The organism is Frankia sp. RB5, assembly GCF_059816245.1.
In genome coordinates, this window is sequence record NZ_JCBATA010000051.1 from 1 (window position 1) to 57,671 (window position 57,671).

At 73.5% G+C, this 57,671-nt stretch carries 44 protein-coding genes, 1 pseudogene and 1 riboswitch (1 of these 46 running past the window's edge); of the genes and pseudogenes, 24 read left to right on the top strand and 21 right to left on the bottom strand.

Features of this window, described 5'->3' with window-relative positions; genetic code table 11:
• Nucleotides 1–400: 400 nt before the first annotated feature.
• The 9 genes from AC6EXY_RS23555 to AC6EXY_RS23595 all read left to right on the top strand — a co-directional run bounded on the left by AC6EXY_RS23555 (nucleotide 401) and on the right by AC6EXY_RS23595 (nucleotide 10,520).
• Nucleotides 401–1,006 (top strand): response regulator transcription factor, encoded by a 606-nt coding sequence (locus AC6EXY_RS23555; RefSeq protein ID WP_101830309.1) that lies wholly within the window; start codon nucleotides 401–403, stop codon nucleotides 1,004–1,006.
• Between the two features lie 490 nt (nucleotides 1,007–1,496).
• A complete protein-coding gene (locus AC6EXY_RS23560) occupies nucleotides 1,497–2,177 on the top strand; it encodes a GOLPH3/VPS74 family protein (RefSeq protein ID WP_101830310.1) in 681 nt (226 codons plus the stop codon).
• A gap of 242 nt (nucleotides 2,178–2,419) precedes the next feature.
• Complete coding sequence (locus AC6EXY_RS23565; RefSeq protein ID WP_101830311.1) at nucleotides 2,420–2,806, top strand: DUF3311 domain-containing protein; 387 nt, start codon at nucleotides 2,420–2,422, stop codon at nucleotides 2,804–2,806.
• A complete protein-coding gene (mctP, locus tag AC6EXY_RS23570; protein ID WP_499816959.1) occupies nucleotides 2,803–4,722 on the top strand; it encodes a monocarboxylate uptake permease MctP in 1,920 nt (639 codons plus the stop codon). Before AC6EXY_RS23565 ends, mctP begins: the two co-directional genes overlap by 4 nt.
• Before the next feature lie 144 nt (nucleotides 4,723–4,866).
• Nucleotides 4,867–6,096, top strand: a complete 1,230-nt coding sequence (locus tag AC6EXY_RS23575; protein ID WP_499816958.1) for a M20 metallopeptidase family protein — start codon at nucleotides 4,867–4,869, stop codon at nucleotides 6,094–6,096.
• A 269-nt stretch (nucleotides 6,097–6,365) separates the two neighbouring features.
• Nucleotides 6,366–6,911, top strand: coding sequence for an NUDIX hydrolase (locus tag AC6EXY_RS23580; RefSeq protein WP_243407740.1), 546 nt, complete (start codon nucleotides 6,366–6,368; stop codon nucleotides 6,909–6,911).
• A 162-nt stretch (nucleotides 6,912–7,073) separates the two neighbouring features.
• Nucleotides 7,074–7,988 carry an SAM-dependent methyltransferase gene (locus AC6EXY_RS23585; RefSeq protein WP_101832941.1) on the top strand — a complete coding sequence of 305 codons (915 nt, stop codon included), beginning with the start codon at nucleotides 7,074–7,076 and terminating at the stop codon, nucleotides 7,986–7,988.
• A 109-nt stretch (nucleotides 7,989–8,097) separates the two neighbouring features.
• Nucleotides 8,098–9,225, top strand: a complete 1,128-nt coding sequence (locus tag AC6EXY_RS23590; RefSeq protein ID WP_499816957.1) for an isopenicillin N synthase family dioxygenase — start codon at nucleotides 8,098–8,100, stop codon at nucleotides 9,223–9,225.
• The gene (locus tag AC6EXY_RS23595; protein ID WP_101832943.1) at nucleotides 9,222–10,520 is read left to right on the top strand and encodes a bifunctional o-acetylhomoserine/o-acetylserine sulfhydrylase; all 1,299 of its coding nucleotides are present in this window, start codon (nucleotides 9,222–9,224) and stop codon (nucleotides 10,518–10,520) included. The genes AC6EXY_RS23590 and AC6EXY_RS23595 overlap by 4 nt, the downstream gene beginning before the upstream one ends.
• A gap of 190 nt (nucleotides 10,521–10,710) precedes the next feature.
• Here AC6EXY_RS23595 and AC6EXY_RS23600 read toward each other — a convergent pair.
• Nucleotides 10,711–11,936, bottom strand: a pseudogene (locus AC6EXY_RS23600) (RNA-guided endonuclease InsQ/TnpB family protein).
• 95 nt (nucleotides 11,937–12,031) lie between these two features.
• Between AC6EXY_RS23600 and AC6EXY_RS23605 the strand changes: the two are divergent.
• Together AC6EXY_RS23605 and AC6EXY_RS23610 are read left to right on the top strand one after the other, a co-directional pair.
• Nucleotides 12,032–12,499 carry a pyridoxamine 5'-phosphate oxidase family protein gene (locus AC6EXY_RS23605; protein WP_101831810.1) on the top strand — a complete coding sequence of 156 codons (468 nt, stop codon included), beginning with the start codon at nucleotides 12,032–12,034 and terminating at the stop codon, nucleotides 12,497–12,499.
• A gap of 1,813 nt (nucleotides 12,500–14,312) precedes the next feature.
• The gene (locus AC6EXY_RS23610; RefSeq protein WP_101831811.1) at nucleotides 14,313–14,777 is read left to right on the top strand and encodes a helix-turn-helix transcriptional regulator; all 465 of its coding nucleotides are present in this window, start codon (nucleotides 14,313–14,315) and stop codon (nucleotides 14,775–14,777) included.
• Nucleotides 14,778–14,896: 119 nt separating this feature from the next.
• On the opposite strand, the gene AC6EXY_RS23615 is transcribed toward AC6EXY_RS23610, so the two are convergent.
• Entirely contained in the window at nucleotides 14,897–16,243 is a 1,347-nt protein-coding gene (locus AC6EXY_RS23615) for an NtaA/DmoA family FMN-dependent monooxygenase (protein ID WP_499816956.1), read from the bottom strand.
• Nucleotides 16,244–16,652: 409 nt separating this feature from the next.
• Here AC6EXY_RS23615 and AC6EXY_RS23620 point away from each other — a divergent pair, with 409 nt between their 5' ends.
• Nucleotides 16,653–17,144 (top strand): beta-class carbonic anhydrase, encoded by a 492-nt coding sequence (locus tag AC6EXY_RS23620; protein ID WP_101831813.1) that lies wholly within the window; start codon nucleotides 16,653–16,655, stop codon nucleotides 17,142–17,144.
• A 46-nt stretch (nucleotides 17,145–17,190) separates the two neighbouring features.
• Here AC6EXY_RS23620 and AC6EXY_RS23625 read toward each other — a convergent pair whose 3' ends face one another.
• Together AC6EXY_RS23625 and AC6EXY_RS23630 are read right to left on the bottom strand one after the other, a co-directional pair.
• On the bottom strand, nucleotides 17,191–18,597 hold the full coding sequence (locus AC6EXY_RS23625; protein ID WP_499816955.1) for a peptidoglycan recognition protein family protein: 1,407 nt from the start codon (nucleotides 18,595–18,597) through the stop codon (nucleotides 17,191–17,193).
• Nucleotides 18,598–18,807: 210 nt separating this feature from the next.
• A complete protein-coding gene (locus AC6EXY_RS23630) occupies nucleotides 18,808–21,843 on the bottom strand; it encodes an MMPL family transporter (protein ID WP_243407497.1) in 3,036 nt (1,011 codons plus the stop codon).
• 453 nt (nucleotides 21,844–22,296) lie between these two features.
• On the opposite strand from AC6EXY_RS23630, the gene AC6EXY_RS23635 reads away from it, so the two are divergent.
• Entirely contained in the window at nucleotides 22,297–22,980 is a 684-nt protein-coding gene (locus AC6EXY_RS23635; RefSeq protein ID WP_243407498.1) for a lysophospholipid acyltransferase family protein, read from the top strand.
• A 331-nt stretch (nucleotides 22,981–23,311) separates the two neighbouring features.
• Here AC6EXY_RS23635 and AC6EXY_RS23640 read toward each other — a convergent pair whose 3' ends face one another.
• Both AC6EXY_RS23640 and AC6EXY_RS23645 read right to left on the bottom strand, forming a co-directional pair.
• Nucleotides 23,312–24,211, bottom strand: a complete 900-nt coding sequence (locus AC6EXY_RS23640) for a LuxR C-terminal-related transcriptional regulator (protein ID WP_101831816.1) — start codon at nucleotides 24,209–24,211, stop codon at nucleotides 23,312–23,314.
• 199 nt (nucleotides 24,212–24,410) lie between these two features.
• Nucleotides 24,411–28,028, bottom strand: coding sequence for a TM0106 family RecB-like putative nuclease (locus tag AC6EXY_RS23645; protein ID WP_499816954.1), 3,618 nt, complete (start codon nucleotides 28,026–28,028; stop codon nucleotides 24,411–24,413).
• A gap of 604 nt (nucleotides 28,029–28,632) precedes the next feature.
• On the opposite strand from AC6EXY_RS23645, the gene AC6EXY_RS23650 reads away from it, so the two are divergent.
• The 3 genes from AC6EXY_RS23650 to nhaA are packed head-to-tail and all read left to right on the top strand — an operon-like array spanning nucleotide 28,633 to nucleotide 33,037.
• On the top strand, nucleotides 28,633–30,783 hold the full coding sequence (locus tag AC6EXY_RS23650; protein ID WP_101831819.1) for an acetate--CoA ligase family protein: 2,151 nt from the start codon (nucleotides 28,633–28,635) through the stop codon (nucleotides 30,781–30,783).
• Nucleotides 30,780–31,646: a prephenate dehydratase gene (locus AC6EXY_RS23655; protein ID WP_101831820.1), complete on the top strand. Its 867-nt coding sequence runs from the start codon at nucleotides 30,780–30,782 to the stop codon at nucleotides 31,644–31,646. Before AC6EXY_RS23650 ends, AC6EXY_RS23655 begins: the two co-directional genes overlap by 4 nt.
• An 8-nt stretch (nucleotides 31,647–31,654) precedes the next feature.
• The gene (gene nhaA, locus AC6EXY_RS23660; RefSeq protein ID WP_499816953.1) at nucleotides 31,655–33,037 is read left to right on the top strand and encodes a Na+/H+ antiporter NhaA; all 1,383 of its coding nucleotides are present in this window, start codon (nucleotides 31,655–31,657) and stop codon (nucleotides 33,035–33,037) included.
• Here the strand turns inward: nhaA and AC6EXY_RS23665 are convergent.
• The gene (locus tag AC6EXY_RS23665; RefSeq protein WP_101831822.1) at nucleotides 32,996–33,646 is read right to left on the bottom strand and encodes a DsbA family protein; all 651 of its coding nucleotides are present in this window, start codon (nucleotides 33,644–33,646) and stop codon (nucleotides 32,996–32,998) included. The two genes, nhaA and AC6EXY_RS23665, sit on opposite strands and share 42 nt — an antisense overlap.
• A 318-nt stretch (nucleotides 33,647–33,964) precedes the next feature.
• On the opposite strand from AC6EXY_RS23665, the gene AC6EXY_RS23670 reads away from it, so the two are divergent.
• The 4 genes from AC6EXY_RS23670 (at nucleotide 33,965) to AC6EXY_RS23685 (ending at nucleotide 38,724) form a co-directional block, all read left to right on the top strand.
• Nucleotides 33,965–36,208 carry a vitamin B12-dependent ribonucleotide reductase gene (locus tag AC6EXY_RS23670; protein ID WP_101831823.1) on the top strand — a complete coding sequence of 748 codons (2,244 nt, stop codon included), beginning with the start codon at nucleotides 33,965–33,967 and terminating at the stop codon, nucleotides 36,206–36,208.
• Between the two features lie 115 nt (nucleotides 36,209–36,323).
• Entirely contained in the window at nucleotides 36,324–37,091 is a 768-nt protein-coding gene (locus tag AC6EXY_RS23675; protein WP_101831824.1) for a LamB/YcsF family protein, read from the top strand.
• On the top strand, nucleotides 37,088–37,777 hold the full coding sequence (locus AC6EXY_RS23680; RefSeq protein ID WP_207770297.1) for a 5-oxoprolinase subunit B family protein: 690 nt from the start codon (nucleotides 37,088–37,090) through the stop codon (nucleotides 37,775–37,777). Before AC6EXY_RS23675 ends, AC6EXY_RS23680 begins: the two co-directional genes overlap by 4 nt.
• Nucleotides 37,774–38,724 carry a 5-oxoprolinase subunit C family protein gene (locus tag AC6EXY_RS23685; protein WP_207770298.1) on the top strand — a complete coding sequence of 317 codons (951 nt, stop codon included), beginning with the start codon at nucleotides 37,774–37,776 and terminating at the stop codon, nucleotides 38,722–38,724. Before AC6EXY_RS23680 ends, AC6EXY_RS23685 begins: the two co-directional genes overlap by 4 nt.
• Here the strand turns inward: AC6EXY_RS23685 and AC6EXY_RS23690 are convergent.
• From AC6EXY_RS23690 to AC6EXY_RS23700, 3 genes are all read right to left on the bottom strand, one after another.
• Complete coding sequence (locus tag AC6EXY_RS23690; protein ID WP_243407500.1) at nucleotides 38,665–39,270, bottom strand: NUDIX hydrolase; 606 nt, start codon at nucleotides 39,268–39,270, stop codon at nucleotides 38,665–38,667. The genes AC6EXY_RS23685 and AC6EXY_RS23690 overlap by 60 nt on opposite strands.
• A gap of 69 nt (nucleotides 39,271–39,339) precedes the next feature.
• The gene (locus tag AC6EXY_RS23695; protein WP_101831826.1) at nucleotides 39,340–40,044 is read right to left on the bottom strand and encodes a hypothetical protein; all 705 of its coding nucleotides are present in this window, start codon (nucleotides 40,042–40,044) and stop codon (nucleotides 39,340–39,342) included.
• Nucleotides 40,045–40,157: 113 nt separating this feature from the next.
• Nucleotides 40,158–40,928, bottom strand: coding sequence for a polysaccharide deacetylase family protein (locus AC6EXY_RS23700; protein ID WP_499816952.1), 771 nt, complete (start codon nucleotides 40,926–40,928; stop codon nucleotides 40,158–40,160).
• Between the two features lie 1,093 nt (nucleotides 40,929–42,021).
• On the opposite strand from AC6EXY_RS23700, the gene AC6EXY_RS23705 reads away from it, so the two are divergent.
• Nucleotides 42,022–42,915 carry a FadR/GntR family transcriptional regulator gene (locus tag AC6EXY_RS23705; RefSeq protein WP_243407501.1) on the top strand — a complete coding sequence of 298 codons (894 nt, stop codon included), beginning with the start codon at nucleotides 42,022–42,024 and terminating at the stop codon, nucleotides 42,913–42,915.
• 53 nt (nucleotides 42,916–42,968) lie between these two features.
• On the opposite strand, the gene cbiE is transcribed toward AC6EXY_RS23705, so the two are convergent.
• On the bottom strand, nucleotides 42,969–44,375 hold the full coding sequence (cbiE, locus tag AC6EXY_RS23710) for a precorrin-6y C5,15-methyltransferase (decarboxylating) subunit CbiE (protein WP_499816951.1): 1,407 nt from the start codon (nucleotides 44,373–44,375) through the stop codon (nucleotides 42,969–42,971).
• A gap of 277 nt (nucleotides 44,376–44,652) precedes the next feature.
• On the opposite strand from cbiE, the gene AC6EXY_RS23715 reads away from it, so the two are divergent.
• Nucleotides 44,653–46,083, top strand: coding sequence for an acyl-CoA synthetase (locus AC6EXY_RS23715; RefSeq protein WP_499816950.1), 1,431 nt, complete (start codon nucleotides 44,653–44,655; stop codon nucleotides 46,081–46,083).
• Here the strand turns inward: AC6EXY_RS23715 and AC6EXY_RS23720 are convergent.
• From AC6EXY_RS23720 to AC6EXY_RS23765, 10 genes are all read right to left on the bottom strand, one after another.
• Nucleotides 46,052–47,884, bottom strand: a complete 1,833-nt coding sequence (locus AC6EXY_RS23720; RefSeq protein WP_499816949.1) for an ABC transporter ATP-binding protein — start codon at nucleotides 47,882–47,884, stop codon at nucleotides 46,052–46,054. The genes AC6EXY_RS23715 and AC6EXY_RS23720 overlap by 32 nt on opposite strands.
• Nucleotides 47,878–48,312 (bottom strand): lasso peptide biosynthesis B2 protein, encoded by a 435-nt coding sequence (locus tag AC6EXY_RS23725; protein ID WP_243407503.1) that lies wholly within the window; start codon nucleotides 48,310–48,312, stop codon nucleotides 47,878–47,880. The genes AC6EXY_RS23720 and AC6EXY_RS23725 overlap by 7 nt, the downstream gene beginning before the upstream one ends.
• Nucleotides 48,309–48,695 carry a lasso peptide biosynthesis PqqD family chaperone gene (locus tag AC6EXY_RS23730; protein ID WP_101831832.1) on the bottom strand — a complete coding sequence of 129 codons (387 nt, stop codon included), beginning with the start codon at nucleotides 48,693–48,695 and terminating at the stop codon, nucleotides 48,309–48,311. Before AC6EXY_RS23730 ends, AC6EXY_RS23725 begins: the two co-directional genes overlap by 4 nt.
• Nucleotides 48,696–48,724: 29 nt before the next feature.
• On the bottom strand, nucleotides 48,725–50,587 hold the full coding sequence (locus tag AC6EXY_RS23735) for an asparagine synthase-related protein (protein WP_499816948.1): 1,863 nt from the start codon (nucleotides 50,585–50,587) through the stop codon (nucleotides 48,725–48,727).
• A 15-nt stretch (nucleotides 50,588–50,602) separates the two neighbouring features.
• Entirely contained in the window at nucleotides 50,603–50,791 is a 189-nt protein-coding gene (locus AC6EXY_RS23740; protein WP_101831834.1) for a lasso RiPP family leader peptide-containing protein, read from the bottom strand.
• A gap of 90 nt (nucleotides 50,792–50,881) precedes the next feature.
• The gene (locus AC6EXY_RS23745) at nucleotides 50,882–51,862 is read right to left on the bottom strand and encodes an AfsR/SARP family transcriptional regulator (RefSeq protein ID WP_243407506.1); all 981 of its coding nucleotides are present in this window, start codon (nucleotides 51,860–51,862) and stop codon (nucleotides 50,882–50,884) included.
• A gap of 224 nt (nucleotides 51,863–52,086) precedes the next feature.
• Entirely contained in the window at nucleotides 52,087–52,842 is a 756-nt protein-coding gene (locus AC6EXY_RS23750) for a peptidoglycan-binding protein (RefSeq protein WP_499816947.1), read from the bottom strand.
• A 479-nt stretch (nucleotides 52,843–53,321) separates the two neighbouring features.
• A riboswitch (cyclic di-AMP (ydaO/yuaA leader) is annotated at nucleotides 53,322–53,473 on the bottom strand.
• Nucleotides 53,474–53,893: 420 nt separating this feature from the next.
• Entirely contained in the window at nucleotides 53,894–54,250 is a 357-nt protein-coding gene (locus tag AC6EXY_RS23755; RefSeq protein WP_499816946.1) for a four-helix bundle copper-binding protein, read from the bottom strand.
• A 284-nt stretch (nucleotides 54,251–54,534) separates the two neighbouring features.
• Nucleotides 54,535–56,025: an amidohydrolase family protein gene (locus AC6EXY_RS23760; protein ID WP_499842410.1), complete on the bottom strand. Its 1,491-nt coding sequence runs from the start codon at nucleotides 56,023–56,025 to the stop codon at nucleotides 54,535–54,537.
• Nucleotides 56,026–56,192: 167 nt separating this feature from the next.
• Nucleotides 56,193–56,339, bottom strand: a complete 147-nt coding sequence (locus tag AC6EXY_RS23765) for a hypothetical protein (RefSeq protein ID WP_165818361.1) — start codon at nucleotides 56,337–56,339, stop codon at nucleotides 56,193–56,195.
• Between the two features lie 282 nt (nucleotides 56,340–56,621).
• Here AC6EXY_RS23765 and AC6EXY_RS23770 point away from each other — a divergent pair, with 282 nt between their 5' ends.
• Together AC6EXY_RS23770 and AC6EXY_RS23775 are read left to right on the top strand one after the other, a co-directional pair.
• The gene (locus AC6EXY_RS23770) at nucleotides 56,622–57,110 is read left to right on the top strand and encodes a DUF309 domain-containing protein (RefSeq protein WP_499816944.1); all 489 of its coding nucleotides are present in this window, start codon (nucleotides 56,622–56,624) and stop codon (nucleotides 57,108–57,110) included.
• 264 nt (nucleotides 57,111–57,374) lie between these two features.
• Nucleotides 57,375–57,671, top strand: the 5' end (the start) of a protein-coding gene (locus AC6EXY_RS23775) for a thiolase family protein (protein ID WP_499816943.1). The gene runs 897 nt beyond the window's last position; only the first 297 of its 1,194 coding nucleotides appear in the window; it begins with the start codon at nucleotides 57,375–57,377; its stop codon lies off the right edge, out of view.

The window sequence follows — 57,671 nt, forward strand, 5'->3', positions numbered from 1 at the left end:
GTTCGGTGTGGAGATCTCGACCGTCGCCGGCAGATTGTGGATGACCGGCCGTTGCGGACAGGCGTCCCACAGTTCAGTGAAGGCGTTGCAGATCTCCAGCGCGAAGTCGGGTTCAGTCGCGTTGAAGTGGCGCCGCCGGTGCGGTCGCCGGCTCGCCCGGCGGTGCGGGGCTGCGCGGCCTGGCCGAGCGGGTCGCGGCGGCCGGCGGCCGGCTGGAGACCGGCCCCGCCAGCCCGTCCGCCGCGTCCCCCGGATTCCGGCTGCGCGTCGTTGTCCCCTCTGACCAGGAGGCCACTCTTCCGGCCGTCTCCCCGGTGGTGGCTCCGGGCGTTGCCCCGGCTCCCGCCCTACCCGCGAACACAGCCCAGGCCGCGGTCGGCGGTGCCAGCGGACCTTCCCGATGATCACGGTGCTGCTGGCCGACGACCAGCATCTCGTCCGCGGCGCGCTCGCCGCGTTGCTGTCGCTGGAGGACGACATCGAGGTCGTCGGGCAGGTCGGCCGAGGTGACGAGGTCGTCCCCCGGGTGGTCGCACTGCGCCCGGACGTCGTCCTGATGGATGTCGAGATGCCCGGCATCGACGGGCTCGCGGCCGCCGCGGCCGTTCGTGCCACCGCGCTGACGACCCAGGTGCTCATCGTGACGACGTTCGGCCGGACCGGTTACCTGCGCCGCGCGATGGAGGCGGGCGCGCTCGGCTTCGTCGTGAAGGACGCGCCGGCCGAGGCGCTGGCCGACGCGATCCGAAGGGTCGCGCGGGGTGAACGCGTCGTCGATCCGACGCTCGCCGCCGCGACGCTGGCCGGCGGCGCCAGTCCCCTCACCGGCCGCGAGCGCGACGTCCTCGTCGCCGCCCGGGACGGCGCGACCGTCTCGGACATCGCCGGAAGGCTGTTCCTGTCCGAGGGCACCGTGCGCAACTACCTGTCGTCCGTGATCGCCAAGACGGGCACCCGCAACCGCCTGGAGGCCCTGCGTGCCGCCGAGGACGCCGGCTGGCTCTAGCCCGCGCGTCGGGTTGCGATCGTTGTGTCGGCCTGTCGCGTCAGCGGTCCGAGGCCGTTCGCGGCGGCGGCCCGCGGCGGCGGCCGGTGACAGCGTTCTGACATCATCACGGCGTTCTCTGCCAGAAACCTAGGGACAAACCGGACACGACACACCAGGAAACTGGCATCACGCCGCCTTCCCCGGCGGCCACTCCCCCTCCACGGGAAGTCCCCCGCCTCCTCGGCGTTCCAGGTCGCCACCCACACCGGGGTTGATCATGAACGGATGGTGTCGGGGCGCCGTAGGACGGCGGCGGGCAGCGGGCGGATGCGTCCACACGAAGGCGGCCCGAGAGATCACAACTCGACCCGCGGTCTAGTCCGCGCGCGGCGCCGGTGCGGATGTCGGCAGGGCGACCATGGGGTTGCGGGGGCGCGCCGGAGGGCATGATCCTCGGCCCGGGGAGGTCGCCACGGCCGCCGATGGGTCGACGTGAGGAGACACGGGCATGCTGCTCGCCGAGGAACTTCTGCTGCTCGCGCTCGACCCGGAGGGCGGGACGCCGGTGAACTCCTCCCGGGAACCGCTGCGGGTCGGGCTGTCCGGTGCGCTCGTCGCCGAGCTCGGCCTCGCCGGGCTGGTCGCGGAGGACGGGAAGCGGCTCGCACCGGTGGGCGGGCCGGGCACGCACCCGCTGCTCGCCGAGGAACCGCTGCTCGCCGACGTCCACCGGCTGCTCGGGACCCTGCGCGGGCGGCGGGCGGCCGATCAGCTGCGCCGACTGGACCGGGCGGTCGGTGGGGTGTGGTCACGGGTCGTCGACGCGCTGGTGGACGACGGGGTACTCGGGCGGCGCCGCGACCGGGTGCTGGTCGTGCGGGTGACCCGCCATCCGGTGCTGCGGCCGAAGGTCCGCGACGAGGTCGTGGGCCGGATGCGCGCCGCGGCGGCCGGCGACGACCCGCTCGACGCGCGCACCGCGACCGTGCTTGCCCTGTCCGGTCCGTCGCGGCTGCTGGAGGTCGTCGCCCCGCAACGCGGCGAGCGGCGGCACGCCCGCGCCCGCATCCAGGACGCGACCGAGCAGACGCCGATCGCGCCGATCGTCAAGAAGGTGATCAGCGAGGCGCAGGCCGCGGCCGCCAGCGCGGCGGCGGTCGCCGCCACCAGCGCGGCCAGCTCAGGCTGAGCGGGCGGGCGGTCCCGCGAGGCCCGGCCCACGGTCGACGACCCCCGCCGACGCCCCCGGCCCACGGGGTCTGGCGGACGGCGTCTGCCGGATGGCGTCTGCCGGATGGCGTCTGCCGGATGCGACGGGCCACCGGTCGGCCCACACTCCGGGCTCGGGTCACTACCAGTGACGCGCCACTCCCCACCGTTAATGTGACGAGCCGAACACGCTCAGCACATCAACATCGGGAGTGACGCCGGATGCCGCAGGACCGCGACCGTGACGCCGACCGGGCCGGCCCGCCGCGCCGGCCTCCCGGTTCCCACCGCCGGGACGGCCGTGGCGTGCCAGGCCGGCGGGCGGCGCTGGCCGCGCGGGCCGCGGTCGCGGTCGTGCTCGGCACGCAGATCCTCGCCATGCTGCTGGTCGGCACCTACACGCGGCGCGAGCCTCGGGTGGGAGGCGTGCCGTTCTTCTACTGGTACTCGCTGATGTGGCTGGTCATCGGGGCACTCGGCATGGCCGCGAGCGTCTGGCTGCTGGCCCGGTTCGCCGCCCCGTCCACCGCGGCCGGGACGGCCGGCGCGGCAGGGGCGGCAGGGGCGGACGGCCCCGCCGGCCGTGACGCCCATCGGAGCGCGCGGTGAACGGCGCGGGGTCGTCGTTCCACGGGGTGCAGTTCACGGTGTTCGCCGTGCTGCTCGCCGCGGTCGCGCTGCTCGGTTTCGCCGCGACCCGCTGGCGGCGCGTCGGCGGGCGGTCGCTCGCCAGCCTGGACGAATGGGGTCTCGGCGGGCGGACCTTCGGCGGCTTCGTCGCCTGGTTCCTCATCGGCGGCGACATCTTCACCGCGTACACCTTCATCGCGGTGCCGGGAGCGATGTACGCGGCGGGCGCGGTCTCCGGCTGGTACGCCGTCGCCTACACCACGATGGTGTGGCCGCTGGTGTTCGTCCTCATGCCCCGGGTGTGGACGCTGTCGCACCGCCACGGCTACGTCACGCCCGCGGACCTGGTGCAGGGCCGCTACGGCTCGCGCAGCCTCGCCCTGGCGGTCGCCGTCACCGGCATCGTGGCGACCATGCCCTACATCGCCCTGCAGCTCGTCGGCATGCAGGCGGTGCTGGAGGTGATGGGGGTCGGCACCCGCAGCGCCAACCCCGTCGTGCGCGACCTGCCGGTCATCGTCGCCTTCGCCGTGCTCGCCGCCTGCACCTACACCGCGGGTCTGCGCGCCCCGGCGCTGCTCGCGTTCGCCAAGGACCTGCTGATCTACCTGGTGGTCGCCGTCGCGATCGTGGTGATCCCGCACCGCCTCGGCGGTTTCGGGGCGGTCTTCGACGCCGCCGAGCACAAGTTCGACGCCGCGAACGCCGCCGCGGCGGCGGCCGGGAAGCACCCGAGCGCCGTGTTCATCCCCGGCCCGAAGGACGTCCTCGCCTACGCCACCCTCGCGCTCGGTTCGGCGATGGCCCTGTTCCTGTACCCGCACGCGATCACCGGGGTGCTCTCGACCCGGTCCCGCGACGTCATCCGGCGCAACACCGCAGTCCTGCCGCTCTACACGGTGCTGCTCGCCCTGATCGCCCTGCTCGGCTACGTGGCGATCGCGGCCGGCGTGCACACCACGAACCCGCGTCTCGCCGTCCCGCTGCTGTTCGACCACGAGTTCCCGGCCTGGTTCGCCGGGGTCGCGTTCGCGGCGGTCGCCGTCGGCGCGCTGGTCCCGGCGGCGATCATGTCGATCGCGGCGGCGAACCTGTTCACCCGCACCATCTACGTCGGGCACCTGCGACCGGACGCGACGCCGGCGCGCGAGGCCGCCGTCTCCAAGGTCGCCTCGCTGCTGGTCAAGGCCGGCGCGCTGGTGTTCGTCCTGTGCCTGGACACGCAGAACTCGATCAATCTGCAGCTGCTCGGCGGGGTGTGGATCCTGCAGACGTTCCCGGCGGTCGTGCTCGGGCTGTGGCGGCCCCGCCTGCACCGCCGGGCCCTGCTCGCCGGCTGGGTGGTGGGCATGGCCTACGGCACCGCGCAGGCGTACGCGCAGCACAGCACGCTCGCCCGGCACTTCGGCGGGGCGCTGGCGACCGTTCCCGGCCTCGGCCGGGCCGGCTACATCGCCGTGACCGCGCTCGCGCTCAACCTCGCCGTCGCCGTCGTGGGATCCCTGCTGCTGCGCGCCGCCGGCGTGCCGGGCGGCACCGACGCCGCGGCCGCCGCGCCCGTCGCCGCGCCCGTCCCCGCACCCGCGCCCGTAGGCGCCGGGACGGCATCGTCCGTCGCCGCCGAGCTCCCGCCCCAGCGCGGGCACCGGGGCGCCCCGCACGTCCAGGCGACACCGCACGTCCAGGCGACACCGCACGTCCAGGCGACACCGCACGTCCAGGCGGCACCGCACGTCCAGGCTGCACGGTCCGGCCAGGTGACACCGCACGTCCAGGCGGCACGGTCCGGCCAGGTGACACGGTCCGGGCAGGTGACACCACCCGTCAAGGTGACACGGTCCGGCCAGGCAGTGCCGTCCGGCCAGGCCGTGCCGGCCGAGGACCCGCCGGTGTAGACCGCCCGCGCCGCCGCCCGCCGCCCGGACATGCGCACACTGTCCTGCGGAGACCAACCTGCGGAGACCAACCTGCGCGGGCCGACCCGCGCGGGTCGAGGCCCCGGCTCCTCGTTGCGGTGTCTCCGGAAGGGACGGTCACGCATGTCCGTGCTCCAGGACGCGCGGTCGATGGCGGACGACCTGGTCTCCCTGCGTCGCCGCCTGCACCGCGAGCCAGAGATCGGCCTCGATCTGCCCCGCACGCAGGAGAAGGTGCTCGCCGCGCTCGACGGCCTCCCCCTGGAGATCACCCTCGGTCGCTCCGCGACCTCGGTGACCGCCGTCCTGCGCGGTGGCGCGCCGCGCGGGGCGGGAGCCGCCGGCGGCGGGGCGGCGCCGTCCGTGCTGCTGCGCGGCGACATGGACGCCCTGCCGGTGTGGGAGCACACGGGACTGCCCGACGCGTCGACCGTCGACGGGGTGATGCACGCCTGCGGCCACGACCTGCACACGGCGATGCTGGTCGGCGCGGCGCACCTGCTGTGCGCCCGCCGCGCGGCGCTGCCCGGGGACGTCGTGTTCATGTTCCAGCCCGGGGAGGAGGGCTGGGAGGGCGCGCAGCGCATGATCGACGAGGGCGTGCTGGACGCCTCCGGCCGGCGGGTGTCCGCCGCCTTCGGGCTGCATGTGTTCTCCGCCGCGCTGCCGGGCGGCCAGTTCTGCGGCCGGGCGGGCGCGATCACCTCGGCGTCGGCGATGCTGCGGGTCACCGTGCGCGGGGAGGGCGGGCACGGGTCCATGCCGCACCGGGCGAGCGATCCCGTCACCGCCGCCGCCGAGATGGTCCTCGGACTGCAGACGATGGTGACCCGCCAGTTCGACGTGTTCGACCCGGTCGTGATCACCGTGGGGGTGCTGCGGGCGGGGACCCGGCGCACCGTCATCCCCGACGAGGCCATCTTCGAGGCCACCGTGCGGACCTTCTCGGCCGGCACCGCCGAGCTGGTCGAGCGCGCCGCACGCCGGCTGCTGCGCGGGATCGCCGACGGGCACGGCGTCGAGGTCGACGTCGAGTTCGCGCCCGAGCGGCCGGCGACGGTCAACGACGCCGGGACGACCGCGCTCGCCGCCCGCGCCGTCGCCGAGACGTTCGGTGAACGCCGCTACACGACACTCGACCATCCGCTGGCCTGCTCGGAGGACTTCTCCCGGGTGCTCGCCCAGGTGCCCGGCAGCCTCGTCGCGCTCGGCGCGGCCATGCGTGACGCCGACCCGCGCACCGCGCCGTTCAACCACAGCGCGCGAGCCCGGTTCGACGAGGGCGTCCTGCCCGACGGTGCCGCCCTCTACGCCGAGCTCGCCGCGCGTGCCCTCGCCGACCCAACCGGCTGACTGACCGACCATCCCGCCCCACCACCCCCCGTCCCCGCCTCATCGCGCCCGGGTTTCGCCCCACCGCGCCCTGCACCCGACCCACCAGGCCCCATCGCCGGCCCGCCGCGTCCCATCGCGGGCCCGCCGCACGCCGTCGCCGGGCCCGCCGCGTCGAGGCGGCCGGACAATGCCGCCGGTCATGCCATCATGAGACGCCGGCAATTCCCGGCCGCCATGCCGGCGGCGGCACCCCGCGACGCGTTTCCACGAAGAATGAGGAAAAGAGATTGAACGATCGGGTGATCTCCCTGGTCCGGGACTATCTGGTCGCCTATCCCACCGAGGCCGACGGTCTCGCCCCGCTGCTCGAGCTCGCCGCCACGGCCGCGCCGGTGACCGCCCGCACCACCCTGCCCGGCCATGTGACCTGCGGCGCCGTCGCCGTCGACACGACCTACCGGGTTCTGCAGGTCCGCCACCGGGTCCTCGACCGCTGGCTGTTCCCGGGCGGCCACGTCGAGGGGGGCGATGCCACCCTGGTGGCGGCCGCGCTGCGGGAGCTCGCCGAGGAGACCGGCGTCCGGCCCTCCGCGGTCCGGCCGCTGCGCGATCTCCCGATGGACATCGACGTCCACGTGATTCCCGAGAATCCCGCGAACGCCGAACCGGAACACACCCACTACGATTTCCGGTTCGCATTCCAGATCGCGCGGTCCTCCGGCCCCGGCACCGTGGACCTGCGTCTCGACGAGGTCACCGACCACCGGTGGATCCCGGTGTCGGACCTGTGCGGATCGGCGGGCACCCGGATCGCGGCGATGCTGGCTGGCTGACGGCGGCCAGGCCGCCGCCCGCGACGGAACGGAACCGGTCGACGGCGCATCGCGGGTCCGACGTCACCCACTATGGTGGGTCCGAGGCGGTTTGTCGCGCGTGAAGTGGCGCGCGGGATCACGCCGACCACCCCCACGGTACGAACAAGAGGGGCAGCCGCGATGACCGAAGCGGAACCGCAGGAGATCGACAGCACTCGGGAGGGATCCGCCGCCGGCATCGACCTCCAGGTCGACGTTCCGCACCCGGCCCGGATGTACGACTACTTCCTCGGCGGCAAGGACAACTTCCCGGCCGACCGGGAGACCGGCGACCAGGTCATCAAGGTCTTCCCGAACTCGCGCAACGTCGTCCGGCAGAACCGGATGTTCATGAACCGGTCCACCCGCTACCTGGCGGCCGAGGCCGGCATCCGGCAGTTCCTCGACATCGGCACGGGCATTCCCACCTCGCCGAACCTGCACGAGGTCGCGCAGAGCATCACGCCGGGCGCCCGCGTCGTCTACACGGACAACGACCCGATCGTGCTGACCCACGCACGGGCCCTGCTCACCGGCACCCGCGAGGGGCGCACCGCCTACATCGACGCCGACCTTCGCGACACCAGCCGCATCCTGCAGGCCAGCCAGCTCCACGAGACGCTGGACCTGACCGAACCGATCGCCCTGTCGGTGATCGCCATCTTCCACTTCATCCCGAACACCGACGACCCGTACGGGATCATGAGCCGGCTGGTCGACCTGCTGCCGTCGGGCAGCTACGTCTCGCTGACCCACCTGACGCCGGACTTCGACCCGGCGATGCGCGACGTCGAGCGCACCTACCTCTCCCGCGGCATGTCGATGCACCTGCGCACCCGCGCCGAGGTCGAGCGGTTCTTCGCGGGTCTGGAGATCGTCGAGCCCGGTCTGCGGGTCGTGCACCGCTGGCGCCCCGACCTGGCCGACCCGCGCGACGCCCTGCCGTCCGGCGAGGAGGTCGGCGACTCCCCCGCCGCCCACGCGAGGATCGTCGCGCCGGCGGAGCTGACCGACGCACAGGTGAGCATCTACGGCGCCGTCGCCCGCAAGCCCTAGCCCCGCCCGCCGGCGGCCGGGAAGGCCCCGACGGACGTGACCGCATCCGCCGGGGCCCTGTTCGTCGCGGCGCCGCCCGCGGCCGGTCACGGCCTGGCACAGTGACGGTATGGCTCCGCAGGCGCTGCCGACGTTGGACATCGGCCCGTTCCTGGCCGGCACCGCCGAGGGCGGCCGGTTCGTCGCCGCGCTGCGCCGTGCCTGTCACGGCCCCGGGTTCTTCTACCTGACCGGGCACGGCATCCCCGCGGCGGACACCGCCGCCGTGCTGGAGGTGAGCCGCCGCTTCTTCCACCTGCCCGACGCGGCGAAGCTGGCGATCGAGAACATCCACTCGCCGCACTTCCGCGGCTACACCCGCCTCGGCCACGAGATCACCCGCGGCCGTGCGGACCTCCGTGAACAGATCGACATCTCCGACGAGCGGCCCGCCCGGGTGCTCGGCCCGGACGACCCCGCCTACCTGCGTCTGGACGGTCCGAACCAGTGGCCCGAGCAGGTGCCCGACCTGCGCCCGGTCGTCCTGGCCTACATGGCCCGGCTCGGGCGGCTGTCGCGGGTCCTGGTCCGCGCGTTCGCGGAGTCGCTCGGCCTGCCCCCGGACGAGCTCGACCGCACCTTCGCCGACGAGCCCCGCTCGCACCTCAAGCTGATCCGCTACCAGGCCCCGCCGCCCGGCCACGCCGCCGGCCGCGACCAGGGCGTCGGCGCCCACAAGGACGGCGGCTTCGTCACGTTCGTGCTGCAGGACGACGTGCGCCCGCTGCCCACCGCCGGACCGGACCACACCGGCGGACCGGACCACACCGGCGGGTCCGACCACGCGGGCGGATCGGGCCGTCCGGGCCCGGCGGGCCTGCAGGTCGCCGGCCCGGACGGTGCCGGCTGGATCGACGCGGCGCCGCGTCCGGGCACCTTCGTCGTCAACATCGGGGAGATGTTCGAGCTGGCCACCCGCGGCTACTACCGCGCGACGACGCACCGGGTCGTGAGCCCGCCGGCGGGACACGAGCGGATGTCCGTGGCGTACTTTTTCGGGCCGCGGCTGTCGGCCACCCTCGAACCCGTACCCCTGCCCGACGAGCTCGTCCGCGAGATCGGCGACGCGCCTCCGCCCGACCCGGACAACCCGATCTTCGCCCAGCATGGCGTGAACACCCTCAAGAGCTGGTTGCGCAGCCATCCGGAGGTGGCCCGCCGCTACTACGCCGACGTCACAGCGAGAGGACCGTCGTGACCGCACCCCAGACCGGTTGGAGTTTCGAGACCCGACAGGTGCACGCCGGCGCGGCGCCGGATCCGGCCACCGGCGCCCGCGCCGTGCCGATCTACCAGACGACGTCGTTCGTCTTCGACGACACCCAGCACGCGGCCGACCTGTTCTCGCTGGCCGAGGTCGGGTTCACCTACACCCGGGTGGTCAACCCGACCCAGGACGCCCTCGAGCGCCGCGTCGCCGACCTGGAGGGCGCAGTGGGGGCGCTGGCGACGGCAAGCGGCCAGGCGGCGATCACCCTGGCCCTGCTCAACCTCGGCGGGGCCGGCAGCCACATCGTGTCCTCGACCTCGCTCTACGGCGGCACCTACGCCCTGTTGCGGCACACTCTCGCCGAGCTCGGTGTCCAGACGACCTTCGTGGACGACGCGGACGACCTCGACGCGTGGCGCGCCGCGATCCGGCCGACCACGGTGGCGCTCTACGGCGAGACGATCGGCAACCCGCGGGGCAACGTCCTGGACACCGCGGGCATCGCCCGGGTCGGCCACGACGCCGGGGTACCGCTGATCGTCGACAACACCCTCGCGTCCCCGTTCCTCAACCGTCCGCTGGAGCACGGCGCGGACATCGTGGTGCACTCGGCGACGAAGTTCATCGGCGGCCACGGGACGTCGATCGGCGGGATCATCGTCGACGGCGGGCGGTTCGACTGGTCCGCCGGGCGCCATCCCCGCCTCGTCACCCCCGACCCCGCCTATCACGGCGTGGTCTTCCAGGAGGAGTTCGGCGAGGCCGCGTACATCGTGCGGGCCCGCGCCCGGCTGCTGCGCGACCTGGGGCCGGCCCTGTCGCCGACGAACGCGTTCCTGCTGCTGCAGGGCCTGGAGACGCTGTCGCTGCGGATGGAGCGGCACAGCGCGAACGCCGACCGGGTCGCCACCTGGCTCGCCGCGCATCCCCAGGTCGGCTGGGTCGCCTATCCGGGGCTGGCGTCCAGCCCGTGGCACGCGGCGGCTCGCCATTACCTGCCTCGCGGTGCCGGGGCGGTGCTCGCGTTCGGCATCGACGGTGGCGCCGCGGCCGGGCGGGCCTTCATCGAGGGGCTGGAGCTGCACAGCCATCTGGCCAATGTCGGCGACGTCCGCTCGTTGGCCATCCACCCGGCCTCGACGACCCACGCCCAGCTCACCGCCGCCGAGCAGGCGGACAGCGGGGTCAGCGCGGACCTCGTGCGGCTGTCGGTCGGCATCGAGGGCATCGACGACATCCTGGCCGACCTCGACCGGGGCTTCCGCGCCGCCAAGGCCGCCTGACCGCTCCCCGCGCCGTCCGGCACCGTCCGGACGGTGGGCGCCGTGCCGGACAGCCCGGCCGACGGACGACGATCGGCCCTGCCTGGCTCGTGGGCTCCTGGCCTACCGTCGACGGGGGCGTCGCCGAACGGTTCCGCGCCCCGGATCCGGACACCCGTCCCTCCGGACACCTGGACATTCCACGAGGGGTTCACGCGTTGACGTCCTCCCCCGCCTGAAGGCGAGGGATTCCAACTCCTACACATCCACCAGAAGGGGGTGCGCAGTGTTGAGGTTCACGGTTCACGGGCACGGCCGACGCCGTGCCTCCCCGCGCGGTCACCGCACGTCCTGCGGCGATGTTCACTGCTGCGTTGACGTCCGCGTTGGCCGTGTGCCCGCAGGCAGCGCACCGGAATACCGCTTGGCTCTCGCGGTTCCCAGACGCCGTATGCCCACAGGCCGAGCAACGCTGAGACGTGTAGGCGGCCGGGATCTTTTCGACCCGGCCGGGGGCTTTCTGGTCGAGACGGTGGACCAGAGATCCCCAGCCGGAGCCGAGGATCGACCGGTTCAGCCCGGCTTTCTGCCGGACGTTGTGGCCCGGCATCTCCACGGTGCCCCGGGCCGACCGGGTCATACCCAGGATGTTTATATCCTCGACACGGATCAGATCGTACCGCCGTGCCAGGCCGGTGGAGGTTTTTTCGATCCAGTCCTTCCGCCGGTCGGCTTCCCGCGTTTTCACCCGGGCGATCCGGAGTTGCACCCGGGCGCGCCGGTTACCGCCCCGCCTGGCCCTGGCGAGCTGGCGTTGCAGCCGTGCGGCCTCGCCGGGTCGCAGCCCCGGGCAGTGCAGAAGCTCACCGGTCGACAGGGCGGCCGAGACCTTCACACCCCGGTCGACGCCGACGACGGTGCCGGTACCGGGCGCGTCGATCGGCTCGGGGACCGCCGCGAACGCGACGTGCCAGCGGCCGGCGCGATCCAGGGTGATCCGGTAGGACCTGAAGGCCGGGACCGGCCGGGACACACGGAACGTCACCCAGCCGACTTTCGGCACCCAGCAGTAGTACCAGCGCCGGTTCAGCTTCTCGACCCGGGCGTTTCTCCCCACGACCTGGAAACCTTCGGACCGGCCGCGTTTCCGAAATCCAGGTCGCCGATGCGAACCACCGAAAAGTTTCGTATGGCCTGGTCGAAGTCCCGCAGGGCCTGCTGTTGCACGGTCTGGGATCCGGCCCGAAGCCAGTCGAACTCGGCCCGCGCTTCGGTCAGCTGCCGGCACCGTTCCAGATGGTTCGGCGTTTTACCCCGGTAGGGTGTCCACCAGGACTGCTGTTCCACGGCAAGGTTCCACACAAACCGCGCATGCCCGCAGTGCTCTTCAAGTCCAGCGACGTGTTCAGGCGCCGGAACGAGACGGTAGCGGGTCATACTCCAATTCTACAGAAAGGACCGCCCATGTGCTCCAGCATGAGGCGCCGTTTCCTCTCCGGCCTGAAGGCCAGAGCATCCACGGCGCAAATCCGATGACATCCACGAGCACGAGCGCACCTGAGGCCGGCACCGGCACCGGCGGAGCCATGTCCCTCGATCATGCCGGAGGTGGCGTGCTGCCCGCGGACACCTGCCGGTGGCTGCTTGGCGGGGAGCAGGTGGGCCGGGTCGCCTTCCAGGCGGACGGGGAGATCCTCGTCCTGCCGGTCAACTATGTGCTGGACGGCGAGGCGATCGCCTTCCGGACCGCGACCGGGTCCAAGCTCGCCGCCGCCCTCGAGGAGCACGCCGTCGGGTTCGAGGTCGACGGGCACGATCCGGTCGCGCGGACCGGCTGGAGCGTACTGATCAACGGCAGGGCGGTCGCGGTCCGCGATCCCGACGGGCTGGCACGGCTGGAGGCGACCGGCCTCGCGCCCTGGGCGGACCGTATCGATCATCCGCACTGGGTGCGCATCCTGCCCGAGTCGATGACCGGCCGGGTGGTCGCCCACTCCTGACGGAGTCACCGACTCCGGACCGACCCGCGCGCCCGTGGGGCCGTCGGATGAGGGGAACGGTAGGAGACATCGGGACAACGTCCTGACGGGTCTGCTCCCTCCGGCGGCCCTTCCCGGCCGCCCCGCCGCGGTGGCCATGCACGGATGGCGTCAGCGTCCGACACCACCGGAAGACGCGAGCATTGCTCTCATTTCTCGGGACATTGATGGCCCCGTCCGCGGCGCGTCCGGCGGCGCATTCCGGGCCCGGGACGCGGGCGCACCCGGGACGGGCGCGCGGAACGCCGCCGCGGCCGCCACGCATCCCACGTTTCCGCACATCGGACAATGATGGTCGGTAAAGCGGATGCGCGGCGTGGCGGGAATCTCCGGTGACGTCGCGGAACCGTCCCACCGCAGACGGACAGCATGCGCCGCGATGTGCGGGAAGGCCGACCGGCCCATCGCGTCACACCTCCCGATGCGGCGCACGGCCGATCCGCCGGCTCCGGCCGGCGAGCGGCACCCTTGTCCGACCCGCCGCGGCACGCCGGCCGCCGCACCGCGGCGCGATGCCCAGTCAGCGAACCCGCGGCCCGCCGAGGCGCCACGCGCGGGACGGCCCGACGGAAGGACCCGGCCGCGCCGCGGCGCGTTTCACGCTCCGGTTCCGCCACCGCCCCGCGCATCAGGGCCCGTGGCGACCGCCGCCGGCCGGATTCTCATTCCAGTAAATCGCCGCCCGGCTGGCCGGACCGAGGAACATCGGTCCAGCGGCGCGGTACTCGCCGCCTTCACCGGACGCCAGGTGGCGCCCTGAAAATACTCGGCCGGCGGGCCGGAAAAGATCCTCGTCCGGCCTTCAGGGGCCGCCTCCGAGAACCGCGGAAGGAATCTGGAGGCGGCGCCGGACAACCATGTCGAGGACTACCTTCCACGCATACCCGCGAGGCGTCACCCGAGCAGGCTCCCTCTTTCCCGCCGCCGCGCCTGGGCGGGCGAGAGGAAGGGAAAAGGCTGAAAGCGGCCGGCGGGTTCTCCCACGCTGCCGCCCGATTTCGGTAATGCGGCGGCCCTCATCGGTGGAGATATGACCCAGGTGCGCTCCCGGCGCGGCACCACCGGAAGCGGCAGGGCGGTGGCCCCTCGACAGTCGGCCGGCCCGCGGAGGTCGGCCGGCCCGCGCCGGCCGCACAGCGCCACCGTGGGATCGCCGAGCCCTGCCGGGGGGCGGGCGGCCGCTCGCCTCGGCCGGTCGGGAGCGTCGCCCTCCGGCCCGCCGCCGGCCGCGGACGAACCCGGGGGCGCCGGCGCGGGCCGCGCACTCCAGCTCCCGGCGGCCGGCCCATTCCCGCCGGCGGCCGCGGTGATTACCGTGCGAACGACCGGGCCGTCTGCAGTTGCCGCGGCAAAGCATCGCCAGGCACGGTCGGATTACCTGGGAGAACCGTTTTAGCCCGGCCGCCCGATCGATCAGGGCTGCCGCGGCGAACCTTGCCGTGACGAGTTCAGGATCCTGATCTGACCGGGCCCGACCGGGCGGCCTGTTCTCACACATCGGAGCGCATGCCATTGACGCCATGGCCCGTCAGCGGGATAACCTTTTTGACGTAGCCGACAGTGGGTGCCGGGCGGGGGCTACCGAGCCCGGAGGGAGCAGAGGTCACGGCGCGCTCACTTCCACCGGGGTCGGACCATGCACGGCCGCCCACAAAGGTGGTGTACGGCTGATCTGACGTCCGGCCCTCGGAGGAATCCACCGGCCGACCAGCGTTTGGTCGGCAGCAGGAACGCGGAGCGGTCGGTAAACCGAAGTGGACAGGAGAGGAGCACGATGGCCCCAGTGGTATCGGACCCGGCGGCGATGCCGGTCCGCCCGCAACGGTCCATGGGCGCCGGCCTCGACCGAGCGTCGGGTCCGTTCACCGCCGACAGCCCACCGTCCGACGCACGGACCCAGCGGGAACGGGTTCGGCTGGCCCAGGTCGAGCTCCTGGAGCTCAGCGCCCAGCTCACGACACCCCACCTGCGACGGCGGATCCTGCGCATCTACTCGCTGCTGCGCAGTGAGCCGGTGGCGCCGACGCCGGCGAAGCCGCCACCCTTCCGGCTGACCCTGCGCGAGATGGAGGTGCTCACGCTCGTCGCGACCGGCTGCTCCAACATCGAGGCGGCGGAGCAGCTGACAATCCGGGCTGAGACCGTCAAGACCTACATGCGCAGCATCATGCGCAAGATGGGCGTGCGGAACCGCACCGCGGCCGTCCACACCGCCCGTCAGATCGGCCTGCTGGACTGATCACGACCGCCGTCCGGGCCACCTCCTGACACCTACTGCGGGCACCGCGTCGGGCCCGTCTCGCGGGCCGCCTCGGCGATCCGGGCCGACGCGGTGGCGCTCAGGACAGGCGCCGGCGGTCAGGCCGGCGCCGGCAGGCCGAGATGCTCACGCAGGGTGCTGCCCTCGTAGTCAGTGCGGAACACGCCTCGTTCCTGCAACAGCGGGACGACCGTGTCGGCGAACTCGTCGAGGCCGCCCGGAACGATGTGAGGCACAAGGATGAACCCGTCGCTCGCGTCCTCCTGCACGAATCGGTTGATCGTCTCCGCGACCGTGGCCGCGGAACCGATGAACGACTGCCGGCCGGTCACCTCGATGACGACGTCGCGCAGCGACAGCTTCTTCGCCTCGCCCAGCTCCCGCCAGCGGCGCGCGGTCTCCAGCCGGTCGTCGTACATCCGCACGCTGGCCCGGCCCTGGGCGACCGTGTTCGTGCCGGGCAGCGGGTCGACCAGCGGCACCGGTCCGTGCGGGTCGTACGCGGTCAGATCGCGGTTCCACACCTGCTCGGCGAACTGGATCGCCGTCGCGCCGCTGACCTGCTGGCGGCGGATCACCGCGGCCCGTTCGCGCGCCTCGGCGTCGGTGTCGGCCAGGACGAACGTCGCTGCCGGCAGGACCACCAGTTCCTCGGGACGGCGGCCGTGGCGGGCGAGGCGTCCCTTGATGTCGGCGTAGAACGCCTGGCCGGCCTCGAAGGTGCTGTGCCTGCTGAAGATCGCGTCGGCCGAGGACGCGGCGAACTCGCGGCCCGCGTCGGAGTCGCCCGCCTGGAAGATCACCGGCCGGCCCTGCGGTGCGCGCGGCACGGTGAAGTGGCCGTGGATGTCGAAGAAGCGGTCGTGGTGCTCGAAGGCCCCGGGACCGGGCTGCCGCAGGAACGCGCCGGTGCCCTTGTCCGCGACGACCGCGTCGGCCGGCCAGGAGTCGAACAGCTCCACGGCGGTGCGCAGGAACTGCCGGGCCCGGTCGTAGCGATCCTCCTCCGCCAGGTAGCCGCCGCGGCGGAAGTTCTCCCCGGTGAAGGCGTCCCAGGAGGTCACGACGTTCCACGCGGCCCGCCCGGCGCTGAGGTGATCGAGGCTGGCGAACTGGCGGGCCACCTCGTAGGGCTCGTTGAAGGTGGAGTTGATGGTGCCGGCGAGACCGATACGGTCCGTCACCGCGGCCAGCGCCGCGAGGACGGTGAGGGTGTCCGGGCGGCCGACCACGTCCAGATCGTGGATTCGCCCGTTCTGCTCCCGAAGGCGCAGCCCCTCGGCCAGGAAGAAGAAGTCGAAGCGGGCCCGCTCGGCGGTGCGGGCCAGGTGGGCAAACGAGCTGAAGTCGATCTGGCTGCCGGCGGCGGGATCGCTCCACACCGTCGTGTTGTTCACCCCGGGAAAGTGAGCCGCCAGGTGGATCTGCTTGGTCGGCCTGGGCATGAGGATCCTCCGCGGCGGTCGAGGGCGTCGGGACGATGCCCGTGTCGGACGGGTTGAGAGATCCCCGAGGCGCCGCGGCGGCCTGCTCGGACACGGTCGGCAAGACCGTCCCCCGCCGCGGCGCAGGGCACGACGGGCCCTGCACGAGCGGCGGGCTCGAGCGGCGGGTTCGGGGCGACGGGCGGGCAGGCCCTCAGGTCATCGACAGCGGCTGGAGCCGGCGTGCCCGTGGTCGATGCAGCGGCGGCACGTCAACGAAAGGGAAGTCCGCACGCTCACACTCTGTGTACGCCGAGGTGAGACGGTCAAGAACACGTTGATGTGATGTGGCACACGGAGGCGATGGCGTGCCGATTGTCGACCATCCCGACCGGCACCATGTCGGATGACCCCACCCCGAGGAGCGCCGATGACCGCCACCGACGACCTGCTCGCCAACGCCGAGCGCTACGCCCGGACGTTCACCGCCGGCGACCTCCCCCTGCCGCCCGGGCTGGGGGTCGCGGTCGTGGCCTGCATGGACGCCCGGCTCAACGTCTACGGCCTGCTCGGGCTCGCCGAGGGCGACGCGCATGTCATCCGCAACGCCGGCGGCGTCGTGACCGACGACGAGATCCGTTCCCTCGCGATCAGCCAGCGGCTGCTGGGCACCCGGGAGATCATCCTGATCCACCACACCGACTGCGGCATGCTCACCTTCACCGACGAGGAGTTCCGGGCGGGAATCGCCCGCGAGACCGGCATCCGCCCGCCGTGGGCCGTGGAGACCTTCACCGACCTGGAGGACGACGTGCGCCAGTCCATCGCCCGCATCACGGCCAGCCCCTTCATCCCGCACCGGGATGCCGTGCGCGGCTTCGTCTACGCCGTCGAGACGGGCACCCTCACCGAGGTGCGCTGAGCCGGCGGCCGGACCAGCGGTCGCCAGGAGGACGGCGGGCGCGGGATCACAGCGACGCGCGGGCCACGTCGAGACGGATCCGCGCAAGCGCCGAGTACGCGGCCCCGCCCGGGCATTCGGTCGCCATCCAGTCGCGGTGTCCGCTGATGGCCGGCACCCGCCGGCGGGCACCGCTGGCCGCGTTGACGTAGTCGACGGTGCCGACCGGGTTCAGCCGGTGGGCGCCGGTCAGCGCGAGCAGCACCAGGACGAGGGAGCGGCGGGCGGCGGCGGACGGCGGCCGGGTCCGCAGATCGCCGAGCAGGGCCACGCCGAGATTGCCCGCGTTGTACCCGCCGACGTGCGCCCCGGTGACCACCTGGCCGTCCGGCCGGTGCGCCGGGACGGTGTCGGAGCCGGACCAGCGGCCCTCGTACAGGGTCCCCTGCTCGTCGATGAGGAAGTGGTAGCCGATGTCCGCCCAGCCGCGGTCGACCGTGTGGAAGTGGTAGATCGCGCGCACGGTGCCGGCCGGGTCCGGGTCGTCGTTGGGGGTGACGGTGTGATGCACCGTCACGACCTGCCCGGGGTAGTAGGTCGTCCGCCAGGGCTGGCCGGTCGCGGGGTTGAGCCGCAGGGACTCGTCCGCGCCCCAGGCGGCCCGGGGCAGGTAGCGCAGTCCGAGCGCGGACGGCGTCGGCGCCGCCGCCGTGGGTGCCGGTACCAGCGGGCCGGCCGTCGCTCCCGGCACGTCACCCGCGCTCAGCGGACTTCTCTGCGCGGTCCGGGGCGCGGTCCTCGCCGGCCCCGGTCCGGACCGCCCTGTCCCGGCCGGCGTCTCGAGCGCGTGGGCGAGTCCGGCGACCGCGCTCAGCGCCGCCCGCACCGACACGGTCGGAACCCGCACCCGCTGGCACGGCCCCGACGTGGTGTTCAGCGCGGTCGACACGACACCGGTCGCCCCGGGTGGCATCCACAGTTCGTAGCCACGGGTCGTCGGCGTCCGCCCGGAGCCGGTGCGCGCCGTGGCCAGCAGCGCGTGCACGGGCGGGACGGTGGTCGACGGGTCGTCGCGTTCCGCCGGGCACCCCACGCTCAGCGGGCACCAGGCGCCGAAGGCACCGTCCGGGCGGCGCAGGCGGATCCGCGGACCGCCGGGGCCCGCGGGTCCGCACCAGCGCACCGCCACGAAGCTGGGCGGGAAGACCGGGCTCGCCGGTCCCAGGCCGACACTGGTCGCCGCCAACGTGCGGGGAATGTCCACCACGGTCTCCGCCTCGGGCACCAGTGCGCCCAGGTCCGGCCCGTCCACCGCCACGCCCGCCGGCACGATGCCGCCGGCGTGGGCCGGCGGGGCCGCGACCAGCATCGCGGCGGTCCACCCCCCGGCGCCCACACCCAGAACGCGCAGGGCGCCTCGACGGGAGATCATGGTCGTCGGTGGAACGGGTGCTGACCGGTCGGCGGTGGGCATGACGAATCCTCTGGGTAGCGAGCCGGGGACAACGGGCACGCTATGCCATCGGATGTGCGCCCCGAGTAAGAGGGTGGGCCGGCATCCTTCCGAACGACTACGTGTACGGATGCGCCGAGGTCATCGATGGAGGCAAGGTCATCGGTAGCGGCACGGTCATCGACAGCGGCACGGCCACCGACAGCGGCACGGCCACCGACAGCGGCACGGTCACTGGTAGAGGTCCGCGTCCAGCACCGTGGCGTCGGTGACGCCGAGGCCGCCGAGCACGAATCCCCGCGCCCCGGTCACGACCGGCGGCGGCGGGCTGTCCGCCGTCCACCGTCGGCGGTGGTAGTACTGCCAGGTCGGAGTCGGGGCCTGGGACACCGCGTCCCACGGGTCCTCGTCGCCCGGTCGCCGATAGCGGATCCTGGTGGTCCGCCTGGTCCCGGGATCGCGGTACCCGCCCGCGGTCGGGTCCTCGATCGTCACGTAGGTGCCGTGCCAGGGCTCCGCCAGATCCGACGCGAGCAGGGACGAGGCCGCGCCCGCGCCGACCGGCGCGAGAGAGACCTCCTCGTCCCGGGACAGGACCGGATCGCCGTCGGGCGACCGCATGGCCGACGGCCCGGGCGGCAGGGCATAGCGTGCGCCGCCGGGCACGCCGGTTGATCCATGCCGGCGGCCGGGAGTGATGCCGGTCGGGCCGGAGAACCTGCGCGACTCCGGCGACCGGACCCGGTGGGCGGGCCCCGGCGTCGCCTCCTCGCCGTCCTCGCGCAGCCCGAAGCGATCATGCAGACGCCGCAGCGCGGGCGGCGCCCACCAGTTGTACCGGCCGGCGAGCGCCATGAACGCCGGCACCAGGATCGCGCGCACGACCGTGACGTCCAGGGTGATCGCGATGGTCAGCCCGACGCCGACCAGCTTGATCATGCTGATGTGCGACGTCGACAGGGCCACCATGACCACGACGAGCGCGAGCGCGACGCTGGTGATCAGCGGCCCGGTGGCACCCAGCCCGACCGCCACCGACTCGGTGTTGTCACCGGTGCGCTGGTACTCCTCGCGGATCCGGGCGAGCAGGAAGATCTCGTAGTCCATGCTCAGGCCGAAGGCGATGAAGAACATCAGCACCGGGCTGGTCATCTCCAGGGTGCCCGACACCTGGAAGTCGCCCACCAGCCCCCGCAGGTGACCCTCCTGGAAGATGAACGTGAGCAGACCGATCGTCGCCGCGAGGTTCAGGGAGTTCAGGAGCATCGCCTTCAGCGGAAGCAGGACGCTGCCGGTGAACAGGAACAACAGCAGGAAGGTCGCGCACATCACGATCGCGAAGGCGAGCGGCAGGCTGCGCTCGATGGTGTCCGCGGTGTCCAGGAAATGCGGGGCGAGACCGCCCATGAGCACGCCGAAAGGTGCCGGGGTCGCCCGCAGTCGGCCGACGAGGTCCTTCGCCGCCGCCGACACCGGCGAGGTGTCCGACTGCCATACCGCGAGCCAGGCACCGCCATGGGTGCCGACATATCCCGTCGTGGCCGCCGATGCCTCGCTGACCTGTCTGCCCTGCATGAAGCCGCCGGACACCGTGTCGACGCGGGCGACGCCCGGCAGCGCGGACAACCGGCTCGCGTAGTCGGTGAGCCGCGCCGCGTTCGCCGGGTCCCGGGCGTCCACTCCCGGGACGACGATCGGAATCTGACAGGGCAGGCAGACGACGAAGTCGGAGCGCATCGCGTCATTCACGACGTGGGATTCCGCGGTGCTCGGCAGAACGGTGTCGTCGGCCAGGGCGAGATTGAGGCCGCGCAGCGGCGCGGCACACAGCAGCAACACGCCGACGGCGACGGCGCCGTACAGCAGTGGCCAGCGCATGACCCGCCGCGCGAGTGCCGTCCAACCACGGCCCGCGCCGGACAGGTTCGCCCGGGGATCGACCGCGTGGCGAGGGCCCGCCGCACCGCGCCGGCCCGCCCGGGCACGGCGCAGGGCCGCCCGGATGTCCCCACGATCCAGCCGGTCGCCCAGCAGCATCAGCGCCGCCGGCAGCACCAGCAGGGCCGCGACCTCGGAGGCGACCACCACGATGACGCCGGCGAAGGCGAACGACCGCAGGTAGTACAGCGGGAAGACGAGGGCGGCGGTGAGGGACAGGGCCACCGTCACGCCGGAGAAGAACACCGTCCGCCCGGCCGTCTCCAGCGTGCGGCGCAGCGCCGCTCCCGGGAACAGGCCGCGTTCCTGCTCCTCCCGGAATCGCCGCAGGATGAACAGGCTGTAGTCCACCGCCAGGCCGAAGCCGAGGGCCGTCGTCAGGTTCACCGAGAAGACCGAGATGTCGGTCACCGTCGCCGCCAACCGCAACAGGGCCAGGCTCGACACGACGGACACGACCCCGACCAGCACCGGGAGCATCGCCGCCGCCACCGTGCCGAAGGCGTACAGCAGCAGCAGGAACACCAGCGGCGCCGCGGTCAGTTCGCCGCGTTCGAGATCGGTTCTGCTGCGTTCCGTCACGTCCCGCATGACGGCGGGCGCGCCACCGAAGCGGACCATCACGCCGGGTCCCAGATGCGAGTACCGCGCGTGCAGGCGCTCGACCTGAGTCTGGATGTGATCCTCGGAGCCGGTGAGCCGGAACACGATGAGCGCGGAGCGACCGTCCTTCGACCTCAGCAGCGCGTTGCCCGCGGCGGAGCCGTTCGGCCAGTAGGACAGGACGGACGTCACCCCGGGCTCGGCGCTCAGCTGTCGGGTCAGCTCGCGGCCGAGGTGCGCGGGAGTCGGCCCGTCGATGCCCTCCGCGGCGGTGAGCATCACCGCCACGTTGGGCGGCGCGTCCGGGAACTCGGCGTCGAGCAGTTGCTCGGCCCGGGTCGACCCGTCGGAGGGCGCGTAGAAGCCGCCGGTGGCGAGCTGGTGGTAGATGCCCGCGTTCCACGGCAGCAGCACCACGACGAGCAGGCAGGCGGCGGCGAGCAACCGCCCGCGGTGCAGGACCGCCACATCGGCCGCGACCGTGAACAGGGATCGCCGCGGCGCGGGAACACCCGCCATGGAGGCCATGGAGGCCATCACCCGCGGCGGCGCGACCGGCGGCCCGGACTCGTCTGATCCGGGCCGGGCGGGCAGGCGTTGGGTCCAGCGGTCGTCCTCCACGCCGTCCCCGTCCTCCTCCCCGCCGGCTCCGTGGGTCAGCGCGGCAGAGGTCGCGGAATCCGTGCGGGAATGGCGTTGCGGCGCCGAATCGGCGAACAACGGCATGACGCTCCCTTCCGAGCAACCCCCGCATCGATCGATCTCCCGAAGGCCCGGTGATCGCACGAGTTCGCCGAGACGGCCGGCTGGCGGAAGTACTGCGCGGCGAGGACGTCCCGGTCGCTACCCCGAAGCTAGACCCGCCCACGGGCATCGAATCCGAATTACCCCCGTACGGGGGGAGGTAAAGGTGTGGCCAACGGCGCCCAAGCATTCCGTACGCGGAATCCGACCGGCCGGGGCAGGAGACCCGAGGGGCATCACGCCTGGCCGCGTACCACTGACGGGAGGGAATGCCGGGGGGCCAATCTCGAAGGTGGTACGGCAATGCCTCAGGTTCAGACCATGGAACGGCGGGACACTTCGGTTCCGTACCCTGCTCCAGCACCGCGCGACGGTGGACCTGCCGGGCTCGAGGTACATCGGTCCGACACCCGGTCGAAAATCGTCTACACGTGCATGAAGAAGGTACTGAGTCCGGTGTGCCGTGCTTTCTGGCATCCAGTGGTCGAAGGACTCGAGAACATTCCTGCCGATGGTCCTGCCATCATCGCCAGCAACCATCTGTCGGCGCTCGACTCGGCGTTCATCGCGCTGGCCTCCGACCGGCGCGTCACCTTCCTGGCCAAGAGTGAGTACTTCAACACCCCGGGTCTGCGGGGCCTGGCCGGGAAGCTGTTCGTCGCCGCCACCGGCCAGATCTCCGTCGACCGCAACAACCAGCGCAAGGCGGGTGCGGCCCTGCGGGCCGGCGTTCACGCGCTCGGTCAGGGCGAGCTGCTGGGCATCTTCCCCGAGGGAACCCGCTCGCCGGACGGACGCCTGTACCGAGGCAGGTCAGGCGTCACGCGCCTGGCGATGGCCACTGGCGCTCCGGTGATCCCGGTAGGTCTCGTCGGCACCTTCCAGGTCCTGCCCCTGGACCGCAGACTCCCCCGGTCCGGCCGCGTGTACCTGCGCTTCGGTACGCCGCTACGGTTCCCGATCATGCCCGAGGAGGGCGCGGGAGCGGCGCAGCGGGAGGCGACGGACCAGATCATGAAGGCCATCCAGGAACTGTCCGGCCAGTGCCAGGCGGACATGTACGCCGACCGGTTCAAGGCGTCCCTGGGACTCGCTGGTCAGCGCGCCACGAGCGACTGACCAGCCACGAGACGTCCGCTCCGCCGCACCTCCCTGGTCGGTGCGGCGGGCGGGCGACGGCGGGGCCGGTGCGGCGGAGCGGGTCGCACCGGCCCCGTTCAGGCAGTGTCGTCAGCCGGCCGATCGGACCTGGTCGCGCTGGGTCCGTCGATCGGAGCCGGCCGGTCCGCGACGCCTTCACCGCAGGTGGCTCAGGGCCTACGACGGCGGGCCGGGCAGCCCTTCCACGCCGCCTGAATGCCACGTGAACGCCGCGTGAACGCCGCGTCCGCCTGTCGGCCGCCGAGTACGGGTGACCCGGCGGCCGACAGGCGGGCGGCGCACTGTCAGCTCAGGGCAACATTCCCAGCTGGCGCGCGGCATGCACCGCGGCCGTCCGGTTACGCACACCGAGCTTGCGCATGATGCTGCGCAGGTAGGCCTTCACCGTCTCGGGTGAGACAGTGAGTCGGCGTGCTGTCTCGACGTTGGACAGACCCAGCGCGACCTGCGCGAGCACCTCGAGTTCGCGCGGTGTCAGGGCCAGCCGACCGCCGATTTTGGGATCCTGGTCCAGCAGCCCGCGCAACAGCTCCGACACGCCGCCGATCCGCCCCCGCAGCAGCGGGTCGGCCACATGTTCGGTGACCTCCTGCAGCTCCCGGTAGGCCAGCCGAAGACTCTCCTGCGGCTGGCCGGGCGAACGGGGCAGTGGTACGGCACCCACCTGGCGTATCACGGTGGGCGGACGGTGCCCGGCGGGCACCGTCGGCGACATTGACTCCCCATGTGCGGCAGCCACACCCAGCTCACGTTCCATCAGACGAGCCGTCGCAATGGCCGCCCGTACGGCGGCCTCGGTGAACGGTGCCTCGGTCCGCATGGCTCCGTACAGCACGGCGACAACCGTGCCTCCCATGCTGACCGGCACCGCGAGAATCGCTCCAAGCTCACTGCCCTCGATCGGAGCGACAGTCGAGCGCAGAACCCTTCTCGTCGCCGCCGGGTCGTTGATGACGACCGGGCGGCAATGCCGCACCACCTGACCGCCGATCCCCGTGCCTGGCGGGACGGAGGCACCGAGCAGTCCGCTCGGCGCCGGTCCGTCCACGTTCGTCACGGTCAATCGACCGGAATGCGGTGCGACTATTCCACCGAATGTGAGATGGGCTCCCGATGAAGCGCGCAGCCGGGCGAGCGCCCGCGGCAGGACTGTCTGCACGCGACTTGGGGCCGACACGTCCACGGTCACGAGCGTCCCCTTCCCGACCTGTAGAAGATCGAGGGAATCGTAGCACCCGTTTTACGATAAGCACAAGAAAGTGCACGAACAGCATGCCGCGAAAAGTCGTCCGAGAGTCGGGGGCCGTTCGCGCGTAATAGCAGCGTCCCACCGGTGTACGACCATCGCACGGGCCCCGAATGCACGTGCGTCGATCATTGTCGCGCGATCATTGTCGCGCGATGAGGTCGGTGCGCGCCGTCGCCCGCAGCCGGGCGAGCCCGGCGAGGAGCTGGAGCTCCGCGACGCTGCGCGGCGAACTGTCGAGCAGCGCCGGGGACATGACGAGGACCGCCGCGACCTGGGCCCGGGAGAGTGCCACGTTGAGCCGGTTGCGCGAGAGCAGGAAGTCCAGGCCCCGCGGCGCCTGCGCGGCGCTCGACGTCGTCAGGGACACGATGACGACCGACGCCTCCTGCCCCTGGAACCGGTCGACGGTACCGACCCGCACCCCGTGCAGCCCGGCGCGATCCAGCGCGTGCTCGATCGCGCGCACCTGCCGGTTGTACGGGGCGACGACGAGGATGTCCCCGCCGGCGAGCGACCTGGTCCGGTCGCCGTCGACGGCCCCGCGCCCCACGACGTGGCGGACCGCGGCGCAGACCACCGCGATCTCCTCGTCGGATCGCGTGCCGTTGCCCCGGTGCTCGACGTCGAGCAGGTAGGTCCCGGCCGGCAACCCGTCGATGGAGCGGGTGGCGGCCACCGGGTGGGACCGCAGGCGGCCGCGGTAGGCGAGCGCGGACACCGGCGCGCAGACCGCCGGATGCAGCCGGCGGGTGCGGTCGAGGAAGTAGCCGAGCTCCGGCGGGATCACCTCGGCGTCGGCGAGGAGATGGGACAGCGCCGAGGCCTCGGCGCCCTCCGGATGGATCCCGGCCACGACCTGGGGAAGCTGCTGCGGATCACCCAACAGCACCAGGTTGTGCGCCGCCCCGGCCACCGCGAGCGTGTCCGCCAGCGCGAACTGGCCCGCCTCGTCGATGATCAGCACGTCGAAGGGCTTCGCCGCCAGCCGCGGGTTGGCGAAGGCCCAGGCCGTGTCCCCGACCAGATGCCCCTCCGGATGGCTCTCCCGCCACGCCACCAGGGCCCCCAGGTCACGCGGGGAGTCCCACGGCGGCTGCTGCCCCGGGTCCGGTCCGGCTCCGCCGCCACGGCGCTTCTTGGCCGCGGGCACGAGGGGCTTCCACGGCGGCCGGTCACCGCCGCCGTCCCCCGGGCCGGGCGGCTCACTCGCCGCGGGCGGCTCACCCGTCGCGGGCGGCTGACCCGTCGCGGGCGGCTGACCCGTCGCGGCCAGCATCGCGTTCTCGATCGCCTTGTGGCTGGTGGAGCAGAGGCCCACGGACCGGCCCTGAGCCACCAGATGCCGGATCAGGCGGCCGGCGAGGTAGGTCTTCCCCGCGCCGGGCGGTCCCTGGACCGCGAGGTAGGAGCCGTCGAGGTGGCTGACCGCGGCGAGCACGGCACTGACCTGATCGTCTCCGTGGGCCGCGGCCGAGGGCAGGGCCGCGCCCGCTCCCACCAGCCGGGGCGGTATGCGCCGCAGCAGGTCGATGGCCGCCTCCGCGGGCAGCGCGGGCAGCGCCGCCGCGGCTCGCCCGGCCAGCTGGCGGATCGCGGCCGGCTTGGGCTCGGGCCGCACCGGTGCGCCGGGCAGCACCGCGGCCGGCAGAGCACGGCTGGTCTCCTCCGGCGGCACGCTCTCACGCAGGACCAGCTCGTGGGGGGCGGCGCGCTCGACCACGGCGTCGGTGGCCGTCCCCTCGCCGCCTGACTGGCGGCGGTACAGCAGCCGCACGGACTCGCCCCGCTCGAACGGATGGGGGCGCTCGGGCAGGGTCTCGGCTCGCAGCAGGCGACGGCTGCGGCGCCGGCGCCCCGACGGCTCGTCCCAGTCCTCCACGACGTGCCACCGCAGCGGTACCGCGCAGTCGTCGGCGGCCTCCAGGCTCTCCCGGTCCGCGGTGAGCGCGGCGAAGTACGTCCACCAGGCCGGTTTGTTCTCCCGGCGGTGATAGCCGACCGCGGCGGCGAGCAGCGCACGCGCCCGCTCGTCGGCCGACCAGGCCGCCGGATCCGCGGGCAGTCCCGCGACCAGGGCGTCGACGACGGCGTCCGGGCCGTCCGCCTCGTCCAGCACACCTTGATCGGCCTCGGCCGCGCCGCTGGCGACCGCGTCGCGGACGGCGACGCCCTCGCGCCGACCCAGATCGAGCAGCCATTGATGCAGGCGGTGCGTCGACACGCAGTCGACCCGGTTGTACTCGGCGATCTCGGCGAGCTGACGCCGCGCCGGCGCGTCCTCGCCGGCGGCGCGGTGCTCCAGGAAGGCCTCGTACGCCACGATGCTGTCGGCGGCGTTCTTGACCCCCGCGGTCCGCGCGCCCGGGTAGAACAGCGGCTCCAGATACTTGATCGAATAGGACGGCTGGGAGACACGCAGGCTGGCCCGCACCACCGCGTAGAGGTCGACGAGCCGGCTGGTGGCGAGCAGGTCGTCGACCTGGCGCTCCCGCGTGCCGTGCCGGGCGGCCAGCCGGCGCAGCGCGCCCGGCTCGTAGGGCGCGTAGTGGTAGATGTGCGCCCCGGGATGGGCGGTCAGCCGGCCCGTCGCCCAGTCGACGAAGTCCTCGAAGGCGCGCCGTTCGCCCGCGCGGTCATGCGCCCAGAACGCGTGGAAGGACTCCGCCGCAGTGGTCGGGTCGCCGGGCTCGCCCGCGCCCCGTCCGTTCGGGGGATCGGTCAGCGTGATCGCTCCGAAGAGGTACTCCAGGCCCGCGGCATCCAACGCGTACGGATCGCCTTCCATGTCGAAGTAGATGTCGCCGGGATCCGGTGCCGGCAACATCCTCAGGCCGTCGGGATCGACCATCCGCACGCTCACGGTCCCCACCGGATCATCCGTGGTGCGCGTCCTGTCCTGGGCGGCCTGCAACTCGGCCTGCAGGCGCAGCCCCGCGAACGAGGTGGCGGACATCGCCGCCGGTCGCTGGTCGTCCGTGGCCGCCGCGAGTTCCTCCACCGTCGAGATGCCGTCGTCGCGCAGGACCCGTCGCTGGTCCGCGCGCAGCCCGGCGACCAGCGAAAGGTCCCGTGCCCGTTCCCGGCCCCGGGAACAGTGCTCGGCGTAGCCACAGCCCGCACACTCCGGACGAGGTTCGCCCCACGCGGGCACGGGCACGGCCGGCGGGCCCGCGAGCCGGCTCTCCAGCCGCCCGCGCGCGTGGTCGACCATCGGCGCCACGTCCTCGACCCGGAAGGTGCGGACGATCCCGGGCTCGGGACCGGGACCGGGCCCGGGCCGTCCGGCCCCGGGGATCGGCTCAGCCGGCCGCGCGTCCCTGGTGGGATGGAGCAGATGCATGAACCGCGCGGGCGCGGCACCGACCGACGACAGCGCCAGCGCGTAGGCCGCGAGCTGCAGCACCGCGCCGGGGCGGGCCTGGCGGGCCAGCTTCGCGTCGTAGGGCTCGTAGTGGCCGGGCTCGGCCGGTGCGCGGACGCCGCCGGTGCGGGGATCGAGATGGGCGGCGATGAGGAAGTCCGGGCGGCCGTGGAAGCCACCGTCGAACAGGACCCCCTGGTAGACCACGGGCGTGCCGGCGGCGAGCGCCGCCCGGGTGCGCTCCGCCGCCGCCGCTAGACCCTCCTCGGTCGGCGCCGGGCGCGGGATCTCCACGACCCCGCCCGGGCCGAAGCAGCGGCGCAGATGGTCCAGCCAGCGCTGTTCGTGCGCCATGCCGTGGCGCACCGCGGTCCGGTCCGGCGCGGTGGTCCGCACCAGCGGGGCGGGCTCATCCGGGCCTGCCCCTTGGGTGCCTGCCCCTTGGGTGCCTGCCCCTTGGGTGCCTGCCCCTTGGGTGCCTGCCCCGTCCGGGCCTGCCCCGTCCGGGCCGGGGTCGCCACCGTCGATGGACGCCTGTCCGTCCGCCACCGCGTGGGTGAGCCTGACGCGATGCCCGCATTCGACGATGTCAACAAGATCGCCCGCGGATACCACCCAGCGTCCGTCGAACTTCTGCACGTCACCATCCCGTCCGGGCCGCACTCGCGGTGTGGAGGCTGATTGTCCGGCCGGCGCGGCCTAGCCGTTCGGGCCACCTCGATCAGGTGCACCTTGCCGGCCGGGAGGCACCGGGTCGAGCCCGACCCGCCCCGTGAGGTCGATCACACTCGATCAGTGATCGATGTGGGCGCCGTCGCATCCGTACGAGCGCGCCCGACCGTCACCGCCCTCGCCCTCGAAGGTGACGCGAACGTTGTCCGGCGAACACCCAGCCCTGAAGTCCGCACGGCGCCACCGTGCCCGACCGATCCCCCCGATGCCCCACCGACGCCCCACGCGGCCAACAACCACCAGGACGATCAGGACTGGGCATATTACGATGGCCGCCGTGGATGTCCCGGGCCCGGCGGACCACGAGGGCAGCATCGATCGCCTGCTGCATCCACGCGTGGTCGCCGTGATCGGTGCCAGTCGGCAGCCCGCAGCGGTCGGGCACGAGGTGTTCCGGCAGTTGCTCGCGCATGGTTTCACCGGCACCGTCTATCCCGTCAACGCGGCCGCCACCCATGTCGCCTCCGTGTACGCCTATCGGGACGTGTGCGACGTGCCGGCGCCGATTGACCTGGCGGTCATCGCGGTACCGGCCCGTGAGGTCACCGCCGTCATGCGTGCCTGCGCGCGCAAACGGGTGGGCGGCGTCATCGTGGTGTCCGCCGGCTTCGCGGACGCCGGCGACGAGGGCCGTGATCGTCTCGCGGAGGTCATCCGGATCGCGCGCGACGGCGGGATGCGCCTGATCGGCCCCAACGCGATGGGCGTCGTCAACACGGCGCCGTCGTCACGGCTTCACGCCACGTTCGCGGCCGGTGCGCCACCGGCTGGCCGGGTCGGTGTCCTCACGCAGTCCGGCGCGCTCGCGGGCACGTTTCTCGCCGAGGCCGCGCGGCGCGCGATCGGCTTCTCCACCTTCGTGTCCGCCGGCGATCGCTCCGACGTGTCGACCAACGACCTGCTCGAGTACTGGCGCTCGGACAGCCGCACCAGCGTCGTCATGCTGCATCTGCAGAGCGTCGGGAATCCGCGCCGGTTCGCCCGGATAGCGCGCGATCTCGGCCGCACCAAGCCCGTCGTGGCGCTCAAGAGCGGCCAGGACTCCACCGGTGACGGCGTCGACGCGCTGTTCACCAGCGCCGGCGTGGTCCGCGCCGACACCCTGACCCAGCTGTTCGACGCCGTGCAGCTGCTCGCCCACCAGCCGCTTCCGACCGGTCGCCGCGTCGGCGTCGTGGGGACGAGCCGCGCGCTCGCGGCACTCGCGACCGACGCCTGTCGCACCTACGCGCTCGAGGTGCCGCTGCTGTCCGAACGGACGTGCGCGGCCCTCGCCGACCTCCTCGGCCACCGCCATGCCACCAATCCGGTCGACCTCGGGCCGCTGGCCGATCCCGATCGCTTCGAGGCGGCCCTGCGGCTGGTCGCAGGCTCCGGCGAGGTCGACGCCGTCCTCACGCTCGTCACGCCGCACGCCCAGGAGGACCGCCTCGGATCCGCGGTGCGCACCGTCGCCGCGGACGTCGGGCTTCCGGTCCTCGCCTCGTACCTCGGCCTGGACGGCATGCCGGACGCGCTCGCCGTGCCGGACGCGACCGGCTCGCCCGGGCCCGGCTCGGTGCCGTCGTACTCCTCGCCGGAGTCGGCGGCGCTCGCGCTGTCCCGCGCCGCCGATCACGCGGCGTGGCGCTCGCGCGACCTCGGCCGGGTCCCCGAACCCGGGGGCGTCGACCTTCGTGCCGCCCGCCGCGAGGTCGGGACCAGCCCGAAGGACGGCACCTGGCTTCCCGAGGCCACCGTCGCCGCCCTGCTGGGCGGGGTGGGTCTGCGGGCCTGGCCGAGCGTGCGGGTCGCCGACGAGCGCGAGGCGCTGGCCGCGGTGGCATCCCTCGGCTGGCCCGTCGCTCTCAAGATCGCCGACGAGCGGTTCCGCAGCAGGCTCGACGTCGGCGCGGTGCAGCTCGGTCTCGGCACCGAGGCCGACCTCGGTGCCGCCTGGCGGACGATCCGCGCCGCCGTGGGGCCCGGCGACATGCTCGTCCAGCCCATGGCGCCGGCGGGGGTCTCGACCGTCGTGCGGCTGCGGCAGGATCCGACCGTGGGAACGCTGCTGTCCCTGCGCCTGGGCGGGGCCGTCGCGGACCTGCTGGCCGATCCCCTGGCCCGCACCCTGCCGCTGACGGACCTGGACGCCGAGGAGCTCATCGGCTCCATCCGGGGCAGCGTGCTGCTGGTCGGGGGCTCCGGCGCGCCGGCCGCGGACACCGGCGCCCTCGCCGATCTCCTGCACCGGGTCGCCCGGCTCGCCGAGGAGGTGCCCGAGATCGGGGAGGTCCTCCTCGATCCGGTGCTGGTGGGCCGCACCGGGGTGGTCCTGCTGCACGCGGGCGTCCGGCTGCTTCCGGCGCCGGCGGCGTCTCCCACCCGTCCTGACGCGCCCGCCTCGACGAACCGGCAGGCCGGTACGGTCGACCTATGACCGCACGACAGAGGATCGCGTTCCAGGGCGAACGGGGAGCCAACTCGCACATCGCCTGCCGGGATGTCTATCCGGACTACGAGGCGGTCCCCTACCAGACGTTCGACGAGTGCTTCTCCGCGCTCGAGGACGGCGCGGTGGATCTCGCGATGATCCCCGTCGAGAACTCGACCGCCGGGCGCGTCGCCGACATCCACCTGCTGTTGCCGCGGCCCGCCGTCCACATCATCGGCGAGTACTTCCTGCCCGTCCGCCACCAGCTGCTCGGGGTCCCCGGCGGGACGCTGGACGACGTCAAGACCGTGCACAGCCATCCGCAGGCGCTGGCGCAGTGCCGCGAGGCGCTGCGTGGGCTCGGGCTGGTGCCCGTCGCCGCCGCGGACACCGCCGGGGCCGCCCGGGAGATCGCCGAGGCGGGTGATCCCGCGCGCGCCGCGATCGCCTCCCGCCTCGCCGCCGACGCCTACGGGCTCCAGGTGCTGCGGGCGGATCTGGAGGACGAGGAGCACAACACGACCCGCTTCCTCATCCTGTCCAGCGAGAGCCTGCGGGCCGCCGTCGGCGTCGGACCGCTCGTGACGACCTTCGTGTTCAACGTGCACAACCGCCCGGCCGCGCTCTACAAGGCGCTGGGCGGCTTCGCCACGAACGGTGTGAACATGACCAAACTCGAGAGTTACATGGTCAACGGCAACTTCGTGGCCACCCAGTTCCTCTCCGACGTCGAAGGCAGCCCGGAGGATCCCGCCGTCGCCCGCGCGTTCGAGGAGCTGTCCTTCTACGCGGACTACCGGGTGCTGGGCGTCTACCGGGCGAGCCGGTTCCGCGAACTCCACCAGCCGGACCTCGCCGCGGGTATCTAGGCCACCCGGTGACCGCTCCACCCCGCCCCGGCCCGGGGCTGCGGATCCGCCTGCCTCAGGTCGCACCCTCCCTGCGGGAGTTCCTGGCCACCGAGGCCGGCGGCGCGATGCTGCTCCTGATCGCCACCGTGGTGGCTCTCGGCTGGGCGAACTCACCCTGGTCCGGAGGCTACGCCCGGCTGTGGGAGACCACCGCCGAGGTCAGGATCGGCGGCGCCGGCATCGACATGAGCCTGCTGCACTGGGTGAACGACGGTGCCATGGCGGTCTTCTTCACCGTGGTCGGCCTGGAGATCAGCCGCGAGTTCACCGCGGGCGAACTGCGTGACCGCCGCATGGTCGCGGTGCCCGCCCTCGGCGCCATCGGCGGTCTGGCCCTTCCCGCGACGATCTACCTGCTGGCCAACACCTCGGGGCCGGCCGCCCGGGGCTGGGGCGTGCCCATGTCCACGGACACCGCGTTCGTGGTCGGGATACTCGCGCTGTTCGGGCCGAGGTGCCCGGACCGTCTTCGCCTGTTCCTGCTCACCCTCGCGATCGTCGACGACATCGGTGCGATCTGCGTGGTCGGGGTCTTCTACACCGAGCGGGTGGATCCGCTCGGCCTTCTGGTGGCGGGTGGCGTCATCCTCGCGATTCTCGCGCTGCGCTGGCTGGGTGTGTGGCAGCTTCCGCCCTACGTCCTGCTCTCCCTGGTGCTCTGGGGCGCGGTGCATGCCTCCGGCGTGCACGCGACCCTGGCGGGTGTCCTGACGGGTCTGCTGATCCCGGCCCGACCGCCCCGCCATGACCAGATCGACGAGGTTCCCGTCTACGTCCGGGCCCTGGCGGAGGATTCCAACGCCACCAGGGCCGGTCTCGCCGTGGCCGCCGCCAAGGCGACGGTCTCCCCGAACGAGCGGCTGCAGCGGGTCCTGCACCCCTTCAGCGCGTTCATCGTGGTTCCCGTCTTCGGCCTCGCCAACGCGGGTGTCCACCTGGACGCCGCGACGCTGCGCGCCGCGGCGGCCTCCCCGGTCACCCTGGGCATCATGGTGGCCCTGGTCGCGGGCAACGCCGTCGGGATCACCCTGGCGAGTACCGTGGCGATCCGCAGCGGACTCGGTCAGCTGCCCGGCCAGGTCCGGTACAGCCATCTGATGGGCGCGGCCACGCTGGCCGGCATCGGCTTCACCATCTCGCTGTTCATCACGGAACTCGCCTTCACCGATCCCGAGCTGCGCGAGCAGGCGAAGATCGGCATTCTGGGCGGCTCGCTCACAGCGGCCGTCGCGGGGACCGTGATCCTCCGTGTCCTCGGCGAGAGAATGCCGCTGTGCTCACCGCTCACCGACGAACCGGTACCCCGGCTACCCCCGCGACCATGGCGGGCGCCGGCGCCGGTGAAGTGACAGGTTCGCCGCCTTCCGCAGGGGCGCGATCTCGGTGCGCCCCCGGTAGGGCACACCATTGATGTACACCGTCGGAGTTCCGCGAACGCCCTGCTCAATACCGCGCGCGTAGTCGGCCTCGACGGCGTCGCCGAACGGCTGTGCCGCCTCCCCCACGACCAGGTCGCCATCAATTCCCAGCGAGGTGGCGTACGCCCGCAGGAACTTGTCCGCGAGCCGGTCCTGGCGCGCGAAAAGCAGGTCGTGCATGTCCCAGAAGCGCCCGTGCGCACCCGCCGCCTCCGCGGCGAGCGCCGCGGTCAGGGCATAGGGATGGACATCGAAGACCGGGAAGTGGCGAAAGACCAGTTTGACCTGACCCGCCGAGCTCTCGACGAGCTCTCGCAGGACGGGCGCGGTCCGCGCGCAGTACGGACACTCGAAGTCGCCGTATTCGACCACCACGATCGGTGCGTCGCCGCGGCCCAGGACGTGCCGCGAGGGACCCGCCGCCACCGCGGCGCCGTCGGGCGCACCGCCGACGGCGAGCGCGGCCGGTGAGCCCGCTTCTCCCGCCGGCCCCGGCCCCACCGCGCACACCGCGGCCGGCTCCGGCGGATCAGCCGACATCGCACGGTTCCGTCCGCGTCCACCACGATGTTCGTGGGTTCGCCGTCTCGCATTCACCGACGTACTCTTCCCCGCCCACGTGGCAATTATGGCGGCGACCGGCGCCGGCTGGCGACAGCAGGCCAGGAATCGGACAGTGCATTGTATGTTACGAATCACATTAACTTGTGGGACCCTGCTCGAGGCGCCGTCCTGTATGTGACCATCGCCCCGTCGCCAGGCGTCGCCGAGGCCGCCGACCCCATCGAAGGGCCATCGACATCGAAGGGCCATCGACGCCGAAGACGCCGCCGTGCCCATGAGACCGCAGGGAGCACGATGCTCGAGACACACAGCGAGCTCGACGCCGAGCAGCCCCCGCGTCCCATGCGACCCGGCACCGCCGGGGACACCAGCGCCGCGGAGCCTCCACCAGCGCCAGGGCTGCGGATCACACGGGCGCACACGCGACCCGGGGTACACCCGTTCGACGAGGTCCGCTGGGACCGTCGCGACGTCGTCCTCACCAACTGGCGGGACGGCTCGGCCATCTTCCGCCAGCGCGGCGTCGAGTTCCCGTCCTTCTGGTCAGGCACGGCGGCGGCCGTCGTCGCGAGCCGGTACTTCCACGGCGTCCCCGGCAGCCCGGAGCGGGAGTGGTCCCTGCGCCAACTGATCGTCCGGGTGGTGACCCCCTACACCCGGACCGGCAGGAGGCTGGGGTACTTCGCCTCCGACGCGGACGCGGAGATCTTCGAGCACGAGCTGATCTGGCTCGTGCTGCACCAGGCGTTCAGCTTCAACAGCCCGGTCTGGTTCAACGTGGGCACCGACGCCCCGCAGCAGGTCGCCTCGTGCTTCATCCTGGCCGCCGAGGACAGCCTCGAATCGGTCCTGGACTGGTACCGGGACGAGGCGCTGCTCTTCCACGGCGGGGCCGGCTCCGGCGTGAACCTGTCCCGGCTGCGGTCCTCCGCGGAACTGCTGCCCTCAGGTCGGCCCGCGGCCGGCCCGGTGAGCTTCATGCGCGGCGCCGACGCCTCCGCGGGGACCATCCGGGCGGGCGGCGCTCCCCGCCCGGCGGCGAAGATCGTCGTGCTCGACGTGGACCATCCCGACATCGCCGACTTCATCGAGTGCAAAGCGCGTGAGGAACGCAAGATCCGTGCACTGCGCGACGCCGGATTCGACATGGACATCGGCGGCCGCGATCTCGACTCGGTCCAGTTCCAGAACGCGAACAACGCCGTCCGCGTCAGCGACACCTTCATGCGGGCGGTGGCCACCGACCAGCAGTTCCAGCTGCACGCCCGAAGCGATGGCAGGGCGATACACAGCATGCGGGCGCGCGATCTCTTCCGCATGATCGCCAAAGCCGCCTGGGAATGCTCGGATCCGGGCCTTCACTTCGATGACACGATCAACGACTGGAACACCTGCCCCACCGGCGGGCGCATCACCGCCAGCAACTCGTGCAGCGAGTACATGCATCTGGACAACTCCTCCTGCACGATCGGATCGCTGAACCTGCTCAGCTTCCTCGACCGGAACCGGCTTTTCGACACCGCGCGCTTCGCCAGCGCGGTCGGGCTCGTGGTGCTCGCCATGGACATCTCGCTGTCCTTCGCCGACCTGCCGAACCCGCGGGTCAGAGCCGTCACCCAGGACTACCGTCAGCTGGGCGTCGGCTACACGAACCTCGGCGCCCTGCTGATGGCCACCGGGCAGGCGTACGACAGTGAGCAGGGGCGCACCACCGCCGCCGCCATCACGTCGCTGATGTCGGCCACCGCCTACCGGCGGTCGGCCGAGATCGCCGCCGTCCTCGGCGCGTACCCCGCCTTCCCCCCGAACGCCGCCGCCCATCGGCGGGTCGTCGCGCGCCATGCCGCGGCGCACGCGGTGATCCGCCAGCCGGCCGACCTCGACGCGCAGGCGGACCTGTTCCTGCGGGCGGGCCAGGAATGGGATCGGGCGTTGTTCCTCGGCGAGCGGCACGGCTGGCGCAACGCCCACGTCACCCTGATCGCGCCCACCGGTACCACCGGGCTCGCCATGGACTGCGCGACGATGGGGGTCGAGCCGGACCTCTCCCTGGTCAAGCTCCAGAAGAGCCCGACGGGCTCCTGCATGCGCATCGTGAACACGACGGTCCCGACGGCACTGGAGGCCCTTGGTTACCCGCGGGCCGCGGTCGCGCGGATCGTGGGTTTCATCGCCGCGCACGGCCACGCCCTCGGCGCTCCCGGCCTTCGCCCCGAGCACCAGGCCGTCTTCGCCTGTGCTCTGGGCCCGCGCGCCATCGACCCGATGGGCCACGTCCGGATGATGGCGGCGGTCCAGCCCTTCCTGTCCGGTGCCATCTCGAAGACCATCCGTCTGCCGGCCGACGCCACCGTCGACGACGTCGCCGCGATCTTCTATGCCGGCTGGCGCAAGGGCCTCAAGGCCGTGGCCGTGTACCGCGACTCGGCGAAGGTCGGGCAGTCCCTGTCGGGCGTGACCCTCCCGCTCCAGGGCACGGCGGTCCCGGACGCCTATCTCGACCCCGGCGAGCCCGCCGCCCATCCCGTGCCGGAGTAGCTCCCGCAGATCCCGCTCCCCTCGGATCCCGCCGCCGGCGCCGGCTCATCCGCGACCGTGCAGGCCACACCACCGAGCGGGACCGCGAGGCCCGGGGTGGGGAAGGATCGGCTCCATGAACGAACCACCGCCGCTCGACCTCAACGCCGACCTCGGTGAGGGCTTCGGCGTCTGGCGCCTCACCGACGACGAGGCCCTGCTCGGCCTCGTCACCAGCGCCAACGTGGCCTGCGGCTTCCACGCCGGGGACCCGGCCACGATGCGGCGCGTCTGTGAGCGGGCCGTGGCGGCGGGCGTGCGCATCGGCGCCCAGGTCAGCTACCGCGACCTCGCGGGCTTCGGGCGGCGCCGCATCGACATGGAGCATGACGACCTGCGCGACGACGTTCTCTACCAGATCGGCGCGCTGGCGGCCTTCGCGAAGGCCGCCGGTGGCCGGGTCGGCTACGTCAAGCCACACGGAGCCCTCTACAACACCGCGGCGACGGACGAGCGGCAGGCGGCCGCGGTCGTGGACGCCGTGCGCCGCCACGACCCGGCGCTGCCGGTTCTCGGGCTGGCGGGTTCCGTCCTGCTGCGGCGGGCGGAGGAGGCCGGGCTGACGGCGATCGCGGAGGCGTTCGCCGACCGCGCCTACACGCCGGCCGGCACGCTGGTGTCCCGGCGTGAACCCGGCGCGGTGCTCCACGATCCGCAGGAGGTGATCCGCCGGACGGTCCGCCTGGCCACCGAGGGGACGGTGCTGAGCTCGACCGGTGTGCCGGTGCGGGTCAGGGCGAGGTCCCTGTGCGTCCACGGGGACACGCCCGGCGCCGTCGACCTGCTCCAGCGGCTGCGCCAGGCGCTGCGCGACGCCGGCATACCGCTGTCCCCGTTCTGTTGAGCGGGCCGCAACGAGCGGCCGCGCGCGTCCTGCCCTGCGGCACGGACGCCCTGCTGCTGGAGGTCGCGACCCTCGAGCACGCCGAGCGGCTGTACCTGCGGCTGCGACGGGATCCGCCCCCGGGGGTGGTCGAGCTGGTGCCCGCGGCGCGTACGGTTCTGGTCGTCGTCGACCGGCAGCGGACCAGCCTGGCGCGCCTGCGCCAGCGGGTGCGGCCGCTGATCGCCGCGGCGGGCCGCGGCGAACCCGGCGGCGCCGAGGGAGCGGCCATCGCCTCGGCCGGCCCCGAGGTGACCGTGCCCGTGCGCTACGACGGGCCGGATCTGGCGGAGGTCTCGCGCCTGGCCGGCCTGACCGCCGCCGACGTGGTGCGGCGCCATGTCCAGGGCCGGCATCGGGTCGCGTTCTGCGGTTTCGCGCCCGGGTTCGCGTATGTCGCCGGCCTCGATCCCGCACTCGCGCTTCCCCGCCGCGCCACCCCGCGCACCCGGGTACCGGCCGGTGCGGTGGCCGTCGCCGACACGTTCACCGGCGTCTACCCACGGTCCTCGCCCGGCGGCTGGCACCTGATCGGCCGCACCGATCTCGTCGTGTTCGACCTTGAGCGGGACCCGCCCGCACTGCTGTCCCCCGGTACCTCGGTGCGCTTCGTCGAGGCCGACCCGGCGGCGGGTGAGCATCCGTGAGCGGTCCCCACGGCACCCTCCCGCGAGCCGGCCAGGTGCGGATCATCGCGCCCGGTCCGTTCGCGACCGTCCAGGACCTGGGCCGTCCCGGCCTCGCGCACCTCGGCGTCACCCGATCCGGCGCGGCCGACCGGCACAGCCTGCGGTTGGCCAACCGGCTGGTCGGCAACCTCGTCGGCGCGGCGGCGATCGAGCTCGCCTACGGCGGTCTGGTCGCCCGCTTCGCCACCGCCGCCCTGATCGCCCTCACCGGAGCGCCCTGCCCGCTGGAACTCGCCGGTCGCGGTGTCGGCATGTACGCGCCGATCGACGTGCCGGCGGGCGCGCTGCTGCGAGTCGGCGTCCCCGAGCGCGGCGTTCGCACCTACCTCGCGATCCGCGGCGGGCTGGACGTGCCGGCCGTGCTCGGCTCCCGGTCGACGGACACCCTCGCCGGCCTCGGGCCGCCGGCGCTGACGGCCGGCGTCGACCTGGCGCTGGCGCGCGAGATGTCGGCTCCCCCGGTGGTCGATCTCGCGCCCCAGGCCCGGTACCCGTCCACACCGACCCTGCGGGTGCACCTCGGGCCGCGGGACGACTGGTTCACCGACGAGGCTCGCTCGCGGCTGTGGACCACGGAGTACGAGGTCACGGCAAGCAGCGACCGGGTCGGCGTGCGCCTGCTGGGCCCCGCGCTGCGGCGGCGGATCACCTCCGAGCTGCCCTCCGAGGGTCTCGTCCCGGGCGGCATCCAGGTTCCCCCCGACGGCCAGCCGGTGATCTTCCTGGCGGACCATCCGGTCACCGGCGGCTACCCGGTGCTGGGCGTCGTGACGGCGCGGGACATTCCCCTGATCGCCCAGTGCCGGCCGGGGCAGCGCGTGCGCCTGCGACCGTACCGGCGCGCGTCAACGCCAGGCGAAGACGGGCTGCTCGAAGGCGGCGACGCGAGTGTGGCGGCCGTGTAGTACCAGTTCGGCGAACTGGTACAGGATCGCCCCGGTCGGGGCATGGATGAGACGGTCCAGGAGCGGCACCTGGATCACCGGCCGCTCGGACTCGGGGATACTGACGAACCGCGGCGCCACCGACAGGTCGTCCAGCGGCACGACGTGCACCGATTCCACCTCGCCGGCATCCGGCCTGACCGCGGACAACCGCGTGCCCGCCCACAGGACGACCGGCGACATCACGTAGCCCGACCGGGTGGCGTAGTCGTCCAGCAGACCCAGGGTGTCCCCGGCCGACAGCTCCAGCCCGACCTCCTCCGCCAGCTCGCGCCGGGCGGTGGTGACGGGATCCTCGCCCGGCTCCGCCTTGCCACCGGGCAGGGCCCACTGGCCGGCGTGCGCCCGAAGCCGGGCGGCGCGCCGGGTGAGCAGGAAGGCTCCCCGGCCGTCGGCGTCCGCACCGACGACCAGGGCGACCGCGGACAGCCTGCGGCCGTCGAGCGCGATGCCCTGCCGGGGGAATCCCGCCATCGCCGTCGCCACACCAGCACGCAGATCGGTCACGTCATCGCGAGTCACCCTGACGTGCATACCAGGTCAGGAGCCCACAGGCCTGGCAGCGGTCCAGCGGGTTCAGCGGTGGCTGCGGCGCCGGTGACGCCCGAACCCGCTGGCGCGCTCCCCCGACCACTCCGGTGGGGCGTCCCCGCGGTCGTCGCCGGCCGCCACGCCGCCGGGCGCCGGGGTCGCGGGCCGGTCGCTGGGATAGACCTGCGGTTCGGCGACCGCCGGCGGCATCGGCCTGGGTGCGACGTCACCCGCCCGCAGCGCCCTGCGCCGGCGGGCGACCTCGACGTCACGCACGCCGCGCACGCTGAGCCGACCCCAGGCGGTCGAACCCAGAAAGACGATCGCAACGCCGAGGCCGTAGAAGAAACTGATCCATTCGAGTGCCTGCCGGGCCGATCCACCCCGCGGCGCGCCCAGCGTTCCGAGATGCCACGGACCGGCCAGCGTCGGGCCGAGAACGAACCAGGCGCCGGCGGCGATGGCCAGCCACGCGCCGAGGGCCGCCGTGCCCCGATTGGCACTGATCAGCAGGAGCAGACCGCCGGCGAACGTCGCGATCCCGGGCAGGAGCTCCAGCCAGAAGCGCGCCGAACTCCAGGTCCACGCGCCGTCCTGGGTGAAGCCGAAGTCGAAGTACGGCCCGATGAAGGGAATGAGCGCGCCCCACACCCCCAGCGCCATCAACAGGACGCCGCTGAGTGCGCCGCGGCTGCGGGGAATGTGCCAGGCGCCCAGTCCACGGGCGTCGGTGTCGAGGACCTGAGCCATCAGATGCTCCCTCTCCTTGCCCTACGACAGTCAGCCTGCCCCGTCCGCAGGTGACGAATCACCAGGCCAGGGCGGAGGCCGCGGGAGGCCGGGAGTCAGCGGGAGGCCGGGAGTCAGAGGGCGACGAAGCGCAGGCCCCGTGCCCGCAGGGCGGGCAGCACCCGCGCGAGGGCCGTGACCGTCTGCGAGCGATCACCGCCCCCGTCATGGCAGAGCAGGATGTCGCCGGCACGCGCGGCTTCGAGTGCCCGCACGATGGCGTCCGTGCCGGGCCTGGCCCAGTCGCGGGGGTCGACGCGCCAGCCGAGCGGGGCCAGGCCGAGATCCGCCGCGACGGACAGCACCTGCGCCGACCAGTCACCGCCCGGGGCGCGGAAGAGCCGTGGCGACCGTCCGCCCACCGCCGCGATCGCCTCCTGAGCGCGGGTGATCTCGGCCCGGATCTCCACCTCCGGGCGCTGGCTGAACGGCTGGGGATGGGACATCGTGTGGTTGCACAGCGTGTGCCCCTCGGCGAGTATCCGCCGCACGAGCGCGGGGTGGGCCCTGGCCTGCACGCCGATCAGGCAGAACGTGGCGAGCACCTCGTGCACACGAAGAACCTCGAGGACCCGGGGGGTCCATGTCGGGTGCGGGCCGTCGTCGAAGGTGAGGGCCACGGCGTTGGCCGGCGCGTCCGGCAGCAGGTCCCGCACCACCCGGGCCGGCCGCACCGCCAGCGGGTGCGCCGCTCGCCGGGCCGCGGCCGTGGCGCCGTCGCCCGAACCGGTCGAACCGGTCGGCGGGTTCCGGTCGCCGACCGGGACGAGGCGCGGGGAGCGCGCGGCGGGGCTGGCCGCCGTCGCCCCGGCGGAGCCGATCGCGGTGGTCGCGGCCGCGCTCACCGCGCCCGCCGCCGCCGCGAGCATGACGCGCCGGCGGCTGATCCGTGGCTCCGGCCGATCAGAACCGGCCGGTACGGCGCCGCCTTCCGTCCGTCGGCGGTGGCTCACGTGCTCCGCCCGCCGGCGCCGTCGGACCCACGGTTCTTCCGCACCTCGCGCATACCCCACTCAGATCCCCGGTCCGGTCACGGTCCGCCGGATCAGGATCGCTCCGAAGGGCCGCGGCGACGGATCCATACGTGCCACCCCGGATACCGACAGTCAATATGGACGATACGCAGCAGCTTCGACCCCGTCCGTCCAAACCGGCGAATTCCGGCGGCGCGACCTACCTGGAAGGGGCGGGTTCGGGGGGAGGGCGGCGAAAGGCGGCCACGACCCGGGATCTCGAGAAGGTCATCGGGACGTTGAATCACCGGGAGGTCGACACATCAGCGCGCCGGCGAGAGACGCATAGTCGACGCGGCGCCGGGACCCGGCACGTCACCGGGGCACACGTCCACTCAGGCAGTGTCATGTCAGGACCACAACGTGACAGAATGAGCGTTCACGATCGGCGTCCCGCGCGGGCGCCGGGAACTCTCCCCGCCAGCGCCGGCGTGGCCGATCAGCGTTGCCCGCGACCAGCCGCTTCCCCTCGTCGCGTACCCGCCAGCCGGAGCCACCACCCGGAGCGGAAACCCCTTTCCAGATACGGGTCGCACGAAAGTGCAGGCCAGGCCGCCGACGGTGGCAAGGAAAGCCGGGTGGTGCGACACCCCACGACAGACCCATACCACACACTGACACCGGCCCACGAAAGATGGTATTGCACCTCGCACGAGACGGATATCACGCCGATCCGCCGCGTGCGTGTTCGCGCCAGAACCCCGCGTTTGGGCGCCACCTGGGACACATCTGCACCCTTGCGAACCAATCCACCGAAACACGTCTGTTAACATAAACACCCCACACAGTCCAACGATGCTCAACGATCGCCTTTCGGTGATCGCTGCGCGCCGCCGCAGGAGGACCGCTCATGGCCCGGCCAGCCGCCTCGGCGGCACTCCCCTCAGGCACCTCGCAGCCATCGCCCGCAGCGCCCGGCGGGCAGGTGGCAACCGAACCCGGCCGCAGGGCCGCGGGTGGTCGGGTCCCGGGCCTTCCCGGCAGTCCCGCACCGCTCACAGCTGGCCCCCTCGCCGTCACCGTCTCGCCCGTCGGGCGGCAGGTCCGCGTCCCGAAGACGGCCGAGCTCGTGGCGAGCCAGCTGCGGCGGCGCATCATCCGCGGCGAGCTGTCGGAGGGAGACGCGCTGCCCCCCGAGCCCACCCTCATGACGCAGTTCGGCGTGTCCAGGCCGACCCTGCGCGAGGCGTTCCGGGTGCTGGAGGCGGAGGCTCTGATCTCGGTGCGGCGCGGCGCGCACGGCGGCGCGCGGGTGCACGCGCCCAGTCCCAACGTGGCCGCGCGTTACGCCGGGCTGGTCCTCGAGCATCGCGGCGCCACTCTCGGTGACGTGCACCAGGCGAGCTCGGTGATCGAGCCGCCGTGCGCGGTTCTCCTCGCCGAGCGCGGCAGTCCCGACGATGTCGCCGCCTTGCGCGCGGTCCTCGCGGAGGGTGACAGCGTCGGGGAGGAGCCCGCCGCTCTCGCCGCCGCGCAGGCCGCGTTCCACCGTGCCGTGGTGGAGCTCACCGGCAACAAGTCCCTGTCCGTCCTGACCGGGATGTTGCAGCATCTCGTCGAACTGACCAGCGCCCCGCAGGGGCACGCGTCCATCGCCGCGAACATCCGGGAGGCTCCGGCCAGGTCGAGCGCGGGCGACGAGCCGCAGCGACGACCGCTCGGCCGGACGACACGGCTGGCCCACGCGACCCTGATCGACCTGATCGAACGCGGCGACGCCGCGGGCGCCGGCGAGCACTGGGGGCGGCATCTGGCAGCGCCCGGACACGCGGTGCCGGGCGGCCCGGCGGACGGCTGCGTCCTGGACCTTCTCGGCTGACCGGGAACCGCCTCGGCTGACCGGAACCGCGCCGGGCGGACGGCGTCGGCGGATCAGCTCTCACCGCGGCCCGCCGCATGCTCAGCGGGCCAGACGGTCCACTGGGTCACCGGCATCGCCGGGCGCCAGCCGGTGAAGCCCCCGACGGCACCCGCCCGGCTGACCGCGATCCGAACCAGGTCACCTCCCCGCCGGGCGTACCACGCGGCCAGCACGGCTTCGGCTTCCAGGGTCACGGCGTTGACCACGAGCCGTCCCCGCCCTCGCAGCGCGGCCCAGCAGGCGTCCAACACGCCCTGGCCGGTCACCCCGCCCCCGATGAAGACCGCGTCCGGAACCGGCAGCCCCGCCAGGGCGCCCGGCGCGCGCCCCACCACCACCCGCAGCGGCGCAACGCCGAGCGCGGCGGCGTTGCGCCGGATCCGGTCCGCGCGATCCGCCCGGACCTCCACCGCGATCGCGCGGCAGGACTCGTGGCTGCGCATCCACTCGATGGCGACGCTGCCCGACCCCGAGCCGACGTCCCAGAGCAGCTCGCCGGGGGCGGGCGCCAGCCGGGCCAGAGTCAGCGCCCGGATCTCCCGCTTCGTGATCTGGCCGTCGTGCTCGAAGACCTCCTCGGGCAGCCCGGGGGTCCGCGCTCGGTGACCCGACGGGTGGTCGGCACGCGGCTCGACGGCCACGACGTTGAGATCCGAGGGTGGACGCAACCCCGGGTCCGACGCGGGAACGCCGGCGACCCCGGCCTCCCGCCAGCCGGCGCGGGCCCGCGCCCAGTCGGCCGCCGTCGCCCACTGTCGCGCCTCGTCCGCCGCTCCGAGCCGGTCCAACACGGTCAGCTCACTGCCCGGGTAGCCCGCGTCGACGAGCAGATCCGCGAGGGCGCCGGGCGTGTCCCGGTCGGCACTGAGGACGAGCAGGCGGCGGCGGTCCGCCAGCACCGCCCGCACCCGCTCCAGGGGCCGGCCGACGGCACTCACGACGTCGACCTCCTCCCGCGCCCAGCCGAGCCTGGCGCACGCGAGCGACACCGACGACGGATGGGGCAGCACCCGAACCCGATCCGCGCCCAGCAGCCGGACCAGCGTGGTGCCGATCCCGTAGAACATCGGATCGCCGCTGGCCAGCACGCTCACCTCGGACGGCGACCGGGCGGCGCCGCCGGGCAGGCCGGCGGTCCCGGCCGGTGACGCCGAGGGCGCGGGATCGGCCCGCGCACCGACGTCGACGGGGAGAACCCCGTGCTCCGCCAGCAGGCCCGGCAGGGCCGGCAGCAGCGGCGAGGGCCAGGGGATCCGACGTCCCACGACCACGGCCGCGGCACCGGGCTCGGCAGGGGCACCGGGCTCGGGTAGGAGGTCGAGCTGACGGCGCGAACCGAGGATCACGCGCGCGGCGGCCAGCGCCCGCCTGGCCGCCGGGGAGAGCCCGTCCCAGCCGTCCGCGCCGATGCCGATCACCGTGACCGACGCGCCGCGGATCGCCCCCGCCGACGCCGCCTCTGACGGGGCCGCCGACGGGGCCGCCGAGCCGCTCGGGTGGTCCGGGACGGAGACGGATCCTGACCCGGCCTGTTCTGACTCTGACCCAGCCTGTTCTGACACAGCCTGCGAGGTTAGCCGTTGCGCGGCGAACCGGCCCGCCACGCCCGCCGGGACCGTACCGTCGTGGAGGCGGGACGGCGGCCCGCGGCAGGTGGCCGCCCCCGCCGCCACGACGCGGCGAGAGGACGAGCCTGTGACGCTGTTCCCCCCTCTGGACGTGGACCATGACGCGCCCGCGGTCACGGTGGGCGACACCGTGCTGTCGCGCGCGGAGCTGTTCGCCGCGGCGGGGGCGGTCGCCCGCCGGGTCTCGGGTGCGCGGATGGTCGCCGTGCGCGCCGACGCGTCGATGGCCAGCGTGGTCGCCGTGGTCGGCGCTCTGCTGGCCGGCGTTCCCGCGGTGCCGGTCCCGCCCGACTCCGGACCGCTCGAGCGCGCCCACATCCTGCGGGACTGCGCGGCCGAGCTGCTGCTGGGCGAGGCCGCCTGGCCGGATCTGACGATCCCCGTGGTTCCCGTCGATGTGGCCGAGCGCGCGCAGGCGCCAGCCGGGGCCGAGACCGGCGCCACCGGCCCCGAGGCGCCGCCGGCTCTGATCCTCTACACCTCGGGTACCACCGGAGCGCCGAAGGGCGTGATGGTGTCGGCCGCCGCGATCGCCGCCGACCTCGATGCCCTCGCCGGCGCCTGGGGCTGGACCGCCGAGGACGTTCTCGTGCACGGCCTGCCACTGTTCCACGTGCACGGCCTGGTCCTCGGCGTGCTGGGCGCGCTGCGGACCGGCAGCCGCCTGGTGCACACCGTCCGCCCGACCCCCGCCGCCTACGCGGGCGCGGGCGGCAGCCTCTACTTCGGGGTGCCGACCGTGTGGTCACGGGTGTGCGAGGACGAGCCCAGCGCGCGCGCTCTCGCGGGCGCCCGGCTGCTGGTCTCCGGCAGCGCGCCGCTGCCCGTCCCGGTCATCGAGCGCCTTCGCCGGCTGACCGGGGCGGCGCCCGTCGAGCGCTACGGGATGACCGAGACGCTGATCACCACCAGCGGCCGGGTGGATGGCGAGCGCCGCGCCGGCTGGGTCGGGCCGCCGCTGCCGGGCGTGGCCACCAGGCTGGTCGACGACGAGACCGGCGCGCCGGTGCCCAGCGACGGCGAGAGCGTCGGGGAGCTGCAGGTCCGCGCGCCCACCCTCTTCGACGGCTACCTCGGCCGCCCCGAGGCCACGGCCGCGTCGTTCACCGCGGACGGCTGGTTCCGCACCGGCGACGCCGCGGTGATCAGCGAGGACGGCCAGCACCGGATCGTCGGGCGCCGCTCCACCGACCTGATCAAGTCCGGCGGCTACCGGATCGGCGCGGGCGAGGTCGAGGCGGCGCTGCTCGCCCATCCCGCCGTGCGCGAGGCGGCCGTCGTCGGGGTGCCCGACGACGATCTCGGGCAGCGCATCACCGCCTTCGTCGTCGCTCCCGATCTCGCCGGCGCAGACGTCGACGGCGGCGACCTCGCCGGCTTCGTCGCCCGGGAGCTGTCCGTGCACAAGCGGCCGCGATCGATCCACTTCGTCGGTGAGCTGCCGCGCAACGCGATGGGCAAGGTCCTCAAGACCGCTCTGCGACCGCCGGCGCGCTGACGCCGTCGCCGGTGGGCGGGATCGGGCCACCGGCCAGGCGCCGGTAGAACGGGCTGGCTGTCAGCAGATCCTCGTGGGTGCCCTGCGCCAGCACCCGGCCCTGGTCGAGGACGATCAGCTGGTCGGCCGCGCGGACCGTGGAGATGCGGTGGGCGATCACGAGCAGGGCGCGCTCCTCGGCGATGCCACGCATCACCCTGGTCAGCGCCCGTTCGTGGACGGCGTCGAGCTGGGCGGTGGGCTCGTCGAGGAGCAGGACGGCCGGCTTCGGCAGCAGCGCCCGGGCGATGGCGACCCGCTGCCGCTCCCCACCGGACAGCAACACACCGTGGTCTCCGACCGGGGTGTGCAGGCCGCGGGGCAGCCGCTCCACGAGCTCGGTCAGGCCGGCGGCTGACAGGACCCAGTCGATGTCCCGCGCGGGCGCGTCCGGGGCGGCGTAGACGATGTTGTCCAGCAGGGTGCCGTGCAGCACCGGCGTGTTCTGCTCGACGAGGTTCACCCAGCCGCGGGCCTCCTGGCGCGACAGCGCGCACACGTCGCGGCCGGCGAACAGGATCTCCCCCTCGTCCGGCTCGTAGAACTGCTCGATCAGCTCCAGCACGGTCGACTTGCCCGCGCCGGACGGTCCCACCAGCGCGACCTGCCCGCGCGTCGGCACCTGGAAGGAGATGCCGCGAAGCACCGGGATGGTCGTGTAGGCGAAGGTGACGTCGCGGAACTCGACCGCGGGGCGCGGCCCCGTCCCGGCGTCGCGGGCGCGCGCGGACGACACGGCGTACCCGGCAGGCCGCGGACGCACCGGGGCTGCCGGGACCGTCCGCAGTGGGCCGCGCAGCGCGGCGCCGTCGGACTCCCGCGGCAGGGTGAACACCGCGTTCACCCTGGCCAGCGCCCCCAGGCCACGCTGGATGGTGGCCGCGGACTCGACCAGCTGGGACAGCGGCATGACGAGGTAGGTGGCGTACAGCAGGAACGCGACGAGGCTGCCGAGCGTCGCCGAGCCCCGGGCGACCAGCACGCCGCCGACCAGCAGGACGACGAGCACGCTGCCCTGCACGGCCAGCTGCATCGCGGGCGCGATGATCGAGTCGAGTTTCGCCATCCGGATGCCGGCCTGGTAGGCGGCGTCGGCGTGGGCGCCGATGCGCACGGCCTCCCGCCGCTCGGCCCGGTTCGCGCGCACGGTGCGCACCGCGGCGAGGGCGCGTTCCAGGTCGGCGGTCATCCCGCCGACGCTTGCCTGCCCGCGTTCCGACACGGCTCGGATGCGGCTCAGCGCGCCCAGCACCACCACGCCCGCGACCATGACCACCCCGAGGACCAGCAGGAACAGCCACGGGTTCAGCCACACCATCAGCGCGATCGCCCCGACCACGCCGATCAGGCTGGTGACCAGCGCGGTGAAGCTGTAGGCGACGGCCTCGCGCACCACGGTCGTGTCGGCGTTGGCACGCGAGATCAGGTCACCGATCCGGCGGGTGTCCACCACCCGGACGCGCAGCCGCAGCAGGTGGTCGATCAGCCGGTGCCGAAGGCCCAGCAGCACTCCCTGGCCGGTGCGCTCCAGCAGGTAGTGACCCGCGGTGTCGATCACCGCCTGGCCGACGAACAGGCCGAGCAGTGCTCCGATGAGCCACATCGGCACCCGGCCGTGCTGCGCGTTGTCGATCACCTTCATGACGAGCAGCGGCTGGAGCACACCGACGCCCGTACCGATCATGGTGAGGGAGGTCGCGGCGGCGACCGACCGGCGGTGACCGCGCAGCAGCGACCACAGCTCCCCGAGGCCCCTCACCATCGGACACGTCCTGGCCCCGCGCTGACCAGGGACCGCAGGTACCCGGGTGGCACGGACTCCCCCACCATGTCGCCCTCGGCCTCGACCCAGGCGTGGGCGGCGAACGGGGCGATGGTGCGCACGCCGACGCACCAGGTGGGCATCGTGCCGGCGCCGCGGCACAGCAGGGTGGTGGCGATCGACCGGGGCACGCATCCCCCGGCCCCCCGGCAGGTGAGGCTGACCGCCATGACGGCCTTGCGGGCGGCGAGCGCGGTGGGGTAGTCCGCCGGTCGGGCGCCGGCGGCGAGGCGCGTCAGCACCCGGCGGATCCGGGCCGGCGACTGGGTCGCGAGCAGCCGAGCCGCGCCCACGGCCGCCATCGCCCGGGCCCGGTCGACCGGACGCAGCACGACCTGTGGCTCCTCGACCGCCATGGGAGCGGTCACGGCCCGGCCTCCACCCGGGCCCGCGGGCCGCTCGCCTGCTCCGGCCCGGTCCCGCCCGTCTCCCGCGCCGGCCGGGCCACGCCCGGGGCGGTTCCCGCCTCCCGGTCGGGCGAGTAGTCCGCCGGCGCCGCCGGTTCGAGGAGGCCGACATCGGTGAGCTGCGCGAGCAGCCCCTCGACGTCACGCCGAGCGGCCTCCGGCTCGACCTCGGCGGACGAGCACAGCTCGCGCACCGCCGCCGCCGTGTCGCCGCCGGCCAACATCACCCGCAGGACCAGATCCGCCGTCGGGTTGAGCGTCCAGTACTGACCGTTGCCCGTGTGCAGGAGTACGGCTCCGTACTCCGTCGGCGCGCGCATGACGTCCGATCGCAATGCCACCATGATCCCTCCCGGTGTTCATGGCCGTTCGGTCAGCCGCGGCGGCGGCGCAGTGCGCGCAGCCACGCGTCGGTCGCGACCGTCGGTTGCAGGGCCTGCGCCCGGTGATCGGGGACGGGACCCCGCCGACACGCCTGTCTGAGCACGTCCGGTTCCACCAGGCCCAGCTCGGCCAGCGGCGAGTCGTCGCACAACCGCACGAGCACATCCCGGTTCGTGCGCAGCCCGCGATCCTCCTCCGCCGACGCGTCGGCCTTGGTCCGCCGGCGCAGGCACTCGGCCGGGACGACCTGGCGCATGGCCTCCTTGAGTAGCGGCTTGTACTCCCACGGCGAGCATCGCTCCTCCGGTCGTACGGCGAGCGCGGCGCGCACGACCCGGTCGTCGAGCAGCGGCGCGGCCAGGGGCGGACCCAGCTGGTCCGCGATCTGGTCGAGGGCCCGGAACGTCCCCGCTGCGGCGCGGATGGCGAACAGGTCCGCGTGCGCGCAGCGCGTGGGTGCCAGCGGGACGGCGCGGCGGGCCGCGTCCGCGAAGGCGTCCGCGAGCAGTTCCAGGGCGGTGTCGGTCAGCCAGCCGGGGACGACGGGCGGCGGCGTCCAGTCCAGCGCGGTCAGAAGGGGTGCGCGCCGACGGCCGTCCAGCTCTCCGCGCCGGGCGGCGGCGATGGTGCGCGCCATGCCGCGCAGGCAGTCCTGATAGCCGCGCGCCCGCATGCCGCGTGCGGTCGCGGCGAGCGGCCATCCCTGCTGGGCGCGGTGGCCGCGCAGGTGCCGCACCGCGGTCCAGGGCCTGCGGCGGGCGAGACCCGGCAGGTAGTTCGGCGATCCCCCGGCGATCTCGTCGCCACCGAACCCGGTCAGGTGGACGCGCGGGGTGTAGAGGGCGAGCCGCTCCAGGCCGGCACGCAGCTTCGCCCGGTCGACCAGCGCGATGGAGGGCCGGTCCAGCGATTCGTGGACGGCGGCGATGCCGTCGAAGACGAGGGGAAGAGCGGCCGAGGGCAGGATCTCCCGCGCGACGCCGGGCATCGCGGCGGCGGCCAGGGCGGCCCACTGTGCGTCGTCGTCCCCGGGATCGTGGGCGAGGCCCGTGAACGCGACGATCTCCGCCGGGCCTCTGGCGGCCAGCGCGCACACGGCGGTCGAGTCCAGCCCGCCCGACAGGTCGGCGCTGACGGTGTGCGCGCCCGCGACCCGAGCGGCCACCGCCTCGGCGAGCGCGGCCCGCAGGATCGGCGCGCCCTCGGCCATCGACCGCGCCGCGGCCGGGGCCCGCCACCAGCGCACCGCCTCGGCCCGCTCGTCGCGGCGCACGGCCAGGTAGTGGTCGGGCGGCAGCGCCTCGGCCGACGACCAGGGCATCACCTCGTCCAGCGGGTACGGCGGCGACGGGTCCAGCAGCGACAGGGCCAGCGCGGTCAGGTCCAGCCGGGCGCCGGCGAGCTCGGCGAGCACGTCGGCGCGGTCGGCCGCCACCGACTGGCCGCCGATCCGCACCGAGAAGATCCTTCGGGTGCCGGTCGCGCTGCCCTGGATTCGCCGCTGCCCGTCGATCACGGCCACCAGGTGGTAGTCACCCGCGACCTCGCGCGCGACGTCCAGGTCGTGCACGGTGCGGGCGGCGACCAGCAGGCGCAGCAGATGACTCGGGCTGGCGGTGGCGCACCCGACGAGGGCCAGGCGCGAACGTCCCGCCGCCGCGACGACCATGGCGTCGTCGGGCCAGTCGCCCACCAGCCAGGGCCGGCCGGAGGGATGGCGCAGGACACGCCGCACGCCAGCCGGCACCACCACCGGATCCCGGTCGGCCAGGACGACGAACCAGCAGCTGGGGCGGGGCAGGCGCGCCGATCGCTCGGCCGTGGCATGCCGGGCGGAGATCGCCGTGGTCACCGCGGGCTCGGCCGGTCAGACGATGAATCCGCCGGCGACGAATCCACCATCACCGGGGCCGCCGCCGACAACGCCACCGTAGCCAGGCCCGCCCCAGCCGAACCGACGGTGGAAGTAGTCATGGCCCCAGCCCCAGCGACCGCGGGTCACGTCGGAGAATCGGCCTGCCTGCGCCAGCCGCGGCGGCTCGTACATCGCCATCATGGGTTCGTCCCTCCTCGGGTGGGTCCGTCGGCCGGGGCAGGGGACGACCCGATGCGCGGAGTTGATACCCGGCGTGGGTTCAGCGTGGGTTCACCGGCTGTGCGCGTCCGCGGGTCCGGAGCGGGCTCCGGGACAGTCCGGTTCCGCCTCCAGCACATGCTGGTGGACGCGGCGCAGCGCGACGCCGGGCTCGATGCCGAAGTCCGCCACGAGGCGTCGATGGAGGGTGCGGTACTCGCTGAGCGCCTCGGCCCGGCGGCCGCTGCGCTCCAGCGCGACGAGCAGCTGCGCCCACAGCCGCTCGCGGGTCGGGAACTCGAGGGTGAACGCGCGCAGCACGGGCAGCACCTCGTCGAACTCGCCGAGCGCGAGCCGCGCGTCGATGAGGTCCTCGTGCACCGCCCACCGGGATTCCTCCAGGCGCAGGCTTTCGGTTCCGGCCACCTCGGCGGGCAGCTCGTCGAACGCGTCGCCCCGCCACCAGCCGAGGGCTCGTTCGAACAGGCCCACCGCGCGGCGCGGCGATCCGTCCCGGACCGCGGCGCGGCCTCGCTCGACATCCTGCTCGAACCGGACGAGGTCGATCTCGTCGGGCTGGACGATCAGGCGGTAGTGGCCGGGCCGGCTCTCGATTCGTCCCGGTCCCACCGGCCGGAACAGCACCCCCGAACCAGGGCCGACTGCCGCCACGTGCCGACGGTCCGCGGGGGCGCCGGGCGGTGGGGGCAGCGTGTGGCGCAGCTCCGAGAGGTAGGTCTTGATGTTCCCGAGCGCCGAGCGCGGCGGCGAGTCCTGCCACAGCGCCAGCCGCATCTCCTCGATGGACGTCCAGCGGTCCGCGTGCAGCAGCAGCGTCAGCAGCAGCGCCCTCTTCTTGCGTTGGTCGATGCGCACCTGGTCCCCTGACGGACGCCAGACCTCCAGCGGCCCCAGCACGGCGAACAGCGCGCCGGGCCCGCGCCAGCGGGTGGCGGAGCCGCCCCACGACGAGGGCTCCACGACGGACATGCCGGGAACCCGAGGTCCGCACCGGATGGCCAGATCCGGCACGGTCGCGCGCTCGTCGACCATGATGATCCTTGTCGGTCGGAGATCCTCAGCAGACGGAGAATCTTTCCCGGGCGGACCCCGTACTCGTCTGCCTGCGGGGACCGGCGGCCCAGGTGGGCCGGTGCAGGGAATACCCCGGGCGGCGCGCGGGTAGTCCTGCCATGCGTCGGACACGCGACGGCGCCGCCCATGGGTCGGGAACACCCACGGGCGGCGCCGTGACACGCACCGCCGTCGGCCTGGCGCTAAAGCCCGAGGCTCGCGCTGGTCTGCGGCCCGACCACACCGTCCACCAGCAGCCCATGCTTGAGCTGGTAGTCCCTCACCATGTGGTTCGTCTGGTAGCCGAACTGCCCGTCGACCTGGATCGGGTAACCGAGGTCCGCGAGCTTCTGCTGGATGCGCCGGACGTCGTCGCGATAGCCCAGCCCGCTGACCAGCGACGGGTAGCCGGCGGCCTTCGCGACCGGCGCGGCGACCGGCGCGGCGACCGGCGCGGCTGTGTAGGAGATGGTGCGGATGGCCGCGCCGCCGCCCACCGCGCTCGCGGCCGCCTGACCGCGCGCGGTGAAGCGGGTGTACATGCCGTTGGTCCAGGTGCTCCAGGCGCGGACGCCCTGACTGGAGCAGACCTGCTTGGCCGCCCAGGCGTTGGTGGCCGGGTCGTAGAGGTTGCGTGAGCCCACCCAGCCGGCGTGCGCCCGCATGTTGATCTGCCAGAGGCCGCGGGAGTCCTCGCCCGCGGTGGCGTGCGCGAAGGTGTTCCCACCGGACTCGGCGAGGGCCACGGCCACCCAGGTCGACAGCGGCACCCCGCTGCATCCGGACAGGCCGGCGTTCGCGGCCACCTGGGCGATCGTCACGTCGGACACCGCGCCGGTGGCAGCGCTCGCGGGACCCGCCGTGGCGAGCATGCTGACGCCCGCGCCGAGCACGCCGGCCGCGGCAATGGTGGCGCCCCGGCGCCGCGCCGCGCGCTTACGATGCTTTCCCTTAGCCATTCTTTGACATCTCTTTCGGTGTCGGCAAGCGCAGATACGGGAGTTCAATGGCCGTCGAAGATGCGGCCAAAAATGAGCACGGAAATTTAGGGGCAGCACGGACTAATTAATGTCGGTGAGCCCTGTTCAGGTGCATGAGGAAAGCAGTCGATACCGAGCGGCGCGGTCGGACACGGTCAGGGATCACGCCCCGGCATGAACGGCGATCAGGTCAGGAGGAATGACCAGTTCACCGGGCCACCGCCTCAGCGGCGGCGCGCGGCGACGAGAACGGCACGGCAGGACCTAGGGCAGGCCGCGAAAACCGTGCGAGAACGATGGGACGGCGGCGAGCGATCGGCGACCACCACCCGTCGCCCCGTCAGGACGTGGGCAGCTCCCACCAGGCCCGTCGCGGACCGTAGAAGGCGCCGACCGATCTGGCGACCCGCTTGGCCGGGCCGGCCGGCCGGAGGAGTTCCCGAGGCACAGGCAACGTGGAGTCCTTCCCGTACGCCTGCGAGGTTAGCTGTCGGGTGCGGGCCGGGAAGCCCGGTCGCCTGCGTGCAGACGACTTAACCCCAAGGGCGATCGTGACGGGACCGCCCGGCGGAACCTGGTTCCCCCGCTTCTGCCCCAGCTGTCTCGGAGGGACCCCGGGCCGGGGGCAGAACTCGGCGTCAGCCCGGAGCAACGTGTGCCCGGCAACCGTAGCGAACTACCCTGGGTAGTTACAAGTACTTGTTCCGTGCGAAACCACGGACACACCCATGACGCTGCGTGCATTTCGCTGCAATGTCGCAACTCTCAGACATCACCCGAAGCATCGTGTACGACGCACATCACCGCTCATGTCCGACTCGTGCCCGACCTGGGCGGACCTGGACGTCAACGCGGACCAGATCGGAGTGAGCGGCGGAAGCGATCGCACAGTCACCGCACGCGCCAGGGCGGTCGCGTTCGGCTCGGGCGACGGGTTCGCCCCGGCGTCACGCGCCGGGGCGAACCGCAGGGACCGGGTGCCGGCCTCAGCGCGGCATCCCGGAGGCGCCGGCCTGCTGCCTGACCGGTGTCAGGCCGCCGCGCCGGCCATCGCCGCGCAGCTGTCCAGGCAGGACCGGCAGGCGCGGGCGAGGCGGGCGAGCTGGGCGTCGCGCGGCATCCGCTCGCACATCTCGGCGCAGGCGCCGCACACCCGCACGCACATCGCGCACATGCCCCCGTGGAAGGGCGACATGCGGCACATCATGTCCGCGCAGGTCCGGGTGACCGCCGCGCAGTCCATCATCAGCCGCATGTCGTCGGCGCTCATCATGCTGCCCGGCATGTCCATACAGTAGGAGATGGTCTCCTCACACAATGCCGAGCAGGACATGCACTCCTCGATTGCCCTGCGCATCTTTTCGGTGATGGTTTCGGCGTGCTGCACAGCAAACACCTCCGGTCGGTGGACGGCGTCCTTGACGCCACCTCGAGGCCCCGACGGGCAACGACACCGACCCGACCGGGGCCCCTCCGACAATAGCTCCGACGAACAGACGCGCATCTCGGCCGCCCTCCGGAGCCCGCCGCCCGACTCCTCGAAGACGCCCGAAAACATCACCCTCCGACCTCCCGCAATGCATTCCGGAATCCTGGAGGGAATCACCTCCCGAGTTTCGGGTTCTGGATACCGGCGACAGGTCGGGACTGTTCCCACCGATGGCGTACGGGTCAGGGTGAGGTCCGATGGCTGGTCTGCCCGGCGGCCGGCGTTCGCGCGCCCGCGGCGGGCGCCGCGGACCAGACGGGCGAGCCGGGCGGAACGAGCTCGGCGGGCAGCCGCGGATGTGCCAGCACCGCCCGGCCGCCCACGAAGACGCCGCGCACGGCATCCGGCCTGGTGAACAACTCCAGGTCGGCCGGATCCTCGTCCAGCAGGATCGCGTCGAGGACATAGCCGGTCTCGATGCGTCCGAGCCGGTCGCCGACGCCGCACAGTCGTGCTCCGTTCGCGGTCGCGGCGAGCAGGGCCTCGGGTGGGGTCAGGCCGGCGCGGCGCAGATGGGTGATCTCGGCGAGGTTGCCGCCGTGGCGGCTGTGGTGCCGGGCGTCGCTGCCCAGCGCGATGGACACACCCGCCGCGCGGGCGACGGCGATGGTCTCGGCCAGCGCGGCGGCGGTGGCCTCGGCTCGTTCGACCGCCCAGCCGGGTAGCACGCCGGTGCCGGCGAGCGCGGCGAGGTCGAGGTAGGCGCTCAGGGTGGGCACCAGGGTCACGCCCCGCGCGGCCATCGCCGCGCCGGCCCGCTCCCCCAGGCCGATCCCGTGCTCGATCGACCGGGCGCCCGCGGCGGCCGCCGTCTCCACCGCCCGATCACCGAGCGCGTGCATCATCACCGGCCTGCGGTAGCGGGCCGCCTCGGCGACGGCCTCGGTCAGCTGGGCCCGGGTGAAAGGCAGGTCAGGCGCGGACCCGCCGCGCACCGGCGGTGCCGACAGCACGCCGCCGCTGGCATGGATCAGCACCCAGTCGGCGCCGGCGCGCAGGACCCCACGCACCGCGGTGGGCAGGTCGCCGGCCGCGGTGACGGTGTGCGCCGGGCGCCCCGGGTACTCCGGCCCGAGCACCTCCTGCGCGGATTCCAGGCCGGGGCCGAGGAGCGCGCCGTCGCCGTGGCGCCCGGTCCGACTGAGCGGCACGACGCAGACCGTGAGGCGGGGACCCGGGACGACCCCGGCGAACAGCGCGTCACGCAGGCCGGCGTCGGCACCGCCGGCGTCGCGCAGGCCGGTGACACCGGCGTGCACCGCGGCCCGCAGCGCGCCGGCGCTGGCCAGGTAGCGCCCGGACAGCGGGGTCGTCATCAGCTCGAGTGGATCATAGGTGGACTGGGTCACGTGGGCGTGGCAGTCCACCACGCCCGGCATCAGCCACAGCCCCCGGGCATCGACGTCGACGGCGGACCGGTCGAGCGCCAGCCCCGGCCCGATCGCCTGGATGACGCCGGCGCGCACGGCGACGTCGACGGGCGCGCCGAAGCGGCCCCGGCGGTCGAGGACGTGCGCCTCACGCAGGGTGAAGTCGGCGAGCCCGGCGGTGCGGCGCTCCGGCTGGGCCACCTGGCCGCCGTCGCCGGCGGCCCCCCGGGTGGGCGACGGCGCGGGCGGCACCGGACGGTCGGGGCCGGGCGGTCCACCGGATGGTGCGAGGGGATCGTTCATGGCGGGTGCCGTTCCTGCCGAAGTCGACGACCTTCCCCACGGCCGCGGCATGTCCGCCCCGCGCCGGGCGCGTGCCCGGTCCGGCGGGAGCGGCCCGCGTCGCGCTGGCCGGTGATCCGCGCCGGAGGTCCGGCGCGGCCGAGGAAAGGTCCGGAATGCCGCGGTCGTCAGCGCGGACAGGCCGTCGCGCTGACCCGGCAGGTGTCGATATGCCGACGATGGGTGAGCACGCGGCGCTCGCCGCGCACGCCCGTCCGGCCGGCCCGCGAAGCCGGGCCCGGCGAGTTCTCGCCCGTCCACCCCTCGCGGGACATCGCAGCCTCCCCGGCCTCGACCGGCACCGGGGCGGCCGATGGCCGTCCGCCGCGGTCGGCGTCGTCAGGCCACCACCGTAACCAGCGCCCGGGAGTGACGCAAAGGAACCGCGGGGCCGCCGAATGACACCGTCAGCGATCGACGACACCCGACCACCTGATCGACAGTGCCCGGTCGGTGACCCGATCGCCGATCCCACGGGCAGGCCGGCGCGGGCCGACGCCGGCCAACTGGATCACTGCGCGTGACAGATGCGCCGCCTCCTGGTCACACTAGCGACGATGACCACATCACCACATCCCCGGCGGCCCGAGGCCCGGCCGCGGCCCGGTGCCGAACGCCCCCGCGACGCGCTCGGGCGACCGCTGCCCTTCGGGGCGAAGGGTGTGGTGCCGCTGGACCTGCCCGCCGTGCTGCCGCCGCCGGCCGCGCTCGCCGCCGCCCAGCACCTGCTCGACACCGGTCGGCCGTTCCAGGCGCACGAGGTGCTGGAGGCCGCGTGGAAGTCGGCGGACGCGCGGGACCGCGGGCTGTGGCGCGCGCTGACCCAGCTCGCCGTCGGCATCACCCATCTGGCCCGGGGCAACACCTGCGGCGGCATCGCGGTCCTCACCCGCGCCGGCGAGGGGCTCGCCCCCTACGCCGCACGCCCGCCGTACGAGGTGGACGTGGCCGGCCTGCGCCGCTGGATCGACCGCCGCGTCGCCGAGGCGGCGAGCCCGGGCTGGGCGCAGTCGCCGCCGCCACGCCCGCCCCGGCTCCTCGGCTGACGCCCACCGCCGACGATGCCCACACGCGACGACGCCCACGCGCGACGATGCCCACGCGCGGCGATGGTGGCGGGCGACGACGGTGGCGGGCGACGATGTTGGAATGCGCGTTCCCCGCGACTTGTTGCCCCGTCAAGAGCGGGCTCGTAGCGTCAGGCCGGACGATCGTGGGGGTGCGGCCGTCGGAGCACGCCACGCAGTACCGAAGCGACACGAGCGGGGCGACGGAGTGATCCGGCGGCCCTGGTGACGAGGGAGATTCCCATGGCAGACGCAGTCATCGTCGACGCGGTCCGCACGGCGTCGGGCCGGGGCAAGCCGGGTGGGGCCCTGTCCGGGGTGCACCCCGTGGAGCTGCTGGCCACCGTCCTCGGCCAGCTCGTCAGCCGCAACGACCTCGACCCGGCCCTGGTCGACGATGTGATCACCGGATGTGTGAGCCAGGCGGGCGAGCAGTCCGCCAACATCGGCCGGACAGCCGTGCTGTCCGCGGGCTTCCCCGAGTCGGTCCCCGCGACGACGATCGACCGCCAGTGCGGCTCGAGCCAGCAGGCCGCGCAC

Bases quoted from the DNA above. Each gene is read 5' to 3' on its own strand.
- AC6EXY_RS23555 (WP_101830309.1), top strand. From the start codon at position 401: ATGATCACGGTGCTGCTGGCCGACGACCAGCATCTCGTCCGCGGCGCG.
- AC6EXY_RS23560 (WP_101830310.1), top strand. From the start codon at position 1,497: ATGCTGCTCGCCGAGGAACTTCTGCTGCTCGCGCTCGACCCGGAGGGC.
- AC6EXY_RS23565 (WP_101830311.1), top strand. From the start codon at position 2,420: ATGCCGCAGGACCGCGACCGTGACGCCGACCGGGCCGGCCCGCCGCGC.
- AC6EXY_RS23575 (WP_499816958.1), top strand. From the start codon at position 4,867: ATGTCCGTGCTCCAGGACGCGCGGTCGATGGCGGACGACCTGGTCTCC.
- AC6EXY_RS23585 (WP_101832941.1), top strand. From the start codon at position 7,074: ATGACCGAAGCGGAACCGCAGGAGATCGACAGCACTCGGGAGGGATCC.
- AC6EXY_RS23590 (WP_499816957.1), top strand. From the start codon at position 8,098: ATGGCTCCGCAGGCGCTGCCGACGTTGGACATCGGCCCGTTCCTGGCC.
- AC6EXY_RS23605 (WP_101831810.1), top strand. From the start codon at position 12,032: ATGACATCCACGAGCACGAGCGCACCTGAGGCCGGCACCGGCACCGGC.
- AC6EXY_RS23610 (WP_101831811.1), top strand. From the start codon at position 14,313: ATGGCCCCAGTGGTATCGGACCCGGCGGCGATGCCGGTCCGCCCGCAA.
- AC6EXY_RS23615 (WP_499816956.1), bottom strand. From the start codon at position 16,243: ATGCCCAGGCCGACCAAGCAGATCCACCTGGCGGCTCACTTTCCCGGG.
- AC6EXY_RS23620 (WP_101831813.1), top strand. From the start codon at position 16,653: ATGACCGCCACCGACGACCTGCTCGCCAACGCCGAGCGCTACGCCCGG.
- AC6EXY_RS23625 (WP_499816955.1), bottom strand. From the start codon at position 18,597: ATGCCCACCGCCGACCGGTCAGCACCCGTTCCACCGACGACCATGATC.
- AC6EXY_RS23630 (WP_243407497.1), bottom strand. From the start codon at position 21,843: ATGCCGTTGTTCGCCGATTCGGCGCCGCAACGCCATTCCCGCACGGAT.
- AC6EXY_RS23635 (WP_243407498.1), top strand. From the start codon at position 22,297: ATGAAGAAGGTACTGAGTCCGGTGTGCCGTGCTTTCTGGCATCCAGTG.
- AC6EXY_RS23650 (WP_101831819.1), top strand. From the start codon at position 28,633: ATGGCCGCCGTGGATGTCCCGGGCCCGGCGGACCACGAGGGCAGCATC.
- AC6EXY_RS23655 (WP_101831820.1), top strand. From the start codon at position 30,780: ATGACCGCACGACAGAGGATCGCGTTCCAGGGCGAACGGGGAGCCAAC.
- AC6EXY_RS23665 (WP_101831822.1), bottom strand. From the start codon at position 33,646: ATGTCGGCTGATCCGCCGGAGCCGGCCGCGGTGTGCGCGGTGGGGCCG.
- AC6EXY_RS23670 (WP_101831823.1), top strand. From the start codon at position 33,965: ATGCTCGAGACACACAGCGAGCTCGACGCCGAGCAGCCCCCGCGTCCC.
- AC6EXY_RS23675 (WP_101831824.1), top strand. From the start codon at position 36,324: ATGAACGAACCACCGCCGCTCGACCTCAACGCCGACCTCGGTGAGGGC.
- AC6EXY_RS23695 (WP_101831826.1), bottom strand. From the start codon at position 40,044: ATGGCTCAGGTCCTCGACACCGACGCCCGTGGACTGGGCGCCTGGCAC.
- AC6EXY_RS23720 (WP_499816949.1), bottom strand. From the start codon at position 47,884: ATGGTGAGGGGCCTCGGGGAGCTGTGGTCGCTGCTGCGCGGTCACCGC.
- AC6EXY_RS23730 (WP_101831832.1), bottom strand. From the start codon at position 48,695: ATGGTGGCATTGCGATCGGACGTCATGCGCGCGCCGACGGAGTACGGA.
- AC6EXY_RS23740 (WP_101831834.1), bottom strand. From the start codon at position 50,791: ATGATGGCGATGTACGAGCCGCCGCGGCTGGCGCAGGCAGGCCGATTC.
- AC6EXY_RS23745 (WP_243407506.1), bottom strand. From the start codon at position 51,862: ATGGTCGACGAGCGCGCGACCGTGCCGGATCTGGCCATCCGGTGCGGA.
- AC6EXY_RS23750 (WP_499816947.1), bottom strand. From the start codon at position 52,842: ATGGCTAAGGGAAAGCATCGTAAGCGCGCGGCGCGGCGCCGGGGCGCC.
- AC6EXY_RS23760 (WP_499842410.1), bottom strand. From the start codon at position 56,025: ATGAACGATCCCCTCGCACCATCCGGTGGACCGCCCGGCCCCGACCGT.
- AC6EXY_RS23765 (WP_165818361.1), bottom strand. From the start codon at position 56,339: ATGTCCCGCGAGGGGTGGACGGGCGAGAACTCGCCGGGCCCGGCTTCG.
- AC6EXY_RS23770 (WP_499816944.1), top strand. From the start codon at position 56,622: ATGACCACATCACCACATCCCCGGCGGCCCGAGGCCCGGCCGCGGCCC.